The organism is Couchioplanes caeruleus, from assembly GCF_003751945.1.
In the GTDB taxonomy this organism is placed as follows: domain Bacteria; phylum Actinomycetota; class Actinomycetes; order Mycobacteriales; family Micromonosporaceae; genus Actinoplanes; species Actinoplanes caeruleus.
Genome location: NZ_RJKL01000001.1, coordinates 675,074 through 732,744, shown reverse-complemented (window position 1 = coordinate 732,744; position 57,671 = coordinate 675,074). Strand labels below are relative to the sequence as shown.

Annotated in this window: 49 protein-coding genes and 1 pseudogene (2 of these 50 running past the window's edge); 20 read left to right on the top strand and 30 right to left on the bottom strand. The window is 71.4% G+C overall.

The features are described from left to right. From EDD30_RS39735 to EDD30_RS39725, 4 genes are all read left to right on the top strand, one after another. Positions 1-112 carry the 3' portion of a hypothetical protein gene (locus EDD30_RS39735; protein WP_211353738.1) on the top strand. It extends 35 nt beyond the left edge of the window, so 112 of the gene's 147 nt are visible here — the last part of the coding sequence; its start codon lies beyond the left edge, outside the window; the stop codon is at positions 110-112. Between the two features lie 135 nt (positions 113-247). Beyond that, the gene (locus tag EDD30_RS39730; RefSeq protein WP_211277697.1) at positions 248-346 is read left to right on the top strand and encodes an ALQxL family class IV lanthipeptide; all 99 of its coding nucleotides are present in this window, start codon (positions 248-250) and stop codon (positions 344-346) included. Between the two features lie 268 nt (positions 347-614). Continuing rightward, positions 615-3,539, top strand: coding sequence for a helix-turn-helix transcriptional regulator (locus EDD30_RS03455; RefSeq protein WP_170208245.1), 2,925 nt, complete (start codon positions 615-617; stop codon positions 3,537-3,539). Between the two features lie 495 nt (positions 3,540-4,034). Further along, positions 4,035-5,090 carry a hypothetical protein gene (locus tag EDD30_RS39725; protein WP_211277698.1) on the top strand — a complete coding sequence of 352 codons (1,056 nt, stop codon included), beginning with the start codon at positions 4,035-4,037 and terminating at the stop codon, positions 5,088-5,090. Positions 5,091-5,503: 413 nt separating this feature from the next. Here EDD30_RS39725 and EDD30_RS03445 read toward each other — a convergent pair whose 3' ends face one another. Together EDD30_RS03445 and EDD30_RS41920 are read right to left on the bottom strand one after the other, a co-directional pair. After that, on the bottom strand, positions 5,504-6,004 hold the full coding sequence (locus tag EDD30_RS03445; RefSeq protein WP_071809467.1) for a DUF6624 domain-containing protein: 501 nt from the start codon (positions 6,002-6,004) through the stop codon (positions 5,504-5,506). A 22-nt stretch (positions 6,005-6,026) separates the two neighbouring features. Next, positions 6,027-6,320 carry a transposase family protein gene (locus tag EDD30_RS41920; protein WP_425321274.1) on the bottom strand — a complete coding sequence of 98 codons (294 nt, stop codon included), beginning with the start codon at positions 6,318-6,320 and terminating at the stop codon, positions 6,027-6,029. Between the two features lie 24 nt (positions 6,321-6,344). Here EDD30_RS41920 and EDD30_RS38700 point away from each other — a divergent pair, with 24 nt between their 5' ends. Next, positions 6,345-6,512: a hypothetical protein gene (locus EDD30_RS38700; RefSeq protein ID WP_170047418.1), complete on the top strand. Its 168-nt coding sequence runs from the start codon at positions 6,345-6,347 to the stop codon at positions 6,510-6,512. Between the two features lie 40 nt (positions 6,513-6,552). Here the strand turns inward: EDD30_RS38700 and EDD30_RS03440 are convergent, their stop codons facing one another. Continuing rightward, positions 6,553-7,227 (bottom strand): SanA/YdcF family protein, encoded by a 675-nt coding sequence (locus EDD30_RS03440; RefSeq protein WP_071806933.1) that lies wholly within the window; start codon positions 7,225-7,227, stop codon positions 6,553-6,555. Between the two features lie 63 nt (positions 7,228-7,290). Here EDD30_RS03440 and EDD30_RS03435 point away from each other — a divergent pair. Both EDD30_RS03435 and EDD30_RS03430 read left to right on the top strand, forming a co-directional pair. After that, a pseudogene (locus EDD30_RS03435) lies at positions 7,291-7,500 on the top strand (Imm53 family immunity protein); the annotation flags it as partial. 167 nt (positions 7,501-7,667) lie between these two features. Continuing rightward, positions 7,668-8,993, top strand: a complete 1,326-nt coding sequence (locus tag EDD30_RS03430; RefSeq protein ID WP_071806932.1) for a hypothetical protein — start codon at positions 7,668-7,670, stop codon at positions 8,991-8,993. 118 nt (positions 8,994-9,111) lie between these two features. Here the strand turns inward: EDD30_RS03430 and EDD30_RS03425 are convergent, their stop codons facing one another. Genes EDD30_RS03425 through EDD30_RS03410 form a run of 4 tightly spaced genes read right to left on the bottom strand, consistent with a single transcriptional unit; the run spans position 9,112 to position 15,028 of the window. Next, entirely contained in the window at positions 9,112-9,720 is a 609-nt protein-coding gene (locus EDD30_RS03425) for a TetR/AcrR family transcriptional regulator (RefSeq protein ID WP_071806931.1), read from the bottom strand. Further along, a complete protein-coding gene (locus tag EDD30_RS03420; protein WP_071806930.1) occupies positions 9,713-11,674 on the bottom strand; it encodes an acetyl/propionyl/methylcrotonyl-CoA carboxylase subunit alpha in 1,962 nt (653 codons plus the stop codon). The genes EDD30_RS03425 and EDD30_RS03420 overlap by 8 nt, the downstream gene beginning before the upstream one ends. Before the next feature lie 49 nt (positions 11,675-11,723). Beyond that, entirely contained in the window at positions 11,724-13,322 is a 1,599-nt protein-coding gene (locus EDD30_RS03415; protein WP_071806929.1) for an acyl-CoA carboxylase subunit beta, read from the bottom strand. After that, positions 13,319-15,028, bottom strand: a complete 1,710-nt coding sequence (locus EDD30_RS03410) for an acyclic terpene utilization AtuA family protein (RefSeq protein WP_071806928.1) — start codon at positions 15,026-15,028, stop codon at positions 13,319-13,321. Before EDD30_RS03410 ends, EDD30_RS03415 begins: the two co-directional genes overlap by 4 nt. Before the next feature lie 78 nt (positions 15,029-15,106). On the opposite strand from EDD30_RS03410, the gene EDD30_RS03405 reads away from it, so the two are divergent. After that, positions 15,107-16,252 (top strand): acyl-CoA dehydrogenase family protein, encoded by a 1,146-nt coding sequence (locus EDD30_RS03405; RefSeq protein ID WP_071806927.1) that lies wholly within the window; start codon positions 15,107-15,109, stop codon positions 16,250-16,252. 134 nt (positions 16,253-16,386) lie between these two features. Here EDD30_RS03405 and EDD30_RS03400 read toward each other — a convergent pair whose 3' ends face one another. Next, entirely contained in the window at positions 16,387-16,794 is a 408-nt protein-coding gene (locus EDD30_RS03400; RefSeq protein ID WP_123678043.1) for an SSI family serine proteinase inhibitor, read from the bottom strand. Between the two features lie 638 nt (positions 16,795-17,432). Here EDD30_RS03400 and EDD30_RS03395 point away from each other — a divergent pair. Beyond that, on the top strand, positions 17,433-17,780 hold the full coding sequence (locus EDD30_RS03395; RefSeq protein ID WP_071808204.1) for a DUF952 domain-containing protein: 348 nt from the start codon (positions 17,433-17,435) through the stop codon (positions 17,778-17,780). 31 nt (positions 17,781-17,811) lie between these two features. Here the strand turns inward: EDD30_RS03395 and EDD30_RS40270 are convergent, their stop codons facing one another. Both EDD30_RS40270 and EDD30_RS40265 read right to left on the bottom strand, forming a co-directional pair. After that, entirely contained in the window at positions 17,812-17,952 is a 141-nt protein-coding gene (locus tag EDD30_RS40270; RefSeq protein WP_244945095.1) for a DUF4396 domain-containing protein, read from the bottom strand. Next, positions 17,937-18,470, bottom strand: a complete 534-nt coding sequence (locus EDD30_RS40265; RefSeq protein WP_244945094.1) for a DUF4396 domain-containing protein — start codon at positions 18,468-18,470, stop codon at positions 17,937-17,939. The genes EDD30_RS40270 and EDD30_RS40265 overlap by 16 nt, the downstream gene beginning before the upstream one ends. 275 nt (positions 18,471-18,745) lie before the next feature. Here EDD30_RS40265 and EDD30_RS03380 point away from each other — a divergent pair, with 275 nt between their 5' ends. Then, positions 18,746-21,097: a putative bifunctional diguanylate cyclase/phosphodiesterase gene (locus EDD30_RS03380; RefSeq protein ID WP_071808203.1), complete on the top strand. Its 2,352-nt coding sequence runs from the start codon at positions 18,746-18,748 to the stop codon at positions 21,095-21,097. 93 nt (positions 21,098-21,190) lie between these two features. Here the strand turns inward: EDD30_RS03380 and EDD30_RS03375 are convergent, their stop codons facing one another. Beyond that, complete coding sequence (locus EDD30_RS03375; RefSeq protein WP_123678756.1) at positions 21,191-21,859, bottom strand: dienelactone hydrolase family protein; 669 nt, start codon at positions 21,857-21,859, stop codon at positions 21,191-21,193. 365 nt (positions 21,860-22,224) lie between these two features. Here EDD30_RS03375 and EDD30_RS41915 point away from each other — a divergent pair, with 365 nt between their 5' ends. Then, entirely contained in the window at positions 22,225-22,638 is a 414-nt protein-coding gene (locus EDD30_RS41915) for a DUF998 domain-containing protein (protein ID WP_071805026.1), read from the top strand. On the opposite strand, the gene EDD30_RS03365 is transcribed toward EDD30_RS41915, so the two are convergent. Further along, positions 22,538-22,864, bottom strand: a complete 327-nt coding sequence (locus EDD30_RS03365) for an STAS domain-containing protein (protein ID WP_071805025.1) — start codon at positions 22,862-22,864, stop codon at positions 22,538-22,540. The two genes, EDD30_RS41915 and EDD30_RS03365, sit on opposite strands and share 101 nt — an antisense overlap. 193 nt (positions 22,865-23,057) lie before the next feature. Here EDD30_RS03365 and EDD30_RS03360 point away from each other — a divergent pair, with 193 nt between their 5' ends. Both EDD30_RS03360 and EDD30_RS38695 read left to right on the top strand, forming a co-directional pair. Beyond that, positions 23,058-25,238, top strand: a complete 2,181-nt coding sequence (locus EDD30_RS03360) for a two-component system sensor histidine kinase NtrB (protein WP_084556334.1) — start codon at positions 23,058-23,060, stop codon at positions 25,236-25,238. Further along, complete coding sequence (locus tag EDD30_RS38695) at positions 25,235-26,425, top strand: response regulator (protein ID WP_071805023.1); 1,191 nt, start codon at positions 25,235-25,237, stop codon at positions 26,423-26,425. The genes EDD30_RS03360 and EDD30_RS38695 overlap by 4 nt, the downstream gene beginning before the upstream one ends. Before the next feature lie 59 nt (positions 26,426-26,484). Here the strand turns inward: EDD30_RS38695 and EDD30_RS03340 are convergent, their stop codons facing one another. The 7 genes from EDD30_RS03340 to EDD30_RS03310 form a co-directional block, all read right to left on the bottom strand. Further along, positions 26,485-27,660 carry an HD domain-containing phosphohydrolase gene (locus tag EDD30_RS03340; protein WP_071805022.1) on the bottom strand — a complete coding sequence of 392 codons (1,176 nt, stop codon included), beginning with the start codon at positions 27,658-27,660 and terminating at the stop codon, positions 26,485-26,487. Between the two features lie 53 nt (positions 27,661-27,713). Then, positions 27,714-29,978, bottom strand: a complete 2,265-nt coding sequence (locus tag EDD30_RS03335) for a sensor histidine kinase (protein ID WP_143162643.1) — start codon at positions 29,976-29,978, stop codon at positions 27,714-27,716. After that, positions 29,975-31,642 (bottom strand): S8 family peptidase, encoded by a 1,668-nt coding sequence (locus EDD30_RS03330; RefSeq protein WP_071805020.1) that lies wholly within the window; start codon positions 31,640-31,642, stop codon positions 29,975-29,977. Before EDD30_RS03330 ends, EDD30_RS03335 begins: the two co-directional genes overlap by 4 nt. Positions 31,643-31,784: 142 nt before the next feature. Then, positions 31,785-32,168 carry a response regulator transcription factor gene (locus EDD30_RS03325; protein ID WP_071805019.1) on the bottom strand — a complete coding sequence of 128 codons (384 nt, stop codon included), beginning with the start codon at positions 32,166-32,168 and terminating at the stop codon, positions 31,785-31,787. A 34-nt stretch (positions 32,169-32,202) separates the two neighbouring features. Beyond that, entirely contained in the window at positions 32,203-33,396 is a 1,194-nt protein-coding gene (locus tag EDD30_RS03320) for a response regulator (protein WP_071805018.1), read from the bottom strand. Between the two features lie 3 nt (positions 33,397-33,399). Further along, entirely contained in the window at positions 33,400-34,971 is a 1,572-nt protein-coding gene (locus EDD30_RS03315) for a PAS domain-containing sensor histidine kinase (RefSeq protein WP_071805017.1), read from the bottom strand. A gap of 97 nt (positions 34,972-35,068) precedes the next feature. Continuing rightward, positions 35,069-37,408 carry a hybrid sensor histidine kinase/response regulator gene (locus EDD30_RS03310; protein ID WP_071805016.1) on the bottom strand — a complete coding sequence of 780 codons (2,340 nt, stop codon included), beginning with the start codon at positions 37,406-37,408 and terminating at the stop codon, positions 35,069-35,071. A 131-nt stretch (positions 37,409-37,539) separates the two neighbouring features. On the opposite strand from EDD30_RS03310, the gene EDD30_RS41365 reads away from it, so the two are divergent. Next, complete coding sequence (locus EDD30_RS41365) at positions 37,540-37,668, top strand: hypothetical protein (protein ID WP_280526123.1); 129 nt, start codon at positions 37,540-37,542, stop codon at positions 37,666-37,668. Between the two features lie 18 nt (positions 37,669-37,686). Here the strand turns inward: EDD30_RS41365 and EDD30_RS03305 are convergent, their stop codons facing one another. Both EDD30_RS03305 and EDD30_RS03300 read right to left on the bottom strand, forming a co-directional pair. Next, positions 37,687-39,408, bottom strand: coding sequence for an acyl-CoA dehydrogenase family protein (locus EDD30_RS03305; protein WP_071805015.1), 1,722 nt, complete (start codon positions 39,406-39,408; stop codon positions 37,687-37,689). Between the two features lie 16 nt (positions 39,409-39,424). After that, the gene (locus EDD30_RS03300; protein WP_071805014.1) at positions 39,425-39,976 is read right to left on the bottom strand and encodes a PadR family transcriptional regulator; all 552 of its coding nucleotides are present in this window, start codon (positions 39,974-39,976) and stop codon (positions 39,425-39,427) included. A gap of 137 nt (positions 39,977-40,113) precedes the next feature. Here EDD30_RS03300 and EDD30_RS03295 point away from each other — a divergent pair, with 137 nt between their 5' ends. Together EDD30_RS03295 and EDD30_RS03290 are read left to right on the top strand one after the other, a co-directional pair. Beyond that, positions 40,114-42,234, top strand: a complete 2,121-nt coding sequence (locus EDD30_RS03295; RefSeq protein ID WP_143162642.1) for a LamG domain-containing protein — start codon at positions 40,114-40,116, stop codon at positions 42,232-42,234. A 40-nt stretch (positions 42,235-42,274) separates the two neighbouring features. Then, positions 42,275-43,393, top strand: coding sequence for an AI-2E family transporter (locus EDD30_RS03290; RefSeq protein WP_071805012.1), 1,119 nt, complete (start codon positions 42,275-42,277; stop codon positions 43,391-43,393). Positions 43,394-43,420: 27 nt separating this feature from the next. Here the strand turns inward: EDD30_RS03290 and EDD30_RS03285 are convergent, their stop codons facing one another. From EDD30_RS03285 to EDD30_RS03265, 5 genes are all read right to left on the bottom strand, one after another. Beyond that, the gene (locus tag EDD30_RS03285; protein ID WP_071805011.1) at positions 43,421-44,803 is read right to left on the bottom strand and encodes an ATPase domain-containing protein; all 1,383 of its coding nucleotides are present in this window, start codon (positions 44,801-44,803) and stop codon (positions 43,421-43,423) included. Further along, complete coding sequence (locus EDD30_RS03280) at positions 44,796-45,602, bottom strand: ATP-binding protein (RefSeq protein WP_071805010.1); 807 nt, start codon at positions 45,600-45,602, stop codon at positions 44,796-44,798. Before EDD30_RS03280 ends, EDD30_RS03285 begins: the two co-directional genes overlap by 8 nt. A 119-nt stretch (positions 45,603-45,721) precedes the next feature. Next, the gene (locus EDD30_RS03275) at positions 45,722-46,333 is read right to left on the bottom strand and encodes a hypothetical protein (protein WP_071805009.1); all 612 of its coding nucleotides are present in this window, start codon (positions 46,331-46,333) and stop codon (positions 45,722-45,724) included. A gap of 169 nt (positions 46,334-46,502) precedes the next feature. Beyond that, positions 46,503-48,596, bottom strand: coding sequence for an ATP-binding protein (locus EDD30_RS03270; protein WP_071805008.1), 2,094 nt, complete (start codon positions 48,594-48,596; stop codon positions 46,503-46,505). Then, positions 48,593-48,967: a response regulator transcription factor gene (locus EDD30_RS03265; RefSeq protein WP_071805007.1), complete on the bottom strand. Its 375-nt coding sequence runs from the start codon at positions 48,965-48,967 to the stop codon at positions 48,593-48,595. The genes EDD30_RS03270 and EDD30_RS03265 overlap by 4 nt, the downstream gene beginning before the upstream one ends. Before the next feature lie 300 nt (positions 48,968-49,267). On the opposite strand from EDD30_RS03265, the gene EDD30_RS03260 reads away from it, so the two are divergent. Next, positions 49,268-50,461, top strand: coding sequence for an aminotransferase class V-fold PLP-dependent enzyme (locus EDD30_RS03260; RefSeq protein ID WP_123678042.1), 1,194 nt, complete (start codon positions 49,268-49,270; stop codon positions 50,459-50,461). A gap of 94 nt (positions 50,462-50,555) precedes the next feature. Here EDD30_RS03260 and EDD30_RS03255 read toward each other — a convergent pair whose 3' ends face one another. The 3 genes from EDD30_RS03255 to EDD30_RS03245 all read right to left on the bottom strand — a co-directional run bounded on the left by EDD30_RS03255 (position 50,556) and on the right by EDD30_RS03245 (position 54,999). Continuing rightward, positions 50,556-51,962 (bottom strand): protein adenylyltransferase SelO, encoded by a 1,407-nt coding sequence (locus tag EDD30_RS03255; protein WP_071807313.1) that lies wholly within the window; start codon positions 51,960-51,962, stop codon positions 50,556-50,558. Positions 51,963-52,121: 159 nt separating this feature from the next. Next, a complete protein-coding gene (locus tag EDD30_RS03250; protein ID WP_071807312.1) occupies positions 52,122-54,287 on the bottom strand; it encodes a TerD family protein in 2,166 nt (721 codons plus the stop codon). A gap of 202 nt (positions 54,288-54,489) precedes the next feature. After that, positions 54,490-54,999: a hypothetical protein gene (locus EDD30_RS03245; RefSeq protein ID WP_071807311.1), complete on the bottom strand. Its 510-nt coding sequence runs from the start codon at positions 54,997-54,999 to the stop codon at positions 54,490-54,492. A gap of 135 nt (positions 55,000-55,134) precedes the next feature. On the opposite strand from EDD30_RS03245, the gene EDD30_RS03240 reads away from it, so the two are divergent. The 3 genes from EDD30_RS03240 (at position 55,135) to EDD30_RS03230 (ending at position 57,144) form a co-directional block, all read left to right on the top strand. Continuing rightward, positions 55,135-55,638: a VOC family protein gene (locus EDD30_RS03240; RefSeq protein ID WP_211277881.1), complete on the top strand. Its 504-nt coding sequence runs from the start codon at positions 55,135-55,137 to the stop codon at positions 55,636-55,638. 163 nt (positions 55,639-55,801) lie between these two features. Beyond that, a complete protein-coding gene (locus EDD30_RS03235) occupies positions 55,802-56,197 on the top strand; it encodes a hypothetical protein (protein WP_143162822.1) in 396 nt (131 codons plus the stop codon). Positions 56,198-56,304: 107 nt separating this feature from the next. Beyond that, the gene (locus EDD30_RS03230; RefSeq protein ID WP_148088111.1) at positions 56,305-57,144 is read left to right on the top strand and encodes a hypothetical protein; all 840 of its coding nucleotides are present in this window, start codon (positions 56,305-56,307) and stop codon (positions 57,142-57,144) included. A 71-nt stretch (positions 57,145-57,215) separates the two neighbouring features. Here EDD30_RS03230 and EDD30_RS03225 read toward each other — a convergent pair whose 3' ends face one another. Beyond that, positions 57,216-57,671, bottom strand: partial view of an FMN-binding glutamate synthase family protein gene (locus tag EDD30_RS03225; protein ID WP_071806550.1) — the 3' end only. Its footprint extends 1,122 nt past the window's final position; 456 of the gene's 1,578 nt are visible here — the last part of the coding sequence; the start codon falls outside the window, past its right edge; its stop codon occupies positions 57,216-57,218.

The following is a 57,671-nucleotide window of genomic DNA, read 5'->3' as shown; positions in this document are numbered from 1 at the left end:
CGCCGACTACAACACCGGCCTCGCCGGCGTGGTCGCCTTCCTCCTGCGGCTGGAGTTCGGTGGTGACCGGATGTGGCTCCCGGCCTCGTACACCGCCGTGGGGAGTGATTGACAGGCGAACGCGCGCTCCGGCATCCCGTGACCACGACACCGCCCGGTGAGCCGACGTCGTCGCATGTTCGAGCACCCCGTGTGCCGACTGCGATGTCGCCCTGTCCGCGACGACCGAACGAGGAGGTGATTGACGATGGAGATCGATGTCGAAGCCCTGCAGATGCTGGAGGAGCCGGAGCCCGAGAACGGCCTGTTCCCGTGCCCGATGACCTGCAAGACGTCATTTGCCTGAGCACGCCGCGCTTTCCATAGCCGCACTTCGGCCGCCGGCCCCGCCACGACGACGGGGCCGGCGGTCATGTGCGCCACGCCCACTTCGCCGCCCCCCGGGATCAGCATGGCCGCTCCTGATCGCGCGCCCGGACCATGGGCGGTGGGACCGTGGCAAAGGCGTTGCCCCGCGGACGGTGAACCGGGCATGATCGCCCGACGTGCGTGGCTACCGCCGCGTGCGGGCGGCGCTATCGACGGATCGGGACCAGGAAGAGCGGGCGACGCTGGTGGATGCACAGGGGGGCGGCGCGCCGACCGGTCTGTTGGCCGGTCGAGACCGCGAGCTCGGCATCCTGCGCCGCGCGCTTGTCGAGCCCGGCGGGTCGTGGTGTGTCGGCGTGGCCGGCGACCCCGGGATCGGGAAGAGCCGACTGTTGTCCGAGTTCGGTGAGCTGGCCGGCAGAGCCGGCTTGGCTCTGTGCTCGGCGCGGGCGTCCGAGTTCGAGCTCCATGTGCCCTTCGGGGTTTTCGTCGACGCCCTCGACGACCTCCTCGCCGAGCTGGGCCCGGAACGCCTCGCCGAGCTGGGGGAACCGCAGCTCACGCTTCTCGCCGCCGCATTCCCGGCCATCTCCGCCGCCGCCCGGATCGACCTGGTCGACGTGGAGCGGTACCGGCTCCACCGGGCGATCCGCTCCCTGCTCGAGCTCGCGGCTGGACCGACGGGGTTGGTACTCGCCCTCGACGACCTGCACTGGGCGGACGAGGGCACCGTGGAGCTGCTCGATCACCTGTTGCGCCATCCGCCCCGCGCCCGGCTCGTCCTCGCGCTGTCCTGTCGCAACCGGCAGGTCAGTCCCAGGCTGTGGCAGGCGTTGTGTCGGGCGGTGGCCGATGGAACCGCCGAACTGCTCGAGCTCGCCCCGCTGAGCCGCGCCGAGGCCGAACCGCTGCTGCCGGCGGAGCTGAGCGGCGCCCGACGGGAAGACCTGTACCGGGCCAGCGCCGGGAACCCGTTCTACCTCGATGCGTTGGTGCGCGCGGACCGCGACGGCCCTGCCCCGGGTGAGGCGCCGCCGGGCAGCGACGGGGAGCTACCGGCGGCGGTCCACGCGGCGCTCACGGCCGAGCTGGCGGCGCTGGACCCGCACCAGCGCACCGTCGCGCACGCTGCGGCGGTGGTCGGCGACGACTTCGATGCCGGGCTGCTGGCAGAGGCCGCCGCCCTGGCGACGGAGCCGGTGCTGGAGGCGCTCGACGAGCTCGTTCACCGCGATCTCGTGCGGCCGGGCCGGGCGGCCGGACTGTTCCGGTTCCGGCATCCGCTGGTGCGCGCCGTCGCCTACCGCGACGCCGGTCCGGGCTGGCGTTTGCGGGCTCACGGCCGCGCCGCGGCTGCACTGCGCTCCCGAGGCGCGGCAGGCGTCGAGCTCGCGCACCATGTCGAGCGGTCCGCCGTCGACGGCGACTTGGAGGCCGTCGCGGTGCTTGCGGAGGCCGCCGAGGCGACGCTGCACACCACACCGTCGGATGCCGGGCATTTCCTGCGGGCTGCCCTGAGGCTGCTGCCCGACGCCGGACCCACTACCCCCCAGCGCCTGTATCTGCTCGGCAGGCTGGCCAAGGCCAGGGCGGCGACAGGCGACCTGCGCGGGGCCCGGATGACGCTGCACGAGGTGCTACGGCTCCTGCCGGCCCAGCTCACCAGTCTGCGCGCCGAGACGGTCCGGTTCTGCGCGACGGTGGAGCGCCTTCTCGGCCGCCACATCGAGGCCCGGGCGATGCTCGAGGGCGAGTGGCGGCGGACCGCCGATGACGATCCCCATGCCGCGGCCGGCCTCGTCGTCGCTCTCGCCGCCGGCGAGGTCGTCGAACGCGGAGCGGGCGCGCGGCGTACCCGGACCCTGGAGGCGATCGAGGCCGCCCGGCGCACCGATGATCACGCGCTGCTCGCCATGGCGCTGTCGATCGCCGCGCTAGCCCCGCGGGCGGACCCGGCCGCGCCGGGGATCGGGACGGGTCTCGACGAGGCGGCCGCGCTCGTGGACGCCCTGCCCGATGGGGAGCTGGTCCGGAACCTCGAGGCCGTACTGTGGCTGGGTTGGGCCGAGGCGTCCGCCGACCGTCTGACCGCGGCGAGCCGGCACTTGGAGCGCGGCCTTCAGCTGGCCCGGGCCGGCGGACAGACCCATGTGATCACCGCGCTGAACGCCGTGCACGGGATGGTCCACGCGTACCTCGGTGAGCTGGCCGAGGCGATGGCCTGCTTCGCCGACGGGCTGGAGTCGGCGGAGCTGACCGGCAGCGACGAGCTGCGGACCATGGCGCTGACCTTCGGCTGCTGGATCACCACCTGGCGCGGCGACCTCGACGAGGCGTTGCGGCTCGGCAAGGAGGCGCTGGCCGCCGAGGAAGGTATGACGGTGGGGCTGACCTGGCGGAGTGGGCAGGCCGCGGCGATGCTCGGCCAGGCGATGTTGCACTCCGGCGACCCGCACACCTGCATCGAGCTGCTCCTCACCGCCGGCGGAGGCGCCGAGCTCTCCACCATCGAGGCACTGAACCGGCCCGTGATGTACCAGCTCCTCACCGAGGCCGAGGTCCGGCGCGGTCGGTTCGCCGCTGCCGCCGACTGGGCCGGCCGGGCCGAGGCGGCCGCGGCCGCGGTGGCCTCGCCGGTGCGAAGCGCGGTCGCGCAGCTCGCCCGCGTGATGGCCATGATGCCGGTGGACCCGGCTGCGGCGGCCCCGCTCGCCCTCGCGGCCGCGGCGGCGTTCGCCCGCGTCGGGGTGGCGGTGGAGGCCGGGCGAGCCCACCTCCTCGCCGCGGTCGCGTTCGCGACCCGAGGGAGCACGGGGACGGCACGGGAGCACTTCGACGCCGCCCGGACCCTCTTCTTACGATGTGACGCGCGGCTCTTCCTCCCTCACGTGGCACGGGAGGAGCGGCGGATGAACGCGCGTCGCCCGCGGCCCGGTGCCGACGCCACGCCGGTGGCGGGCTCCCTGGCTGGACGCTTCGGGCTCACCGGACGCGAGCGGGAGGTTGCCGCGCTGGTCTCGGCCGGGCTGACCAACCGCGAGGTGGGCCGCCGCCTGCACCTGAGTCCCAAGACCGTCGAGGTGCATCTGAGCCGGGTGTACGCGAAGCTCGGCGTCTCCGGACGCACCGCGCTGGCCGGCCGCTGGGCGGCGGAGGCGAGCGCGGAGTAGGCACGCGTTGCGGGCACCCGGTCGCGACCCGAGGGCGACCCAGCGGCCGTGAGCGCTGATGGCCGGGTTCGGCGAGTCGCGGTCGCCCGACTTGCCGCTCGGACCCGTCGAGATCGTCCCGCCGAGTCGGTCGGCACGGCCACAGTGGCGGGTCTTCGATTTGCGAGAGCAGTCCCGCGACGTTGCGTGCAGAGGTAGCGATCGACCCCTGCCCGTCGCCCGCCGCGGGCATAGGGGGTTCGCCTATAAGTTCCGGCGAACCGAAACGGCGGAGCCGGCCGCGCGTGGACGATCGCGCTCCGGCTGATGGCTCCGGCTGTCGGGGGGCTGACCAGCGCTTCTGCGCGGCGGCCATGGTGCCGGGCAGCGCCCGGGCGGTACATCGATCTGTCCACCTTGATTCGATTCGCAGCTTATCGCCGACGGTTTGCAGGTCTTGCGCCACCGCGGCCACTCTGCCAAATTGCGCCTGATCATCGATGTACCGGAGGAATCATGAGGATCGGCCGTCTCGGCACTTTCGCGTTGACCACAGGCGTCGCCATCGCTGGAGGTATATCCCTCTCCGCGCCGGCGGCGGCCGCAGCCGGCCCGGAGGTGCCCGTGTTCGCGGTCTTCGCGAGCACCAAACCCGTGGCGGCAAAGGACCTTCCCGCCGACTGCTCGGGTGTCGCGGCACCCAAGGCCGGATTCGAGACCTGGAAGTTCGACACCGCGCAGAACGGCAAGTTCAAGACCTTCGGCGCCTCGTTCGTGAAGGCCACCGACATCACGAAGGTGGCGGCGGCGGGCTGGGGCATCGACCCGACGACACCCGGCAAGGTCATCTTCACCGGCGACCTCGGCGCGCTCCCCGCCGAACTGGCGCTCAACGGTGCCATGACGCTCACCTTCGGCGCCGACCGTGACGCCGTCGCGCTGACCCTCCCGACCGGTTGGAAGCTGGCCGGAGCGAACTCCGCTCTCGACAACCGCAACCTCGCCGACGGCGAGAGCATCGAGGACGCCGTCAAGCCGATCGCGCTGAAGATCACGGGCGTGTGCGTGGCCCCGACGGGTACGAACCCCGGCACGGGCACGGGCACCAACCCGGGCACGGGCACCAACCCCGGCACGGGTACGGGCACCGACGCGGGTACGGGCACCGACGCGGGTACGGGCACCAACCCCGGCACGGGTACGGGCACCAACCCGGGCACGGGTACGGGCACGAACCCGGGCACGGGCACGAACCCGGGCACGGGCACCAACCCGGATACCGGAACGAACCCCGGCACCGGGACCAACCCGGGCACCGGAACAAACCCGGGCACGGACACCGGCACGGCGCCCGGCCCTGGCGCTACCACTCCGACCACGGGCGGCGAGACGACCGACACGGACACCGCCCCGGTCTCGAACACCACGGGCGGAGATGACGACCAGGGGACCGGCCTGCCGCTCACCGGCCCCGGCATCGCCCTGTACATCGTCGCCGGCCTGGCGTTGATCGGCGCGGGCATCGCCAGCCTCGTGCTGGTGCGTCGCCGGCGTGCCACCACCGTCATCTGATCTCGACGACGTCCGCGAGGCGGCCCGGCCGGGCCGCCCCGTCGGGCAGCCCCCGGCCGGATTACCCCGATCGGGTACGGCCGGTGCCGGATTGGTCGCTCCGGGCGGGACTGAAGAAATTCGGTGTAACTCCTGATTAAGGGAGACACCCTGATCTGTACCTGTGGTTCTGCGGCGACTGATCGAGACACCTGGTCACGAGGCAAGGGCGCGTCCAGGGTGGCTTCCCGGAAAGTGCGCCAGATCCGAGAACGGGAGCCAGATGTTCGTCACTCTCGGGTTCTGTCCCGTGAAGAGTGATTGATCTTCAGATCAACGGGCAAGCAAGCTCGCTTCGCTTCGAACAGTCCTTCGCTTACGCATATCGAGGACCGCGGGTGCCCCGCGGGTTTGTCTGTGCTAGTAGAGGACGATCAGGCGGGCGCGTGCTTGGTGACGTGTACGAGAAATGGATCCAGTCCTACCTCTGCCCGCCGCTCATCCATGCGCTCCGGGTCTTCGCATGGCCACGGCACCGGTGCGCCGTCAACGACGCCGGCGATCTGGGTGCCGTAGATCTGTCGTCGTCCCTCGTTGACCATGACTCGGTCCCGGAGCATCGCAAGATGCTGCGGGTCTGCGTCACCCGCTTCCACGGCTTGGGTCATCAGCGTCAGTGCTTTTCGTTGCAGGTCCAGCTGCCCGTCGGCGTGCTGGGCCACCAACCAGGCCCGGCGCGCCGCCTCGACACCGACTGAACTGATCGTCGGCCATCCGTGGTTGTCCAGGATCTTGGCCAGCCGATCGCCGTTGTGGACGGTGACGCGGCGATGCGCCAGTTGCGCGGTGAAGTCGTCGCTGAGGGCGCCGCTTTGCAGCTTCCGGTCCTGCTCCGTCATATCGATCAATTCCTGGGCCAGTGCGTCATCAGTCATGGCGGGGACACTAATACCTCATTCAAGCCCGACGATGCGACCCCGCTATGGGATTGACATACATCGATGGTGCAGAATTGGTATAGAGCCGATTGAGGCAGTGCCGACGAGTGTGTCGACCGCGGTGCTGACGCCCGATCGTCCACAGGTGCTGCCCGCTTCTAGGAGGCGAGCAGAACCCGTTTGCGGAGTAGGTCGAAGCCAGCTCGGCCGTCAGGCATAGTTCCACCCGCCGCCCCGCAACTGGCAGATCAGCCAGCCGACGCTGATACCGCGGGTGCACTCGTCCCGACGCCACCGAGCACGCTGGGCAGATTTGCTCGGCGCTGCGGGCTGCTGCATGAAGAACGACGCCAATGCTGGTCTTGGCGACTTCATTGACCTCTACGCCGGCAAGATGCGGCAGCAGCTTGCCGATGACCTCATCGCACCATCCACCCGACGATCGATCACGGAAATCATCGATCACTCTTCGCGGGACAGAACACACTCTGGTTCTGTCCCGTGAAGAGTGATCGATGGGGCCGGGTTGCAGGAGCAAGGCGCTGTCAGGCTTTGGACAGGGCGGCCTGGATCGCGGGGCTCGGTGGCGAGGTGACCGCTGGTGGCCGCTGTCGTACGGCGTCCCAAGCGGCCTTGCCGCTGGCGAAGTAGTCGCGCACCGATTTCTCCGCGAGCAGCGCCATACCGCAGCCGTCGCATCTTGCCGGGACGCCGTCCGCGTCGAGGCCCACGCTGCGGCAGAGCGTCACCGCGCGCGACAGGTGGTAGGACTGGGTGACGACGAGTGCGCGCCGCACCCCGTACACGTCATGTGCCCGGACGCAGGAGTCGTAGGTGTCCAGTCCGTCGGGGTCGGCCACCACGCGCGCCGGGTCCACCCCGAGTCGCCCGGTCAGGTACGCCGTCATCGCGGCCGGTTCGTCGCCGGAATCGCCGCTACCGTCGCCGGAGACGAGCACCACCCGTGCCCGGCCCGCCGTGACCAGTTCGGCGGCGGTCTGTAGGCGCCCGGCCAGTCGTGCCTCCGGCTGCCCGCCGGCGCCGACCGTCGTTCCCAGCACGATGACCACCTCGGCGGCCGGCGCGTCGGCCACATCATGGATGTGACCGGCGGCTGCCGTCGTCGTCCAGATCCAGGGCACACTGACCAGTAGCACCAGCACCACACCGGTAGCCGCGAGCCGGCGCGGCCGCCGCCATCTGGTCAGCTTCGAGCTCATCGGCTCAGCGTAGGCGTACCCGTCACCCCGCCGGTCAGGCCGTTTGACAGAACGCTCGACAATCCTGGCTGGTTGCTGAAGGTGGACTTGCAGGCAACTGCAATGGACGGCCTGACGTTCTCCAAGCAGGAAGTCCATCGGAGCGAGCACGACTGGCTCGTTGCCCGCGTGGTCGACAAACGCTTCGAGGTCGCCTGCGGACCACTCAATCTCAGTGAAGCCATCCACCAGTTCCGGCTCTGGGCTGCCGACGAAGATCGACGTAGCTCCTGACCAACGTCCCAGTCGAACGTCCGCTCGTGCCACGGGGCACGTGCGGCGGCCTTCCGGTCGTCATCATGGTCTGCGGCGGAGCTTGGCCAGACTGCAGCAGGTGGCCCGCGATGTCCCGGCAAAGCTGTTTGGCTGTTCGGGGCTGGGATACCGGTGAGAATTGTGGCGTGGACTGCGCTGACGGCGATTGCGAGCACGACTGGCACTACGCTTCGGCACGCAGCACGCTCGGGGCGTTGGAACGGGGCCGGGGGATCGTCGCCGCCCGGCTTCGTGACCGGCCGGAAGATGCAGGGCTGGTATACGAGTGCATCGGTCGTGACACCCGATGGAATCACTTCCTCGACAGCCGTGAGGTGTATCTGGCGCGGCTGGTCCGCGAGCTGCGCCTCGATCTGGCTCCCGTGGTCGCGCAGCTGCGTGCCTGCGGCCCCTTGCCGCCCCTGTCGGAGCCGTTCGACCCCGATAGCGATGCGGACATGTTCGATCCTCCTGCCGGGGTCCTGGCGGTGCTGGCGCTCGGCGGTGACGAACAGGCCCGCGAAACGCTACGCGACTACGTCCGCAGCGGCGCCCGCTGGACTGATGCCCTGACCATCATCGCCCGGTGGTGGCCCGTGGCCTGGTGGGACGACCTATGGCGCCAGGCGGCCGCGCGCGCCGGCACCGTTGAAGCGACCGAGTTCTGGCCGGCCGAGCAACCCTGGCGACGCTGGCACGGCCGGGATCGGAGACTCGACGCAGCCTTCGACGCCTCTGTCCGCGAGCGTCCGGTCGCCGCTGTTGCTCCTCGCGGGAATCTGGCGGCGTACTCCGAGGCGCGGCTTCTCAACTTCCTGCTGGACGTCAGCACCGACAGCGGCACCCTCAACCTCACGCTCGGGACCGCTCGGCATCAGGGACGTCAGCTCCAGGAACTGCTGAACCTCGCGGAACGACTCGGACCCCCAGGCCTGACAGGCATGTTCAGCGTCCTCCTTGAACTCGGCCCGCAAATGGCAGCGATCCTCCATATTCGTACGACCGAAACCGGGCGCCTGCCCCTCCGAACGTTTCCGGATGTATCCGCCGGCCGGAAGATTGCGATGCTGTCGGACGCACTCGAGCGACTCGACCGCGACAAGGACGGGGACTGGTGCGGCTACGACCTACTCACCGAGCAACTCGCTCAGACCCTCGCCGGCACACCACCGACGGCCCATCGCGACGCAAAGGACAGACTCGTACGCCGGCTGATCCATCTGACCGCCTGCTCACCACACACCTACGAACGCGCCAGCTACCTCCGCAGCCTGATCCTCATGGATCCGGAGGGTGCTGCGGAGCATCTGCCCATCTTCCTGCTCGACTGCGAAGCTGACGTGCGTCTGCTCGCTGTCCGGCACGCCGCGCTTACCGACGACTCCCGGCGCCGGCTCGTCGAACTCCGTGACGACCCCGTTGAGCATTCCCATATCAAAGCCGCCGCGACCGAACGACTTCAAACCCCTTGACCATCCACCAGGAAAGATGCTGGAAGCGCACACTGACTCCGGTCGTTGCTCACGCGGCGCCTGACCGTCGCTAAAAGCGGCTGCCGTCGATAACGCAGCGGGCTGGTTTCCCGCCGATTCAGCGGGACGGCGCCGCACCCGCGGCGGCGAGGGCCGCGGCGAGCTGGGTGGACCAGGCGCGGACCACGCGGGCGCGGCGGTGCGAGTCGTCGGTCAGGACGTCGGCGAGGGCCAGGCCCCGCGCCAGGTCCAGGGTCGCCTGGATGAGGCCGCGCATCTCCGGGTCGGAGTCGTTCACCCGGAGCAGGCGTACGGCCCGCCGGTGCACCCCGCGGGCGAAGCGGCGCTCCAGGGGCACCACCGCCGACCGCAGCTCGGGGTCGGCGGCCGCCACGGTCCACACCTGGAGCGCGGCGCGGAAGAGTTCGCCGCCGATGGCCTCGACCAGGCCGGTCACCACCGTGTGGATCCGGTCCGGGCCGGACTCCGGATCGGGCAGGGCGTCGAGCAGGGCCGCCCGCTCCTCGAACATGTGTTCCAGCGCGCCGAGGATGAGGGCTTCACGCGTACGGAAATGGTGCTGCACTGCCCCCCGGCTGATGCCGGCCTCGGCGGCGATGAAGCCGACGGTCGAGACCTCCCAGCCGTGCTCGGCCAGGCACCGGATGGTCGTCTCCAGCAGGCGCTGGCGGGTCGCCCGGGAGCGCTCCTGTTTGGGATCAGTCATCCGGGCCCGCCACCACGGCCAGGGTGGTGCCCTGGCCGACCTGCTGGCCGACGGTGACCGGCAGGTCCGTCACGGTGCCGTCCGCCGGGGCCCGCACCACGTGTTCCATCTTCATGGCCTCCAGCCACAGCAGCGGTTGATCGGCCACGACCGTATCGCCCTTCTTCACCTCCACCCGCACCACGGTGCCGGGCATCGGCGCGGTCAGTGCGCCTGCCGGGAGTCGCGCCGACGGGTCGGTGAAGCGCGGTACGCGGCGCAGCTCCACCGTTCCCCGGGGGCCGTCGACCACCACGTGGTCGTCGAACCGGCCCACCGTCCAGGTCCGGCGGACGCCGTCGACGTCCAGGACGACCGTCCCGGCACCGGCCTCGACCAGGGCGAGCCCGCTCATGCCGGCGACCTCCAGGCCGTCGCGGCCGAAGCGGTAGCGGACCTCGATCTCCCGGTCGCCGGCGGCGTACGTGCGGCTGCGGTAGCCGACCGGGATGTTGCGGAACCCGCTGGTGACGCCGCGCAGCAGCGGGCCTCGCCCGGCTGCGGCGTCGGACAGGGCCGCGACCACGGCGCCGAGGGCCGGGTCGAGCCCGGCTCCGGCGGTGAGTGACGCCGGCGGGTGAGTGACGTAGAAGCTCGTGTCGGCGGTGCCCGCCAGGAAGACCGGGTGGAGCAGGCTGGCGACCAGCAGGTCACGGTTGGTGGTGACGCCGTGGATGCGGGTACGGCGCAAGGCGGCGGCGAGCTGGCGGGCCGCGGCGTCCCGGGTGGGCGCGTACGCGACGACCTTCGCGAGCATGGCGTCGTAGTGCGTGCCGACGACGCTGCCGTCCTCGACGCCGGAGTCGAGACGGATACCGTCCGCCGCGGTACGCCCGAAGCGGGCCGTGACGCCGGGCACGTCGAAGGTGGCCACGGTGCCGGTCTGCGGGCGCCAGTCGTCGACGGGGCTTTCCGCGTACAGGCGGGCCTCGATGGCGTGCCCGGTCATGGCCGGTTCCGGACCGCGCAGCGTGAGCCCGGCGGCGATGTCGAGCTGGAGGCCCACCAGGTCGGTGCCGGTGACGCACTCGGTGACCGGGTGTTCGACCTGCAGGCGGGTGTTCATCTCGAGGAACCAGAAGTCGCCGTGCTCGTCGGCGAGGAACTCGACGGTGCCGGCGCCGCGGTAGCCGACGGCCGCCGCCGCGTCGCGCCCGGCGGCGAGCAGGCGCTTGCGCAGGTCGCCGCCGAGGCGGTCGACGAGCGGCGAGGGCGCCTCCTCGATCACCTTCTGGTGGCGGCGCTGCAGCGAGCACTCGCGTTCGCCCAGCGCCCAGACCGCGCCGTGGGCGTCGGCCATGATCTGCACCTCGACGTGGTGGCCGGCGTCGAGATACCGCTCGCAGAAGACGGTGGGATCGCCGAACGCGGCGCCGGCCTCCCGGGAGGCGGAAGCCACGGCGCCGGGCAGTTCGGCGAGCGTCCGCACGATCCGCATGCCCCGCCCGCCGCCGCCGGCCGACGCCTTGACCAGCACCGGCAGGTCCGCCTCGGTGATGGCGTCCGGCTCGAGCAGGCCCAGCACGGGTACGCCGGCGTCGGCCATCCGCCGCTTCGAGGCGACCTTCGAGCCCATCACCTCGATCGTGTCGGGGTCGGGGCCGATCCAGGTGAGGCCGGCCTCGATGACCGCCCGGGCGAAGCCGGCGTTCTCGGCGAGGAAGCCGTACCCGGGGTGGACGGCGTCGGCGCCGGCGCGCCGGGCCGCCTCGATGATCAGGTCGCCGCGCAGGTAGGTCTCGGCCGGCGTGGAGCCGGGCAGACGGACCGCGCTGTCGGCCTCGCGCACGTGCGGGCTGCCGGCGTCGGCGTCGGAGAAGACGGCCACGGTGGCCAGGCCGCGCCGGCGGCAGGTGGCGAAGACCCGGCGGGCGATCTCGCCGCGGTTGGCGACCAGTACGCTCGTGATCGTCATCGTCGGCCTCACATCCGTCATCGTCGGCCTCACATCCGTCATCGTGGCCTCACATCCGGAAGACGCCGAAGGTGCCGGTGCCCTCGACCGGCGCGGTGTGGATCGCGGAGAGGGCGACGCCGAGGACGTCGCGGGTGTCCCGCGGGTCGATGATGCCGTCGTCGTAGACGAGCCCGGACAGGACGGCGGGCATGGCCTCCGCGGAGATCTGCTGCTCGATCATGTGCCGGACCACCTGCGCGCCTTCCTCGTCGAAGGGCTTGCCCTGGGCCAGCGCGGACGCCCGGGACACCATGTAGGTGACGTCGGCGAGCTGCTGGGCGCCCATCACCGCGGAGCGGGCGCTCGGCCAGGCGAAGACGAACCGGGGGTCGTACGCGCGGCCGCACATGCCGTAGTGGCCGGCGCCGTACGAGTTTCCGATGAGCAGGGAGATGTGCGGGACGGCCGAGTTCGACACGGCGTTGATCATCATGGCGCCGTGCTTGATGATGCCGCCCTGCTCGTACTCCTTGCCGACCATGTAGCCGGTCGTGTTGTGCAGGAACAGCAGGGGAGTGCGCGACTGGTTGGCGAGCTGGATGAACTGGGCCGCCTTCTGCGCCTCGGCGCTGAACAGCACGCCGCGGGCGTTGGCCAGGATGCCGACCGGGTAGCCGTGCAGTTGCGCCCAGCCGGTCACCAGCGAGTCGCCGTACCGGGGCTTGACCTCGTCGAAGTCGCTGTCGTCGACGATCCGGGCGATGACCTCGCGCGGGTCGAACGGCGACTTCGGGTCGGGCGGCACGATCGACAGCAGGTCCTCGGCGGCGTACCGGGGGGCCCTCGGCGTGGCCGTCACCGGGCCGGAGGCCTTGCGCCAGTTCAGGCGGGCGACGATCCGCCGCCCGATCCGGATGGCGTCCTGCTCGTCGACGGCGTAGTGGTCGGCGAGGCCGGAGACGCGGGCGTGCATGTCGGCGCCGCCGAGCGACTCGTCGTCGGACTCCTCGCCGGTGGCGGCCTTGACCAGCGGCGGGCCGGCGAGGAACACCTTGGACCGTTGCTCGATCATCACCACGTGGTCGCTCATGCCGGGCAGGTAGGCGCCGCCGGCCGTGGAGTTGCCGAACACCAGCGCGATCGTCGGGATGCCCTGGGCGGAGAGCCGGGTGAGGTTGCGGAAGACCGCACCGCCGGGGATGAAGACCTCCTTCTGGGTGGGCAGGTCCGCGCCCCCGGACTCGACCAGCGCGATGACCGGCAGCCGGTTCTGCTCCGCGATCTCGTGCATCCGCAGCGTCTTGCGCAGCGACCACGGGTTGCTGGCGCCGCCCTTGACCGTGGGATCGTTGGCGATCAGCAGGCACTCCACGCCGCTGACCACGCCGATTCCGGCGACGACGCTGCCGCCGACGGTGAACGGCGACCCGTAACCCGCCAGCGCGGCCAGCTCCAGGAACGGCGCGTCCTCGTCGAGCAGCAGCTCGATCCGTTCGCGGGCGGTGAGCTTGCCCCGGGCGTGATGCCGGGCGACCGCCTTCTCGCCGCCGCCGGCCACCGCCTTGGCGGTCTCGGCCGCGATCTCCTCGAGCGAGGCGAGCATCGCCTTCCGGGCGGCCTGCGCATCCTCGGCGGCGGTGTCCAGGGTGGATCGCAGAACCGTCACCGGGCCTCCTCGGGGAGCAGCGACTCGGGAATGTCCACATGCCGCGACCGCAGCCACTCGCCGAGGCCCTTGGCCTGCGGGTCGAACCGGGCGTGATAGGCCACGCCCAGGCCGAGCAGCCCCTCGACGACGATGTTCACGGCCCGGATCGCCGGCAGCCGGGTGATGCGCACCGGCAGCTCCGCGGCCTCCGGCAGCAGCTCGCGGACGGCACTCTCGGTGATCAGAGAGACCAGCCACGGGTACGCGGCGTCGTCGCGCACCCACAGGCCCACGTTGGCGTCGCCGCCCTTGTCGCCCGAGCGCGCCCCGGCCAGCGTGCCCAGCGGCAGCCGACGGACCGGGCCCGCAGGTGCAGGCGCCGGCTCGGGGGCGGGGCCGGGATGCGGTGCCAGGGCCTGGGTCAGCGGCGGCGGATCGATCGGCACGACGCCGCCGTCGTCCAGGACGACCTCGTGCCGCGCCTCGGCCTGAGGGACGAAACCGGCGGTGAAGACACCGTACGGGTGGGCGCGGCCGGGCGGTGTCGTGCTGAAGAAGCCCGGGTACGACCCCAGCGCGAGCTCGACGGCGGCACTGGTGAACGCCCGTCCCGCGATCTTCTCGTCGGGGTCGCGGGCGACCACGGTCAGCAGGGCGGACGCCTGCTGCTGGGTCGGCGCGTCGGCGGTGTCGAGCCGCGCCAGGTTCCAGGTCAGCTCGGCCGGGGCCGCGCCGCGTGCGGCAGCCTCGAACTGGCGGCGGAACAGCGCGGCCTTGGCCTCGACGTCGAGGCCGGTCAGCACCACGGTCAGCTCGTTGCGGTAGCCGCCGATCGAGGTGCAGCAGACCTTGACCTCGGGCGGTGGGGGCTCACCCCGTACGCCGGTGATCTCGACCCGGTCCGGACCGTGTGCGCGCAACGCCACGGTGTCGAGGCGGGTGGTGACGTCGGGGCCGGCGTAGCGCGCGTCGCCCACCTCGTACACGAGCTGGGCCGTGACCGTGCCGACGGTGACCGCGCCGCCGGTGCCGGAGTGCTTGGTGATGACGCTGGAGCCGTCCCGGCGGATCTCGGCGATCGGGAATCCCGGGTGGCCCAGGTCCTCGATCTCGGTGAAGAACGGGTAGTTGCCGCCGGTGGCCTGGGTGCCGCACTCGATGACGTGGCCGGCCACCGTGGCCCCGGCGAGCGCGTCGAGGTCGGTGCGCTCCCAGCCGAAGTGGGCGATCGCCGGCCCGACGGCCAGCGAGGCGTCGGTGACCCGCCCGGTGACGACGACGTCGGCGCCCGCCGTGAGGGCCCGGGCTATGCCGAAGGCGCCGAGGTAGGCGTGCGCGCCGAGCGGCTTGCCGAGGCCGAGGTCGTGGGCCCGGGCGGTGAGGTCGTCGCCGCGCACGAGGGCGACGCGGGCGTCCAGGCCGAGGTCGCGGATCGCGGCCACGAGGCCCGGCGGGTTGACGCCGCCGGCGTTGGCGACGATGCGGACGCCCCGGTCGAGCGCCAGCTTCAGGCAGTCCTTCAACTGGGCGAGGAAGGTGCGGGCGTAACCGGCGGCCGGGTCGGCCATCCGGTCGCGGCCCAGGATGAGCATGGTGAGCTCGGCGAGGTAGTCCCCGGTGAGCACGTCCAGCTCACCGCCCTCGAGCATCTCGCGCATCGCCGCGAAGCGGTCGCCGTAGAACCCGGAGCAGTTGCCGACGCGCAGCGTCTGGGCGGCTGTCATGCCGGTGACATTGGCACAGCGAAGAAAAACAAGCAAGCGTGCTTGTTTTCGGCGGGTCGGCTTCGCTAGCGTCGGCTCATGCGCCTGAACGAGGACCACCGCGCCTTCGCCGCCAGCGTCCGCCGCTTCGTCGACACCGAGGTCAACCCGCACGTCGACGCCTGGGAGGCGGCCGGCCGGGTGCCGCTGCACGACCTGTTCCCCAAGGCCGCCGCCCTGGGCCTGCTCGGCCTGGAGTACCCGGTGGAATACGGCGGCGAGGGCGCCGACCACAGCTTCCAGATGGTCGCCGCCGAGGAATACGGCCGGATCCACGCCGGCGGCGTCGGCATGGCCCTGGGCGTCCAAGCGATGATGGCGACGCCCTCGCTGCACGACTACGGGTCCGACGAGCTCAAGCAGCGCTACCTCGCGCCCGCCATCGCCGGCACCGCGGTCGCCTCGATCGCCGTCACCGAGCCCGACACCGGCTCCGACGTCGCCCGCCTACGCACCCGGGCCGTGCGCGACGGCGACGACTGGGTCATCACCGGCCGCAAGTTCTACATCACCAACGGCGCCCAGGCCGACTGGCTCTGCCTGCTCGCCCGTACCTCGGACGAGGGCGGCTACCAGGGCATGTCGCAGATCGTCGTGCCCACCGACACCCCCGGCTTCAGCGTCGCCCGCACCTTCGACAAGCTCGGCCACCGCTGCTCCGACACCGCCGAACTGGTGCTGGAGGAGGTGCGCGTCCCGGTCGCCAACACCATCGGCCGGGTGGGCCGCGGCTTCCAGCAGCAGATGCAGCAGTTCGTCACCGAGCGGATGTTCGCCGCGTACACCGCCGTCGGTGCATGCCAGTACGCCCTCGACCGCACCCGCCAGTTCGTCCACGACCGCACGGTCTTCGGCCGGCCGCTCGCCGACCGGCAGTATGTCGCCTTCCGCCTCACCGAGTTGCAGGCCGAAGTGGACCTGCTGCGCAGCCACAATCTGATCACCTGCGAGGCCCGGATGGCCGGCGAGGACATCACCCGCCTGGCGACGGTCGCCAAGCTCAAGGCGGGCCGGCTGCAGCGCGAGGTCGCCGACTGGTGCCTGCAGTTCCACGGTGGGATGGGCTACCTGGAGGAGACCTGGACGGCCCGCATGCTCCGCGACACCCGGCTGATCTCGATCGGCGCGGGAGCGGACGAGGTGATGCTCCAAGTCCTCGCCCGCCTCGACGGCCTGCCCGCCTAGCTCGATCTTCGACTTGCGGCTGGCAGCATCGATTCCGGCCGATCATCGGGACGGCTCCTGACCGATCATTCCTCTTGGTGCGGAGGCTGCGGTCGTGCTGTTTTTCGTGTCGAGGATCGACTCGCCTCCAGGCCTCAGAAATCGAAAATGCCGCCCGTTGTGCGCTCCATGACGCACTGGTTGGGGAAGGTCTCGCTGTAGCTCGTCGGCGTGCCCCGCCAATATCCGTGCGTAATGGCGGTCACGGGAAGATATTCCAGGGTGCACGGGCCCCGGGTGCCCCGGACGGCGGCGAAGTCACCGCCGGCGGCCTGGAGTTGGGAACAGGCCGCGACCGGGTGTGGATGCGTGCCACCGGCGGGCTCGCAGCGAAGTGTCGCCAGACGGGTGGGCCCGCCGTATTCCGGAACCACCGCGAGGGCGAACGCACTCGCCGATGCGCTTGCGGCGGGACCGGCCTGGGCGGGTGTCGCGGCGGCCAGCCAGGCCGCCGTCGCGGACAGGCATGTCAACGCAATGCCGGTACGCCGGAAAGTGGTCATGAAATCCTCCTGGTGAGGGACGCGGCTAGACGGATCGGTTCCTGATGGTGATCACCCACCCTTTGGGCGATCGCCTTGCCGACGGCCCGTGGGAACCGGCTGACCGTGTCGACCGTGATCCTGTTGCTCATGGCCCCGCTCTGCTTCATGGCTCCGCCTCGTCCATGACGCTGTGCTGACCGCAATCCCACGGCGGTGGCGGCAATCACCATTCGCTCCACAACAATCGCCTACACGCTATGTCGCCGTTTCCGTCCGGTCAATTCCTAGTTCGACGAGCATCGATATGAAATGACAGGGACACAACATTGGCAGATCGTCGACATTTCACGCGGCGAACGGGGAGACGTCCATCCGGGAGGTGCGGCGGGCTGGTGGCGTCCGGCTCCGCATGGGCGCGGCAGCGCGGCGCGACTGGGTGCTCACCGCATTGGGATCATCGCCTTGAGCCACGTATGTTCATGAAGCTTTCACAGCGGCCATCGGCGCGCGGCCGATCTCGACGGTGGGCCGCCCCAGGTGACCTTCGGACCGCCGCGCAGCGGTGGGAAGCGTGGGAGCGCCGGCCTCAGCCGCGGCCGAGTATTCGACGGCAGGCGGCACCACTCGGCGGTGCGCGGTTCTGACACCATCGCGTCGTGCTCGTCTACAAGATCCTCCTTTCCGGTGAGTGGAGCCGGTTCCAGGCCTCGGGAAGCTTCGACGGCTCGCCGTTCGACCGCTCCAGTGGATACATCCACCTGTCCACCCGCGAGCAGGTTGCCGGCACTGCCGAGCGGCGGTTCGCCGACGAGGGCGCGCTCGTCCTGCTGGGTGTCGAGGCAGACGCGTTCGGCGACAAGCTGCGGTGGGAGATGATGCCCAACGGGGGGCCGTACCCGCACCTGTACGACTGCCTGACCCTCGACGATGTCGTGGCGGTGCATCATGCGCCGGATGCGGCCGCGGTCGAGGAGACACTGTCGCAGGCGAAGCCGCCGGCCTAGTGCCGCCGCCGCACCCGGCGATGCTCCGTCCTCAGTGGTGGTGGTGCACCACGGCGTGGCCCTTGCCGCGGGCGATCATCCAGCGGTTGACCGGGAGGGTCAGAGCGAAGGCGACCAGCAGTGAGAATGCCAGGGATACCCGGAAGGTGATGCCGGTCAGGCCCGCCTCCATGCGCCGGGCACGGCGCGCATGACCGCGTTGTCGAGGACCTCCATCACGGCGATCGACACCGTGTCGGCCGCGAGGGCGGTCCTCAGTGCGGTGCGCCGGTCCGCGCCGGCGCGGAGCACGCCGCGCACCGTCAGCGCATAGCCGAAGACGAATGCGAGGGTGACCGCCAGGGCGACGGTGGCGGCGGCGTGCAGGCCGAGGGCCGTGTCGATGACCATGCCCAGCACCTCGCCGATGGCACAGCCGGTGAGGCAGTGCAGCGTGGCCCGGTCGGCGGTCGCCCCGGTGGCATCCGAGGAATGGTTCATGGCTGCCCACGTACCCCGGGGGGTATCTGCGGCAAGTGACGTCAGGCGGCGGCGAGGCAGTTGCGGCCGGCGCGCCTGGCCGCGGAGAGCCGGGCGTCGGCGCGGTCGTAGAGCTCGCGGCCCGTTTCGCCGGAACGCCACGTTGATGTCCTTGAAGCGGTCCACGTCGATCAGCAGCAGGGCGCTGCCGGCGCCGTCTGTCGCGGCCATGCGGCGGTCGAACTGGCGGCGGTCGCCGCGCCCAGCGGCGAGTCATCGCGGCCCTTCCAGGAGCTCAGCAACGCGACGCTCTTGTCGACCCAGGACGGCGGCCTCCTCGGTGCGCTGCACCTGCTCCAGGCGCGGCGCCCATTCCAGAAGGGCGGGTAAGCGTTCGCCGGGCCCGGTGCGCTGCAACCGAAAGGCAACCCCTTCTGCTCCCGAACGGCACCCGAGACGGTCCAGGCTGAGGCACTCAGCACCTGCCCTGGCGAGAAGGCGGCCGAATGACAGCTCAGCAGCGAGCCCGGGCTCCGTTCCCGGCTGCGCTGGCCGGCGCCCGGGCATCGTGGTGGTTTCTGCTCGGCGGCCTCCCGATCCTGCTCGCCGGCGTCTGGCTGCGGCCGGCGGGCCAGCAGGCCGTGTACGTGCTGCTCGACGCCGCCTCCATCACCGCCGTTCTCCTGGGCATCCGGGCACACCGCCCGGTCCGGAAGCTGCCCTGGCAGTTGCTGGCGGCGGGCCTGGCGTGCGGGGCCGTGAGCGATCTGGCGTGGGGCATCGCCTTCCTCGTGGACATGCCGCCGACCGGCGTCTCGATCATCGACGCGGTCTACTACGCGATGTACCTGCTGCTCGCCGCCGCGCTCGCCTCGCTGGCGGCCCGCGGCCGGGGCTCCGCGCTGGTCGGCATGGCCGAGGCCGGGATCGTCGGGTGCACCGCCGCGGTGCTCGCCTGGGTGTTCCTGGTGGACCCGGTCGTCGAGGGCTGGACCGGCACGAACATCGGCTACGGCGCGCTGGCGTACCCGATGCTCGACCTGATCCTGCTGACGATGGCCGTCCGTCTGGCCGTCACCGCCGGCGCGATCACCCACGCCCACCGCATCGTGCTGCTCGCCATCGGCACGCTCATGGTCGCCGACATCGGCTACTTCGTCTGGTACGGCTCCGGCGGCTCCTGGTCCGGCTCGGCCGTCAGCGTCGCCTGCTGGATGCTCTTCAACCTGCTCTGCGGCGCGGCCGCGCTGCACCCCTCGATCGCATCCGGCAACGGCGCGACCGCGATCGGCCGGTACTGGCGCTCGCCGCGACGGATGACCGCCCTGTACGCCGTCGTGGTGCTGATCGGGCCGGCGGTCACCGCGTACTCGGTCTGGCTGGACCACGGCCGAGGCGCGTTCGCCGCCGCCGACGTCATCCTGCCGTTGGGCGCCACCGCCGTCACCGCGGTCCTGCTGGTCGTCCGGCTCTCGCACACCAGCACCCTGGTCAACCGGCGGGCCGCGGACCTGCAGGCCGCGCTGACCGACCAGGCGGCGATGCAGGAGCAGATGACCCACCTGGCGATGCACGACGCCCTGACCGGCCTGCCCAACCGTCTGTACCTGGACCGCCTGATCCAGACGGCGGTCGACGAGGGCCGCCCGGGCTGCCTGCTCATCGTGGACCTGGACGGCTTCCAGCACGTCAACGACAGCTTCGGCCACCCCATCGGCGACGCCCTGCTCTACGAGGTGGCCGGCCGGCTGCGGGAGGAGGTCGCCGGTGCGGCCAAGCTGGCCCGCCTCGGCGGCGACGAGTTCGCGCTGCTGCTGCACGACGGCGACGAGCTGATGGCCGAGGCGCAGGCCCAGGCCGTCCTGACGACGCTGCGGCACCCGGTCGAGGTGCGCGGTCACCGCCTGCACGTCACGGCGAGTATCGGGCTGCGCAACCTCGCCGGCGCCGCGGACAGCACCGAGGTGCTCAGCGACGCCGACCTCGCTCTCTACGCCGCGAAGGCGGCCGGCAAGGACCGGGTGGTCGCGTACGACGTCACGCTGCGCGAGCGCCAGCTCCAACGGATCGACGTGGTGGACCGGTTGCGCACCGCCATCGGCACCGAGGCCATCGTGGTGCACTACCAGCCGATCGTCTCGCTGAGCTCGGGCCAGTTCACCGCCGTGGAGGCGCTGGTGCGCTGGGTGCCGCCCGGCCAGGCCCCGATCGGCCCGGACGACTTCATCCCCGCCGCCGAGGACAGCGGTCTCATCGTGCCACTTGGCGAGCAGGTCCTGCGGCAGGCCTGCCGCGACGCCGCGGCGTGGTACCACGAGTACGGCACCAAGCTGACCGTCAACGTCTCACCCCGCCAGCTCGCCGAGCCCGACTTCGCCTCCCGGGTACGCCGCGCCCTCGGCGACGCCGGCCTGCCCGCGTCCGCGCTGATCCTGGAGATCACCGAGGGAGTGCTCGTCGCGGCCGGCGCGCAGGCCGAGCAGTGCATCGCGCACCTGGGCGACCTGCGCCGCGCCGGGGTGCAGGTGGCGGTGGACGACTTCGGCACCGGCTACTCCTCGCTGGCGTATCTGCGGGACCTGCCCATCGACATCCTGAAGATCGACCGCTCGTTCATGCCGGACGCGGCAACCGGGGACGCGGTCCAGCAGGTGGCGCTCGTCCGTACGATCGTGGATCTGGCGCACACGCTGCGGCTGACCGCGGTCGCCGAGGGCGTCGAGACGGACGAGCAGACCGCGGTGCTGCGTACGCTCGGCTGCGACAAGGGTCAGGGCTTCCACTACGGCCGCCCGGCCTCCGCCGACCGCACCGCGGCCGTCCTCGCGGGCGCGCTCAGCGCCCCCGCCCAGCACTGACCCGCCCCGGCGCTGGTCCTGCGCGACGGGTCTCTCGTTCGTCGCGTTCTGTGCGTCGCGTCTTGTTGGTCGCGTCTTGTTGGTACGTTTCCCTCACCGGCGTGCGGCCGGAGCCGCGAGGTGATCGCCGAACCATCGCGCCGCCTGCTCGGCGACCTGCTCCAGGGTGCCGGGCTCCTCGAACAGGTGGGTCGCGGCCGGGATGATCCGCAGTTCGGCGGCCGCGCGCATCGTGTTGCGGGCCTGCTCGTTGAGCTCGAGGACCCGCGGATCGCGTTCGCCCACGATCAGCAGTGTCGGCGCGGCGACCTGGATGAGCGCCGGTCCCGCCAGATCGGGGCGCCCGCCGCGGGACACCACCGCGTGCACCTGGCCGGGCCGGTCAGCGGCGGCCACCAGCGCGGCTGCCGCGCCGGTGCTCGCACCGAACAGGCCGATCGGCAGCGCCGCCGTCTCGGGCTCTTCCCGGAGCCAGTCGATGATGCCGATCAGCCGGTCGGCGAGCAGACCGACGTCGAATCGCAGATCGGCGGTGTGCAGGTCGACCCGCTCCTCGTCGGCGGTCAGCAGGTCGACCAGCAGGGTCGCCAGCCGGTGCCGGTTCAGCGCCTCGGCGACGGCGCGGTTGCGGGGGCTATGCCGGGAACTGCCGCTGCCGTGGGCGAACAGCACCAGCCCAGCGGGATGCTCGGGCAGGCTGAGGTCCCCGTCGAGGTGGACTCCCGCCGTGCTGATCCGGCTGGCCGTCGTCCAGGTGGTCATGTCCATCCCCTTGTCGTCGTTCGGTCGGACTCCGGAGGGATAGGTCTGAGGCTCGCCTCTGGCGTTGCGCAACTCGTCGCGTACCCGCGTACCGTGCGGACCATTCCTCCAGCCCGGAATCGACCAGGGCGGCGTCGTGAGTCGAGCTCGCGTTGCTCGCCCAGTGGCTGGTGGGCGGCCACCCCGGCGCACCGGCGGTGAGACCCTCCTTTCACCGGCGCGGTCCTGCACGTCGACGCCGGCGGCCGGCCTGAGCGGGCCCGGCCGTCCGCTCGTGCGGCCGGGACCGCGTGGCAGGCTGGAGCCGATGAAGAGCCGATACCGGGCCGTCCCCGCGCCCGCCGGGCTGGGCGTCGCGTGCGGCGGTGTCCCTCGCCCTGTACGCCATGTTGCACCTCGTGCCACCCTCGGCGGACCTGGACTGGAGCCGTCGCACGATCAGTCACTACGCGCTGCTGCCGAACGGCTGGGCCTTCGACGCCGCGACGCTGCTGCTTGCGGCGGGTTCCCTTGCCGTGCTGGTCGCGCTGCGAGGGGCCGGGCTGATCGGGTTGCGAGATGCCGGGCCGGTGCGGCGGGGTGCCGCGCCGGCGCTGCTGGCGTGGGTCGCCGGCCTCGTCGGCGTGGTCTGGTTCGAGAAGCACGCGCAACCATCCCCGGAACCGGGGTCGGTGATCCTCAGGCCCGGGTGTGCGGCTCCTCGGTCAGCACCTCGTGCAGGTTGGTCACTTCGAGCACCATGCGGACCATCGGTCCGGGGTGGCGCAGCGTCAGGGTGATTCCCCGGGCGCTCGCCGCCCGCTGGGCGGCGACCAGCATGCCGAGGCCCGATGAGTCGAGGAACGTCACCGCGCTCATGTCGACGTCGAGGCGGGTGTAGTCGTGGCGGTCGACGACCTGATGCAGCACCTGGCGTAGGACCGCCGCGTTGTCCGCGTCCACGTCGACCTCGGGCACCACGACGATGGTGTCGCCGTCCCGCTGGATGGTGCAGTCGAATGGCATGCCGTCTTCCTCCCGAGGTTCCGGTTCGCGGCTACCCCGTGGGAAGGCAGGTCAAACACGCGAAAGGTCTGAGCGTTGGCCCCATGCGAAGGCGGGCGATTTCAGACCGATTTCGCGTGACTCCTGCGAAAATATGGCGATATACGCCATGGGTCCCACAGCCCGGTAGGCACCTCGGCCGAAGGGAACGGCGATGGTTTCGTGGACGTGGTGGGCACGGCGCTGGCTACGCGGAACCGAGACGATGCTGGGGCAGGTACGCACGCTGTTCCTCGGCATCCTCGTGGTCTGGCCCGCCTTCGGCCTGATCGGGTTGCGCGACGCCGACCCGCGGATCGCGGCGCCCGCCGTGGTGGCCTCCGTCCTGCTCCTCGTGTGGCTCTACCTCGGCTACCGACGGCAGCACTTCCCGTTCTGGAGCTGGGTACCGGAGGGCGCGGCCGCGTGCCTGGTCGCCGTGGCGTCCGGCTTCGGCGTCTCCGTCGGCCTGTGCTTCGTCTGGCTCAACTTCCGGGCCCTGTACGGCGGCGTACGCGAGAAGTTCCTCGCCGCCGCCGTGCTCTGCGCCGTCATGATCGTCGGCATGACGGTCGTCGGCGTCGCACCCGGCGAGGCCGTGCCGTTGCTTCTCCTCGCGCTGCTGTCGCTGACCGTCAACCACGTGCTCGCCCGGGGCAGCAGCGCCCGGGACCGCTCGGCGGAGCGGGAGGGCACGCTGGCCTCCGCCGGTGGCGGCCTGGTCGCCTCGACGACCCGGGCCGAGGCGATGGACGTGACCATGGGTGCCGCGCTCAGCATGGACCGCGCCGCGAGCGCCGCGCTCATCGTCACCGTCGCCGGCCCCGCGCTGCACGTCATCGCCGCCGCCGGGGTGGTCGGGCCGGAGGCCGCCGGCTGGGTCACCGAGAAGTCCCGGCTGCCCGCGGAGATCACCGCCGCGTTGCGTCCCGGTGGGTTCACGCTCGTCGACGGCGAGGCCGCCGCAGCGTTGATCGAGGTGCTCCGGTTGCCGCCGCATCCCGTGGTGGTGGTCGCGCCGATGGCCGCGCACGGCTCGGTCTTCGGGATGCTGGTGCTGGCCCTCGAGCGCAAGCCGGAGGACGACCTCTCCGCGACGGTGACCACCCTGGCCGACGAGGCGGCCCTCACCCTCGACCAGCTCCTGAGCCGGTCGCGGCTGAGCATCGTGGTGGAGCACTCCGGCGACGCGCTCGTGTTGGCCGGCGAGGCCGGTTTCATCCGCTTCGTCAATCCGGCGGCCGCCAAGATGCTCGGCTGCTCGAGCGACGATCTGCTCGGCCGCGGCTTGTGGTCTCTCGTGCACGAGGACGACGTGGACGCGCTACGCGACGCCGCGAACTCGCACCTGCCGTCGGCGCCGGTGCCGGCGCGGATCCGCGCCCGCGAGGACGTCGAGTGGACGGATGCGGAGGCGCTGGTCGAGTACGTCAACGAACATGACGGCTCGCGCAGCATCGTCTTCACCGCGCGGGACGTCTCGGAGCGGCACCGCCTGGAACTCGAGCTGCGGCACGCGCAGAAGCTGGAGTCGGTCGGGCGCCTCGCCGCCGGCATCGCGCACGAGATCAACACGCCGATCCAGTTCGTCGGCGACAACGTCCGGTTCCTGGACACCGCGTTCACCGACCTGGAACGGCTGTGCGGCGCGTACCGGGAACTGGTCGCGGCCGTGCAGGAGCAGGGGGACGTCGACGCCGCGTTGCGCAATGTCGAGGAGGTGGCCACCGATATCGACATCGAGTTCGTGATGGAGGAGGTTCCCACCGCCGTCTCCCAGACCCTGGAAGGCGTCAGCCGGGTGGCGCACATCGTGCGCGCCATGAAGGCGTTCGGCCATCCCGGCGCGGAGGAGAAGAGCCGCGCCGACCTCAACGAGGCGATCCAGAACACCATCGTCGTGGCGAACAACGAGATCAAGTACGTGGCCGACGTGGAGACCGACTTCGGCGACCTGCCCCTGGTCCACTGCCATCTGGGCGACATCGGTCAGGTGATGCTGAACCTGGTCATCAACGCCGCCCACGCGATCGGCGCGGCGGACCGCGGCCGGGGCACGATCACGGTGCGGACCCGCCACGAGGGGGACTACGCCGTCATCGATGTGGCCGACACCGGGACAGGCGTGCCACCCGAGATCGCCGACAAGTTGTTCGACCCCTTCTTCACGACCAAGGAGGTCGGCTCGGGGACCGGTCAGGGGCTGGCGCTGGTGCGCACCCTGGTCACCGACCGGCACGGCGGCACCATCGACTTCACCAGCACGGTCGGGGCCGGGACGACGTTCACCGTACGGCTGCCCGTCGCCGGCATCGAATCCGCCCAGGGGAACCGGCTCATGGAGGCTGCGCAGTGAGCCGCCGGCCGCACGTGCTGTTCGTCGACGACGAGCCCCGCATCCTCGGCGGCCTGCGCCGGATGCTCAGGACGCACCGGGACCGCTGGGACATGTCCTTCGCGGAGGGCGGCGAGGCGGCGCTGGCCGCGCTGCGCGAGCGGCCGTGCGACGTGATCGTGTCCGACTACCGCATGCCCGGCATGAACGGCGCGCAGTTGCTGGAACGCGTCCGCATCGAATATCCGGGTACGGCCCGGGTCATCCTGTCCGGGCAGACCAACGAGGACAACCTGCTCAGCATCATGGTGCTGGCGCACGAGTTCCTCACCAAGCCGAGCTCGCCGGAGCAGTTGGTCGCCACGGTCGAGCGGCTCATCGACGTGCGTACGGGCGGCGGACCGGGCGCGGACCGGGCCGTGCTGCAGTCGCTGCCGAGCCCACCGGACACGCTGACGCGGTTGATCGAGGCCCTGGACGGCGACGAGGTGTCGGCGCAGTCGGTCGGATCGGTGATCGAGGAGGATCCGGCCGCCACGGCGAAGGTGCTGCAGTTGGTGAACTCGTCGGCGTACTCGATGGGGCGCAAGGTCAGCAACGTCGCTCAGGCGGTCGCGCTGCTCGGGCTGCCGACCGTCCGCGGCCTGATCTGCATGCACGACCTGATCCGCACCTTCGACCTCTCCGGTGAGATCCCGGTCGAGTGGATCGAGGGGTTGACCGTGCACTCGATCGAGACGTCACGGCTGTGCCGGATGTTCGCCGAGGGCGCCGAGTGGGAGAGCAACGCCTTCACCGCGGGCCTGCTGCACGAGGTGGGCCAGCTAGTCCTCGCCTCCCTGCAGCCGGCGGAGTTCGCGCAGGCGTTGCAGCAGTGGCGTGAACCGGAACAGGATCCCACCTTCCTGTGCGCCGTGGAGTCGGCGGTGCTCGGCTCCACCCACGTCGACGCGGGAGCCGGCCTGCTGCGCTTCTGGGGTCTTCCCGACGCGGTGATCGAGGCGGTCGCCGGCCACGCGACCACCGGGCAACCGGAGGCGGCAGTCGACGCGTCCAGCGCTGTGGTGCTGTCCCATCTGGTGGTGGAGGCGGATCTCGGGCCGGTGTGCGGACTGCCCGGTGCTACCAACCTCGACGTGAGCCTGCTCGACGAGCCGTCGCGCGCGGCGATCACGCGGTGGCGGCGCCAACAGTCTCGGCAGGGCTGACGGCGGTCCCATCCGACCGGGCCGGGCTCATCCTCGGCCCGCACGAGGACAGAGGATCGTCACCGGATCATGTCCGGGCCGAGGTCCTCGTCGATGATCATCAGCGGCTCCGCGACGCCGTCCTCGAGCGCGGCGAAGTTCTTCAGCCGGGTGATCAGGCTGATGGTGATCTCCTGGCCGGCGTTGACCAGCAGCATGCCCGCCTTGTTGCGTACGGGAGCGGCGAGCGCCATGCCCACCTGGAGGTCGGCCAGCGCGATGCCGCGGACCTTCTCGGTCTCGGAGATCGAGGTGGCCTCGAACGCCTCCAGGACTTCCGGGTCGTACTCGTCCTCGCTGGCACGCAGGGTCGCGAGCGTCACCGTGGGCGACAGGCCGTGCATGATCAGGCTGTCGTGGTCCTGGACGAACCGAAGGAGCCGGCCGGCGAACGGGATCTGGTGGCCGGAGATGCCGTCCTTCGGTGTGCCCGAGCCGTCGTAACCCTTCCGGCAGTAGCGGATGGCATCGGCCACCGGTGCCATGCGCGGGATTCCGGAGATCAGCTGCTCGGCGACGTGGGGGAGCTGATCCACCATCACCTGTTCCGCGGGGGTCAGATCGGCGGGGTTGTCCAGCTTCTCCGCCACGCTGGGCGGCAGCGCCACCACGCCGAGCTGGGACATGTCGACAGCCAGTTCCACCGCCCACCGGTCCTGGACCTCCATCTGGTCCAGGATGGCGGTGGCCACGCGGCGCATCCGGGCTGCCCGCCCGAAGGCGAGCGGACTGGACAGCGACAGCACGTCGGTCAACGCCTTGACGCTGCCGCGCAACGTCTGTTCCAACAGCTCCCGTTCGGCCACGACCAACCTGTGCTGGGCCACGCAGTCGTGCAGGGCTTCGATCATGGTCTCGGTGTCGACCGGCTTGAGCACCATCCGGAAGACGTGGCCCCGGTTGACGGTCGCGGCGGCGTCGGCGAGGCTGGTGTGGCCGGTGAGCAGCATGCGGGTGCTGGTGGGCGAGGCCTTCGCGGCCGCGGCCAGGAATTCGGCCCCGTTGATGCCGGGCATCAGGAAGTCGGAGACGATCACCTCGAAGGGATCGACCGCCTTCATGGCGAAGAGTCCCTTCGCGGCACCCACCGCGGTCTCCACCGTGAATTCTTTCCGCAACTGGCGCCGGAGTCCGTCAAGGAGGTTCGGCTCGTCGTCGACCAGCAAGATCCGGGGACGAGTGACGGGGGTCGTCATGCCAGCTCCTCGAGATTGTCCAGATCAGTCCCAATATATCCGGAATTCGGAGGTCAAGCGCCTGTTTCCGGTGTTGCTCGGGTCAGCGTGAGGGTGGCGGTCGATCCGCGGGTGAAGACGGACTCCACCGTGACGTCGCCGTCCATCGCGCGAGCCAGTTGGCGGGCGATGAACAGACCGAGGCCGGTGCCGCCGGTGCTCATCGTCATCGGGTCCTCGACGCGATGGAACTTCTCGAAGATCTTCTCGAGCTGGTCCGCCGGAATGCCCCGGCCGCTGTCGCGGACGTCGACGTGCACCCGCTGCGCCTCGAGCCGCATCGTGACCACCACCTCGGTGTCCTCCGCGGAGTACTTGAGGCCGTTGCCGATGAGGTTCGCGAGCACCTGCAGCGTGCGGCCGTCGTCGCAGCGCGCCGCGACGGGCCCCGGCGGCAGGTCCAGCACGACGCGGGAGGAGCCGAGGTCGCGGGCGGCCTGCTCGACCAACGCGTGCAGATCGTGCTCCGCCACGGACACGTGCAGTGCCATCTCCTCGGGGTTGTCGCCGAAGCGCGAGGCGAGCAGCAGGTCCTCCACGAGCCGCGAGAGATGCCCGGCGCGGTCCCCGATGAGGTTGAGCGCGTCCAGCCGCTTCTGCGGGGTCATGCGTTCGCCCCGGCTGCGCAGCAGGTCGATGTAGCCGATGATCGGCGTCAGCGGCGTGCGCAGCTCGTGCGAGACCATGGCGATGAAGTCGGACTTGAGCCGCTCGGTGCGGTACTCCCGGGTCAGGTCGCTGATGACGACCACGTCGCGGCCCACTGTCCCGGCGGTGAAGATCGCGGAGTGCGCCAGCCGCAGCCGGCGCTGCTCGCCGTCGCGGCGGCGCACGCTCAGCTCGACGACGGCCCGGGGTTGCTCGGCCGTGACCGGCATCAGCAGGTCGCGTTCGTCCTCGACGGGCACATCGAGCACCTCGGCGAGCGAACGCCCGGTGGCCTCGCCGGCGCCCACGCCGGTGATCTCGGCCAGCGCCCGGCTCCACATCCGGATCGACCCGTCGCCGTCCACCACCATGATGCCCTCGGTGGACTGCTCGACCACGGCCTGGAGTTTGCTCGTCTCGTCGACGAGCCGCTCGAGATGCTCGGCGCCGAGCATGGCCACGGCGAGCGCGCTGGCGAGCGAGGCGAGCAGGGTGACGTCGCCGGTGGTCATCCAGCCGCGGTCGCGTTCACGGATGGCGAAGGCGGCCGTGCCCAGCCGGCGGCCGCCGCTCTGCACCGGCACGACGATCATCCGGCGCAGGCCCTCCGGCAGCTCGTCGGCGAGCTGCACGGGAGCGTCGACCACGCCCAGGGCGGCCAGGTACGGCGGCACGACGCCCTGCCGTACCGTCGAGGGGTCGCCGGCCTCCACGGACAGGGCCCCGTCGCCGTTCTCCAGTACCGCCACGGCCAGGTCGGCGCCGAAGGCCTCGCGGACCAGTAGGAGGAACTGGCGTACCACGTCGCCACGCTCCGCGAGGGCATGGGAGAGCTGGAGCAGGCACGCCGACCGTGCGCGCTCGTCGGCCTCCCGCGCCGCCGCCCGGTAGGCGAACGTGACGGCGAGGGCGGGCATCGCCATGAAGGGCAGCAGCAGCGGGGTGTGCAGCGCGATCTCCGCGGTCGTCAGCCCGGTGGCCACGGTGCCGACGGCCATGTAGGCGGACAGCCGGGCCTCCGAGCGCACGATCCGCCACGGCGACGTCTTGGTGATCACGCCGAGGATCTGCGCCAGGCAGCACAGGTTGACGCCGGTGAAGGCGAGGGTACCCACCACGACGCCGGCCAGCACGCCCGCCGTCATCACGCCCGGCGCGCCGCCGACGAGGTGCACGATGGCGATCAGTACGGCCGCGGCGGCGGTGTAGGTGCCGAGGTTGAAGACGGCCTTCATGACCGGGCGTCGCTGCATCGCGCTGGCGACCAGCAGGCCCACGGCGGCCGCGACGAGGGCGTCGCGGGGCGGCAGCAGGAGGACGTCGATGACGAGCGCCGCCTCGTAGAGCGTCAGCTCCTCGACGGCGTCGCCGTGGCGTAGCCGCACCACGGTGAGCTCGGCGAGACAGCTCAGCACGGTCAGGCCGGGCAGCAGCCACGCGTTCGGTACGCCGAGTCCCCGCAGCACGCTGGCGTGCCCGTCGAGCGCGAACGCCACGGCGGCGGCGAGCCCGCCTCCCAGCAGGGCCACCGCCACCACACGGCGCAGGATCGGGTCCTGCAGATTTTCCCGCACCACGCCGGCCACCCGGGTGATTCCCGGGCGGCCGGTGTGGGACGGGGCTGAAATCACGACGTGGGCATCCACGCCCAGGCCCGGGCGCTCCACCGATCCGCCGCCCAGGCCCGGGCGGCCCAGTCGTCGCCGGCCCAGGCCCGTGCGGTCCAGTCCGCGTCCGCCCAGGCCCGCGCGGCCCAGTCGTCGGACGCCCAGGCCCGTGCGGCCCATGCCCGCGCCGCCCAGGCCCGTGCGGCCCAGTCGTCGCCGGCCCAGGCCCGTGCGGCCCATGCCCGAGCGGCCCAGGCGCGGGCGGCCGGGTCCAGGTCGGCCCAGGCGCGCGCCGACCAGTCGCGCGACGCCGCGCTCAGCTTGTTCCACGCCTGCTCGGCGGCCTGCTGGTCGTCGTCCGCCACCGCCTTGGCGAAGGCCGCCCAGCGCTTGGCGTCACGTGCCACCGTGGCGGTGTCCTCGTCGTACCGCTTCTGCGCCTTGCTGGACTTCCAGGTGCCCGCCGCGGCGAGCACCGCGGGGGCGTCGAGGCCGCCCACGCCGCCCCCGCTCTGCCGGCTCAGGCCGCTGCTGGCGTACGCGGTGCTGGTGACCAGGTTCTTGATCGCGTCCGGGCGCAGCTTCGGCTGCACGGCGAGGGCACCGGCGATGACGCCGGAGGTGACCGCGGCGGCCATCGAGGTGCCGGAGCCGCGGAAGTATCCGTCGCCGACGCGCGCCTGCGGGTTGGCCTGGTCGACCACGCTGCCCGGCGAGCGCAGGCTCACCACGTGACCGCCGGCGGCCACCAGGTCGGGCTTGGCGTCGCCCTGCCAGGTGGGGCCGCGCCCGGACCAGGTGCCGACCACGTCGTCGCCACGGTCGCTGGTGCCGGAGACGTCCAGGCCGCCCGTGGTGAGCAGCAGCGGGTCGTTGCCCGGCGAGGTCACGGTGCCCGCGCCGGGGCCCTCGTTGCCGGAGGGCACGACGACCATGACGCCCTGGTGCCACAGCGACTCGAGGGCCTGGGTCAGCGGGTCGATCTGGTACGGCAGCGGGCTGTGCGAGGACAGGGACAGGTTGACCACCTGGACGTCCTTGCGGTGGTCGCTGATCCACTGGAGTCCGCTGAGCACGGTGGTGAGGTCGGTGCGGCCCTGCGCGTCGGCGACCTTGACGTCGATGAGCTTCGCGCCCGGCGCCACGCCCCGGTGCGCGCCGTCCGAGGCCGCGCCGGTGGCGCCGATCAGGCCGGCCATGAACGTGCCGTGACCGTAACCGTCGCCGGCGCCCGTGCCGCTGAGGTCGACCCGGTGCGCGACCTGACCGGCCAGGTCGGGCACGTCGGCGATGCCGGTGTCGACCACGGCCACCGTCACGCCCCGGCCCTCGGTGCCCTTCGCAGGCAGGCCGAGCATCTGGCGGATCGTCTCCGCGGTCCGGGACTGCGCCGGTGCCGCCGCGGCGGCGACCTTGATCTCGCGCTGCGGGGCGACCAGCCACGCGGGATCGAGGCGGCTGCCCTCGGGCAGCCGCGCCGCGACGCCGCGGACGACGGGCAGCAGGGTCTCGACCCGCCCGCCGGCCGCGCGCACCGCGCGTGCGGCTCCCTCGGCGTCCGTGCCGGTCACGACGACCTCGCGCCACGCCACCGGGGTGGGGTGCGCGCTCGCGGGAGCCGGAAGCCCGGCGACCACGAGAGCCGTCGCGGCCGCGGCCCCGAACGTCCTGCGGTAGGAATTCTTCACGCGCTGCCACCTTTCATTCACTCAGAGTAGTTGAGCGAGTTGGCAAGATCCCCCCGGCCGTGGAGGCCGGCATCGTCTCGTGGGAGCACTATCGGCAGTACGTGCGCCAACTTGAGGAAGACTTGAGGCGGAGCCGCCCCGGTCATCCTCCGGTGACGTCGATCCGGTTGCTCAGCACCCCGTCGATCAGGTCCAGGACGGCGTCCGCGGTGAACGGTTTGGCCAGGTAGTAGTCCACGCCACCGGCCCACGCCCGGCTGTTGGTGTCCGGCTCGGCCGCCGCGGTGAGCATCAGGATCGGCACCGGTTCGCCGGGCAGCTCCCGGACCGCGCGCAGCACGCCGAAGCCGTCCATGCCCGGCATCATGACGTCGAGGACCACGAAGTCCGGGGCGGCCGCCTCCACGGCACGGACCGCGGCGGGCCCGTCCACGGCGGTGTCCACCTCGTACCCGTCCATTTCGAGGACGTCGGTCAGCAGTTGCCGGATCGCCGGGTCGTCGTCGACCACCAGGATGCGTGCCATAAATTCTCCCTCCGCCCGGTGCAGAACCGCCGGATCACAGCCGTAGCGGCCGGTCCCACGAGGCCGCCTGCTCCGATGCCTCCTCGGCCGCACGGGCCCAGTCGACGTCCTTCGCCCGCAACTGCGGGTGCGCCAGCAACTGGGCCAGCTCGGCCTCGTGCGTCCCGCCGTCCGGGCAGGCCGACTCCGTACGCTGGATGAGCAGGTGCGCGGTCCGCACGGCGGCCGTGACCCCGAGCCCCGACGCGTCGGGCGACTGCGGCGTGTCCCGCTGGGCGACCGCGGTGATGATCGGCACCGGCAGGCCCCAGAGGTGCAGCAACTCGACGCCGACGTCCCGGAAGGGGACGCCGTCGCGGGTCTGGGCTTGGAGGTCGACGGCGCAGTCGTCGCCGTCCGGCACCCCGGCCAGGCAGACCAGCCGTCCGACGTCCTGCAGCAGGGCGGCGGCCTGGGCGTGCGGACGGTTCGCCGGCGACGCCACGACGTCGACCAGGCAGGCCGTCGCCACCGCGTGCCGCCAGGCCGTCCGCAGGTGCGCCTCGACGGCCGGGCTCCACGTGGAGGAGGGGCGCAGCGCGTGCCCGGCGCCGGCCACGGCCTGCACCATCGGTACGCCCATCGCGTTGACGATCGACTCGACCGAGGAGTTGCGGGGCTGGGCACCGAAGAATCGCGAGTTGGAGAGCTGCAGCAGCTTGGCGGACAGCCCCACGTCGTGCATCGCGGTGCAGACCGCGTCCGAGAGGCTGGCGTCGGGCGCCAGCAGCGCGACGATCCGGTCGGCGTGCTCGGGCAGGGTGGGTATGGCACGGACCCCGCCGGCGATGCGCCGGGCCTCCTCCTGATGGTGCGCGGAGGTGCGCACGAGCAACTGGTCGATCACGCTGGTCAGGGTCTCGGCGTCGGACGGCTTGGTGAGGAAGCGGTGTCCGGCGACCGCCACCTGCACCGTCGCCTCGGGCTCGATGTGCCCGGAAAGCACGACCCGGGCGACCTCCGGATGCCGGCGGCTGATCTGGGTGAGCAGTTCGGCGCCGTCCATGCCCGGCATCCGCATGTCGGACACCACCACGTCGTAGTGGTTGTCCGTCATCAGCTCGAGGGCCTCGGCGCCGTCGGACACGAACTCCATCTCCCACTCGCCGCGCTTGCCGCGCAGCGAGCGGCGCAACCCGTCCAGGATGCGCGGTTCGTCGTCGACGAACAGGGCTCGGGGCTTGCTCATGCCTCAGGCGTCCGGCTCGCCGTTGATCGGCAGGCGCAGGACGAACTCGGTCCCCTCGCCGACCGTGGAGCGGACCTCGATCGATCCACCGTGCTGCTCCAGCACCGCCCGGGCCAGCGCAAGCCCCTGCCCGGTGCCCTTGCCGACCTCCTTGGTGGTGAAGAACGGCTCGAAGATGGACTGCTGGATCTCCTCCGGGATGCCCGGACCGTTGTCCGCGAACCCGATCACCACCGTGTCGCCGTCGACGGCCGAGCGGATCCTGATCTCGCCCCGGCCGTCCTTGTCCTTCAGGGCGTCGGCGGCGTTGACGAGCAGATTGAGGAACACCTGGTTGAGATCGCCGCGGTGGCAGAGCACGTCGGGCAGGTCGCCGAGCTCCAGGCGTACGTCGGCGACGTACTTCACCTCGTTGCGGGCGACGGTGAAGGTGGTGCGGATCGCCTCGTTCAGGTCGGCGTACGACTTCTCGGTGGAGTCCTTGTAGCTGAACGACTTCATCGCCCGTACCAGCGACGCCACCCGCTCGACACCCTCGAGGCTCTGGCTGACCGCGGCGGGGATCTCGGCCGCGAGGTATTCGATGTCCGCCTTGTCCTCGGCCTCCGACGCGCGCCGGGTGCGCTCGTCCCACTGCACCTCGCCGAGGCTCGGTTCCATGCAGGCCCGGTAGACCAGCAGCAGCTCCAGCATGTCGCGGTAGGCGTCGGCGAGGAAGCGGGTGTTGTCCCCGACGAACTGGATCGGGGTGTTGATCTCGTGCGCCAGGCCGGCGGAGAGCCGGCCCAGGGACTCCAGCTTCTGGTCGTGGCGCACCTCGACCTCGGCGCGCCGCGCCTCCGTCACGTCGCGGAAGGTGATCACAGCTCCGGAGCCGTAGTCGCCGCGGCCCAGCGGCGCGATCGAGCAGACCACCTCGAACGTCGAGCCGTCCCTGCGGGTGAAGGTCTCCTCGACCATCTGCACCGACAGGCCGGCCATGCCGATCCGCCGCAGCTCACACTCGCGTTCGGGCCTCGCGGTGCCGGACCGGGCCGGCGCGTGCAGGGCGGCGTGCGCCGAGAGGCCGAGCAGTTCCTTCTCCTCCCAGCCCAGCATCTCCCGGGCGGCACGGTTCATCGAGGTGATGTTGCCGTCGCCGTCGACGGTGAAGAGGCCTTCGGCCAGGTCCTCCATGATCACAGAGCGGAACGCCTGGGCCTGCCCCCGTTCGGCGACGAGGGTCTCCAGCAGCGCGTGCGTCTCGTCGCGGTCGCTGATGTCGGTCGCCGTCACGATCCACTGCACGGGAAGGCCGTCGTCGTCGCGTACGGGTACGAAGTGCGCCTCGTGCCGGCGGAACGTGCCGTCGTGCGCGCGGAGCCGGCAGGTGAGTTCGTAGGGCTCCAGGCGGGCGTGGCGGTCGGCCGCCTCGCGCCGTACGGCCTCGGCGTCCTCGGGATGCACCACCGAGAACCAGGACTCCCCGGCGCCGCACTGCTGGGCGCGCGGGTTGGCGTAGGCGACCTCACCCGACGCCGACATCACCCAGATGCCGTGCGGCACCGCGGCGAGTACCCTGGCGTCGATGGACACGGTCGGCCTTCCCCTCGGTGACCGGGACGGGAGCGTCCCGTGTTGCTCATCGGCCGTTCGGGGCCGTATCTGAGGTTCCGGGCGGTTTCCCGCCGCCTCAGCCGTCGCCGCCGCGCGGGCCGTGGAGCTGTTCGTGCAGGGCCTGCATGAGCTCGGCCCCGGTGAACGGCTTCTCCAGCAGGTGGACGTCCGCGGCCAGGGTGCCGTGCGTGGTGAGCACGGGCTGGGCGTACCCGGACATGAACAGCACCCGGGTGCCGGGCCGGGCCGCCGTGACCGACTCGGCGATGTCCTTGCCGAGCATGCCCGGCATGATCACGTCGGTGAGCAGCACGTCGATCGGGCCCTCGTGGGTCGCGCAGATCTGCAGCGCCTCGCGGCCGTCGGCGGCGGTCAGCACCGTGTAGCCGCCGCGACGCAGGATGCGCTCGCTCACCTCGCGCAGGGCGGTCTCGTCCTCCACGACCAGGACCGTGACGCCGTGCCCGCTCAGGTCGGCCGGCGCCGGCGCGGGCCGGTCCTCCGGTACGGCCGCGTCGGTGATCGGCAGCAGGATGGTGATGGTGGTACCGAAGCCCGGCTCGGAGTAGATCTGCACGGTGCCGCCGGCCTGGGTGACGATGCCGTACACGGTGGCCAGCCCGAGGCCGGTGCCCTGCCCGCTGGGCTTGGTGGTGAAGAACGGGTCGAAGGCCTTCGCGATGACGTCGCGGGGCATGCCGGTGCCGGTGTCGGAGACCCGGATCCGCACGTAGCAGCCGGGTTCGAGCCCCGACAGCACGGCCGGATGGTCCTGGTCGGCGTCGACCACGGCGGTGTCGATGGTGAGGTGACCGCCGGAGGGCATGGCGTCGCGGGCGTTGACGGCCAGGTTCACCAGGACCTGCTCGAGCTGGCCGGGGTCGGCCATGACCGGCGGAAGCGGCGCCGTCGTCGCCGTCAGCGCGATGTGCTCGCCGATCGAGCGCCGCAGCATCTGCGTCACCTCGGTGACGACCGTGCTGACGTCGAGCGGTCGCGGCCGGATCACCTCCCGGCGGGCGAAGGCGAGCAACTGGTGCGTGAGATCGCTGCCGCGCCGGGCGGCCCGGGCGATCTGCTCGGCGTCGGCGGCCATCGGCGTGCCCGCGGCGTCCTCGACGATGAAGGCCGCGTAGTTGAGGATCACGGCGAGCAGGTTGTTGAAGTCGTGGGCGACGCCGCCGGCGAGCTGTCCGAGGCTCTCGAGCCGCTCGACGCGCTGTAACCGGGCCTCGATCCTGCGCTGTTCGGCCTCCTCGCGCAGCGCCTGCTGCTCGGCCTCGGCGGCGAGGCGGTCGGTGATGTCGCGGACGGCGGCGACCACGATGATGCCGTCGCCGGTGTCCAGCGCGCTGCACGAGATCTCGACCGGGAGCCGGACGCCGTCGCTGCGGCGTGCCGTCAGGGTGGCCCACCGCGGCGCCGACTGCCCGGCTCCCGGGTCGCCGACCGGCTCGGTGCCCAGCGGCGTCGAGTCGCCGCCGATGCGCAGCACCGTCGTGGCCGGGGGCAGCCCGTCGGGCAGCAGGCGGCGCACGGCCATCGTGGTCAGGTCGTAGCGCGGATGGCCGAACAACCGCTCCGCCTCGGCGTTGACGAGGACGACGTTGCCGGTGTCGTCGACGCCGAGCAGCGCGTCGGGGGCGGCGTCGAGGACCGCCTGCACACGCGCCTCCGCGTGTTCGCGTTCGCTGATGTCGCGGGCGGTGGTCGTCATGCCGATGATCGTGCCGGTGCCGTCGCGCAGCGGCGAGACCAGCACGGACACGGTGATCGCGGTGCCGTCGGCGTGCAGGCGGGAGGTGCGGTAACGGTCCATCCGGCCGCCGATGCGGACCAGGGCGAGGATCTCCGCCTCGTCGGGGCGCCGGTCCGGCGGGATGATCCGGTCGATCGGCTGGCCGACCATCTTGCCGGCGGGGTAGCCGTAGAGCAGCTCCGCGCCGGGGTTCCAGCTCAGCACCACGCCGTCGAGGTCGGTGGTGACGATGGCGTCGTGCGACGACTGCACGATCGAGGCGAGCAGCGTGCGCGCCTGCTCGGCCTCGCGGTGGGCCGTGTCGTCGCGGAGCACGGCGGTCACGAGTATCTCGCCGTCCGGTGCGGTGACCGCCGCCAGCGACACCTCGACCGCGAACACCTGGCCGTCGCGGCGCTGCCCGCGCAGCGGCAGCCGCCGCAGCGGCGGATGGGCGCTGGCGAGATACGCCGCGCGCTGCGCCGGATGTCCCGGGCGCACCTCGTCGGGCACGAGCGCGTCGATGGACTCGCCGAGCAGGCTCCCGGCGGGATAGCCGAACATCTCGTGGGCGCGGCGGTTGGCCAGCGCGATCGTCCCGTCCTGCCGGCTGACGATCACCGCGTCGGGTGCCTCGTCCACGAGCTGACCGGTCAGCGATCCGAGCGTGCGCACCATCCCTCGATCCCGGCGCCCCGCGGGAGCGCGCGTCGCCGTTCGGCTGTCGTCTGCGGGGCCCGTCCTTCTCAACGTAAAGTCAGGGGCACCCCCGGTGCTCACGGTTCGCCAAAACTGCCGGAAGGGGCACCATGGCCGGCGACGTGTATCCGGTCGAGCCGGGGCTCGTGTACGCGCCCGAGCGTCGCCCGGATCCCGACGACGAGTGGCCGGGCGACCCGGCCGAATCCATGCCGGCGGCGGTCGCGGTCAAGCCGTGACCGCCGCCGGCCGCCGTCCTACGGCTGCATCTCGTACGCCCCGCAGAGCGCCACGACCCGCTCCCACACCGCCGCGTCACGCTTGCCGTCGGTGACCGGGCGGCGCACGTGGGCCAGGGCCCAGGCCGCCTGCTCCTCGGTGGTGGCCGCCTTGCTGTGCAGCTCCGTCGCGTACCCGGAGAAGTCGCGGACGAGGATCGCGAAGATCTCGTCGAGGACCTCGGCGTCGAGGCCGGTCGCCTCGGCCTGCTCGCAGATGAGCTGGCCATAGACGATCAGCGCGAAGAGCTGGCCCAGCGCGAGCAGGAAGTCGAGGTCACGCTGCTGACCCTCGTCGGGGGCGTGGGCGGCCAGCAGGGCGCAGAACCCGTCGGCCTGCTCGCGGAAGACCGCCACGTTGGGCAGCTCGGCGTACTTGTCGTACGCGGTCCGCCATTCGTGGAACTGGATCTTTCCGAGCCCCCGGGCCGGTCCCTGCCGGAAGAGGAACTCGTCGTCGGTCGCGTCGTGCCGGGTCGGTACCGGCGCGAACTCGGCCGGCCGGAACAGGTAGTTGGGCATGAACTTGAGGATCAGCGCCAGGTTGACGTGCACGGTGCCCTCGAGCTTGGGCAGGCCCCGGATGTCCTTGGCGGCCTTCTCGAAGTAGGTGTCGGCCTCGAAGCCCTTGGCCGCGATGACGTCCCAGAGCAGGTCGATGACCTTCTCGCCCTCGGTGGTGACCTTCATCTTGGTCATCGGGTTGAAGAGCAGGTAGCGGCGGTCGTCTCCGGTGGCGGAGCGGAAGTAGTCGACCGCCCGGTCGCTGAACAGCTTCATCGCCACGAGGCGGGCGTACGCGTCCATCAGCTCGCGGCGCACGTGCAGGAAGTTCGTGACCGGCTTGCCGTAGAGCACCCGGCGGTGGGCGTGGGTGACGGCCTCGTACATGGCGTGCTCGCAGATGCCGACGGCGGCCGTGCAGAGGTTGAACTTGCCGACGTTGACGGTGTTGAGCGCGGCGTCGAACGCGGCCTGCCCGGTGTGCAGCACGTCCTGCGGGCGCACCGGGTAGTCCTCGAGGCGGAACTCGCTCACGTACATCTGCGCGTTCACGACGTTCTTGACCAGGTGGTAGTTCTCGTGGCGGCTGTCGGCGGCGAAGAAGACGTAGCCGTCGGGGCCCTCGACGTCGGCGCGGCGGCCGAAGACCGATACGAGGCCGGCGACGTTGCCGTTGCCGATGTAGTACTTGGGCCCCGTGGCCCGGAAGCCGCCCTCGCCGTCCGGCGTGAGGATCATGTCGGTGGCGTAGATGTCGGCGCCGTGGGTGCGCTCCGACAGGCCGAACGCCATGACGTGCCCGTCGTCGAGCAGCCGGGCCGCGTGGGCGCGGGCCTCGGCGTTGGCGCTCTGCCAGACCGGGCCGAGGCCGAGGACGGTGACCTGCCAGACGTACCAGTAGCCCAGGCCGTAGAAGCCGAGGATCTCGCTGAGGGCCGCGTTGCGGGCGGTGTCCCAGCGCTTGTTCTCGTCGTCACCGCCGTCGGCCGCCGGGGTGAGGAAGGTGGCGAAGAGTCCCTCCTTGGCGGCGAACTCGAGGAAGTCGGCGTACCACTCGCGATCGATGTACGTGTCGATCAGCGCCTTCTTGCCCCGGCTCTCGAAGAAGTCGACGGTGGCGCGCAGCAGCCGGCGCGACTCGGCGTCGAGGTGCGCCGGGTCGTAGGTGTGCGGATTGAGCAGCAGGGGATCGGCCATGTCGGCACCTTCCTTCTCAGCGGCCGAGGCCGCGCAGCGTGTCGAGAACGTCGTCGAGCCAGGCGAGGACCATCCGCTCGTACGCGATGCCGCCCCGCAGCACGACGTGTTGCAGGCGGTGCTGGTCGTCGAGCGGCGCAGCAGCGGGGAAGTCGCGGACCTCGCCGGTCAGGTAGCGGGCGAGGGTCGCCTCGTGCGTGGCGCGGTAGCGCTCGACCTCGGCGACGAGCGCGGTGCGCCCGGCGTCGTCGGTGAACGCGGCCCCGCGGATCTTCACCGCGAGTTCGTGCCGGACGGCCTCCGGCTGCACCGGGTCGCGCAGCCAGGCGGCGAGCACCTCCCGGCCCGTGCCGACCACGGAGTAGGAGCGCTTGTCGGGGCGCCCACCCTGGTCGACCTCCTCCGCAATGATCCAGCCGTCGGCCTCCATCCGCCGCAGGACGCGGTAGATCTGCTGGTGCGTCGCGGTCCAGAACCGGCCGATGGACCGCTCGAAGCGCCGGGCCAACTCGTATCCGGACCCGGGCTGCTCCAGCAGGGAGACCAGGATCGCGTGCTCCAGCGCCACAGGAGCATTCTGCTATGCAACTTGTTGCATAGCAAGCAGGACTGCTGCGCGTCTCCAGAGACGGGCTTGAGCCGTGCCTGAGGTGGGGGCGGAATCCTCGACGGGTTGGTTCCGGCACGCGGAGGGAGGGTGCGACCGTGGGCGATTCACGCGTGCGCGTTCCGCTCCTGACGGCCCTGCTGCTCGTCCCGCTGATGCTGCTCGGTACGACCCACGCCGCGTTCACCGCCGCCACCTCCTCCTTCGCCAGCACCTTCGCGGCGGCCTCCGGCTTCCCCGGGTTCACGCAGTCGATCGCGGCCGACGGGCCGGCGCTGTACCACCGCCAGGAGGAGGCGCTCACCTCGTCTCTCAACGGCACCGTGGCGGACAGCTCGGGTAACGCCCGGCCCGGCACGAACACGGGCGCCACGAACGGCCCCAGCACCGTGTGGGCGTTCGAGGAGGGTTCCGGCACCGTCGCCGCCGACAACTCCGGCGTCGTGAACCAGGGCACCCTGCACGGCGCCTCGTGGCAGAAGCCGGGCCGGATGGGCACCGCCGCCGTCGCCCTGGACGGCGTCGACGACTACGTCGAGTCCGACGTCCCCCCGCTCACCACCACGGGCAGCTACACGGCGATGGCCTGGGTCTACCTGACCGACGCCTCGCAGAACCGGTACGCCATGGGCCAGGAGGGTGCCCGGCAGAGCGTCTTCGGCATCCACGCCTTCGTCAGCGGCACCGGGGCCTGCGGCTGCTGGTCCGTGCGCTACGTCGCCGACACCGACAACCCGACCGGCGTCCGGGTCAACTCCACCACCGCGGTCGCGCTGAACACGTGGGTCCACCTGGCGACGGTGCGCGACATCGGCGCCGGCAGGGTCCACCTGTACGTCAACGGCAAGCCGGAGGCCAACGTCGCGTACGCCGCCACTGTGAACGCGACCGGACCGCTCACCGTCGGCCGGGTGAAGGCGAACGGCGCCTGGTCCAACTTCTGGAAGGGCGCCGTCGACGAGGTCCGCACCTACAACCGGGTGGTGAGCGCCGCCGACATCAAGGGCCTGTACGAGGACGCCGCCACCGGGCACTGGGGTATGAACGAGGCGCCCGGCGCCACCACCGCCGCCGACGTGGTCGGGCAGACGGCGACCCTGGCCGGCGACGCGACCTTCGGGTCCGGCCACGCCGGCAACGCGCTGCAGCTCGACGGGAACGGCGACTACGCGCTGACGTCCAGCGTGCCGATCGACACCGAGCAGACCTACACCGTCGCCGCCTGGCTCTACCTGACCGACACCTCGATCGACCGCAACGCGGTCGCCGCCGAGGGCAGCCTTCAGAGCGCCTTCGCCATCCAGGCCAACGCCGCCGCCCGGACCTGGCGGGTGCGGTTCGCTGCCGGCGACGTGGCCGACGCCGCCAGCGGGCGCCTGGAGGGCACGTCCGTGCCGCAGGCGGGCCAGTGGACGCATGTGGCCGTGGTCCGCACCCCGACCAGCGGCCAGCTCTACATCAACACGGTGAAGGAGGACGAGCAGTCTCTGCCGGCCTCCTGGAAGGCCACCGCAGGGCTGAGCTTCGGCCGTCAGCTGAACAACGGCGGCCCCCTGGGTTTCTGGCGCGGCGCCGTCGACGAGGTGCGCGTCTACCCGCGGGCGCTCAGCGCGGTCCAGATCACCCGGCTGTACAAGGACCGGGATGTGCAGACCGGACCCGGCATGACGGGCGGAGTCCCCGGTGCCCTGCGCGGGCAGGCCGCCGGTTCCGCCCTCGCCTTCGGCGGCTGGATCAGCGCCTACAACAACACGGCGTTCGCCGACGCGGGAAACTGCACGGTCGAGGTGTGGTTCCGCGCCGGCACCGGCGCCGGGGGACATCTCGTCGGCTTCAGCTCCCACCCGACCTCGCCGAACACGGGCACCTCCGACCGGATGCTCTACCTTGACTCCGGCGGGCGGCTCAGCTTCGGCGTGGGCACCGGCAACGTGCGCAGTCCCGTCGCCTACGACGACGCGCAGTGGCACCATGCCGCCGCCAGCGTGGGCCCCGCCGGGCTGAAGTTGTACGTGGACGGCGTCCGCGTCGCCACCAACCCCGCGGTCACGACCGGACCGGCGTTCACCGGATACTGGCGATGGGGTGGCGCACAGCTCTGGGGCCGGCCGAACCGTCCCGCCAACGACTACTTCGTCGGCACCCTCGACGAGGTGGTGGTCTATCCCACCCAGCTCGGCGATCAGCAGATCTCCTGGCACCACGCGGCAGGACGCTGACCGTCCAGCGTGCCGCACCATCCTCGCCTAGCATGATCACATGCCCTCCGCGCTGAGTTCCGCGAAGACCCGATCCGCCTTGCGTACGTCGGCGCGCATCTCGCTGCAGATGCTGCTCGTCCTCCTCATGACGGCGGTCACGCTGTGGCTGCTCGGCCGGATGTGGTCGGTCCTCTGGCCGCTGGTGGTGGCGCTGCTGCTCACGACGCTGACCTGGCCACCGGCCCGCTTCCTGCGTCGGCACGGCTGGCCCCCGGCCCTGGCCGCGTCCCTGATCACCGTGCTGTTCCTGCTGATCGGTGCCGGCATCGTGGTGCTCATCGCAGTGCCGGTCGCATCGCAGTCCGGCGAGCTGGCCGAGGGCGTCGTCGACGGCATCCAGCAATTGCGGGAGTGGGCAGCCGGGCCACCGCTGCGGATCGGCGAGGATCAGGTGACCTCCGCACTGGACGCCGCGGTGGCGCGCATCCAGGGCAGTGTCGGCAGCATCGTCTCGGCCACCGTGACCGGGGTCGGCACCATCGTCAACGGCCTGGTCACCACCGTGCTCGCGCTGTTCCTGATGTTCTTCTTCCTGAAAGACGGCCCGCGCTTCCTGCCGTGGCTCACCCGGCAGCTTCCCGGCCGGCTCTCCACCGACGTGCCCACCGTGGCCTCCCGCGGCTGGGACACCCTCGGCGCGTTCGTCCGCTCGCAGGCGTTCGTCGGCCTGCTGGACGCCGTCTTCATCGGACTCGGACTGTGGATCGTGGGGGTGCCGCTGGTGCTGCCCCTGGCGGTGCTGACCTTCGTCTCGGCGTTCGTGCCGATCGTCGGCGCACTGTTCGCGGGCTTCGTCGCGGTGCTCATCGCGCTGGTCTCCAACGGCTGGACGGACGCGCTGATCGTGCTGGCGATCATCATCGTGGTCCAGCAGTTGGAGGGCAACGTCTTCCAGCCGATCGTGCAGAGCCGCGGCCTGGGTCTGCACGCGGCGGTGGTGCTGCTGGCGGTGACGCTCGGTGGCAGCCTGGCGGGCATCGTCGGCAGCCTGCTGGCCGTGCCGGTCGCCGCGCTGATCGCGGTGCTGTGGAACTATCTGCGCGAGCAGCTCAGCGACCCGGCCGCGCCCGAGGCTCCCGATCCGGCCGAACCCGGCCCGGCACCGGACGCCGCGTAGGTTCCGTCCCTCGGGACGCGATGCCTCTCAGGCGGGGGTGACCGGTTGCCCGATGACGACGCCATCGGCGGTGATCTCGAACTCGTGGGTCTGCGGGAGGTGACTGCTGGCCCGCGTCTTCAGCACTGTCAGGGCCCGTGCCGCCATGGACTGCTTGCGCAGGTACTGCAGCAGGATCACATTGTCGGACAGATGCGACACCCCGAATTCCGACAGAGCGGTCTGGCCGTACAACTCCGGCGTCTCGAAGGTGAGCAGCACGCTGATTCCCTCGCGGGAACAGTGGTTGAGCATGGAGTAGACGAACTCCCGGAACCGCTTCTGGTCGGGGCACGCTGCCGCGAGGTCGCCGAGGCTGTCGATGACCAGCCGGCGCGCTTGCAGAGACTCGATGGTGTCGAACAGCTCGTAGTACCACTGGTCGATGTAGATGTCGTTGGGCGACATGCAGCGCAGCATGGTCCCGGGTTCGTCGACGTCCCACCCGAATCCGCGGATCATCCGCTCGAGCTGCACCCGGTTCTCCTGCAACGAGGCGAACACCGCCGGCTCGCCCATGCGCGCCCCGACGAAGGCGAACTGCAGCCCGAGCACGGTCTTCCCGGATCCGGACGGGCCGATCACCAGGGTGCTCGATCCCGACCAGTACCCGTCGGCGAGTAAGGTGTCCAAGGCGGCGATGCCCGAGGTCGCCCGGCCTTCGCCGAGCTCGTACGGCGCGTGGTCGACAGAGCTGAGCCGGGGGAAGACCTGGAGGCCGTCGGCCGCCACGCGGTACGCGTGCGCGCCGGAGAGATAGTCGCTGCCGCGCAGCTTGAGCACCCGCAGCGCGCGGCTGCCGCGCTGCCCGTCGTCCTCGATGCTCAGCAGGACGGCGGCGTCGGCGACGGCGAACTCCGGGCAGATCGCCAGCTCGTCACGGTCGTACTCGCCGAGCCACAGTGCCATCGTGCCGGTCGCGGACAGCCGGCCGGCGAGCTGATGCACGAAACTCTCGATGTCGCGGGAGCTCAATGCCCGATAGCGCAGCGCCCGGAAGCTGTCGATGACCAGCACCGACCACGCTCGCCGCTCGACCAGGCCGACGATGCGGTCGAGGGCGTCGGTGAGCCCCGCGCCGTCGAGCTGGTTGCCGAGGTCGTCGAACAACACGTCGCGGCCGACGCGGTCGGGATCGAAGAAGGTCAGCGCCTCGGCGAAGAAGAGGATCTTGCTCAGCGGTTCCGCCACGGTGCTCAGGTAGAGCGCCGGGCGTTCCTCGGTCCCGTTCGCGAACGCGTACTGCTGTGCCAGGACGGTCTTGCCCGTACCCGGCAGACCCGCGATGACGGCGATGGACGGATCGACGAACCCCCCGCCGAGGACCGCGTCGAGCCGGGGCCGCCCGCTGGACAGCCGTCGACTAGGCATGAGGCGCCTTCGCCGCCGCGCCCGTCACGAGCGATGCGATCATCTGCCGGACCGCCGTCAACACCTCCAGGGGATGCACCGGCTTGCGCAGGAACCGGTCCGGGCGCAGCGTCGCGGGCGGCGGGAGGCTCGACAGCGTGAGAACCGGGATCCCGACCCGCGTGATCTCCTCGCACAGCGCCAGAGTCGACCCGTTCGAGGTCGTGAGGTCGACGATCGCCAGCAGGAACGGATCGGTCAGCGCGGCGCGACCGGCCTGTGCGGAGCCGGCCAGGGTGTTGGGATACCCCTCCGCCTCCAGGAACAAGGACAGCGACCGCCCGGCGAACCGGTCACCATCGACGATGAGGATGCGGGACGGCCCCGGGGTCTCCGCCGGCGAGACGCGCGGCCGGGAGCTCACCCGCATGCGCAGCCGGACCGTGGTGCCACGCTCGCCCTGGCGCCCGGCCCGCACGGTGACCTCGTCGGCCAGGCCCAGGACAAGCTTCAACCCGAGGCCGCGCTCGCTGGGGGATCTCACCCGGATCGCGAACACGCCGTCATCCGCCATGGTGATCCACACGCCGTCGTCGGTGGTCTCCCAGCGCAGGGTGACCGCATCGGCGCCGCTGTGTTCGACGGCATTGGCTGCCATCTCGTTGGCGACCAGCACGATGCGTTCCACTTCCGGGGCTGCGATGCCGGCCGCACGCGCGAGCCGGGTCACGCAGGCCCGGATGTCGCGTAACACCGCCAGCGTTGCGGGGAAGATGTACTCGACCGGTTCGGCCGATCCCGGGCCGGGCCATGAGGACATGACACACGCCTCCTTCGGACCTCGGTGCCCAGAGTAGACCCGGCGGCGGCGGTGGAAGAAGGGCTGGACGGGCGCGACGATTTCGCGCCGCCCCTCATGATTTGACGGATCCGCGAGGCCTAGCCGAGGTCGAGGACGTAGGAGTCGCCGTCGCGGCGGAAGCCCAGCCGGTCGTAGTAGGGCGAGACCATACCCGGAGGGGTGACGACGGTCCGGCATCCCCGCTGGGTGAACAGGTCGCTGCGGCGGTAGACGAACTCCCCGGGCGTGAAGTCCCGGTACCGCTGGGTGACGTAGTCCAGTTCCACCTGCGCCCGGTCGCCGGCGACGCGGAACAGGACCACGCCGACGATCTCGTCGCCGTTCAGCACGAGCAACGCGCACCGGTCGTCGCCGCCGTCCGCCCGGAAGCCGGGGTTGAAGCTGACGATGTCGTCGTGGTGCAGCGCCAGCACGTGCGCCAGGACCTCGTCGCCGGGACGGACCTCCGCCACCCGGTACGCCCGCTCGTCGTGCCGGCTCATCATCATCCGGGTCAGGTACCACACGTTGATGACGGAGAGCACGACGTTCAGCCCGACCATCGGCCAGACCCCGACGGCCGCGTTGAAGCCGATGAGCACCAGGCAGCCGACGAGGTTCAGCGCCCGCAGGCGCAGCAGCCTGCTCTGCAGCAGCGACCACACCAGCAGCGCCGAACCGGTCCAGCCGATCACGTCCAGCCACGTCACCCGATCAGCCTAGGTGAACGAAGCGTCCCTTTTCGGTGCTTCAGCGCGGGCCGGTCCGTCACCCGGGTTTCGGTGCTCCGGCGCGGGCCGGTCCGTCACCCGGGTTTCGGTGCTCCGGCGCGGGCCGGTCCGTCACCCGGGTTTCGGTGCTCCGGCGCCGGCCGGTCCGTCACCCGGGCGAGGTGGCGTGCCGGTGTGCGGATACGGCCACCGAGGCCGGCACCGTGAACCGGATGCACGTGCCGCGCCCGCCCGGGCCGGGCTCGGCGACGATCGTGCCGCCGTGCCGCTCCACGATCCGGCGGCAGATGCCCAGCCCCAGCCCGGTGCCGACGTAGCCCGCGGTCCGGTGGGCGCGGTGGAAGTTGTCGAACACCCTGCCGTGCTGCCCGGCGGGGATGCCGATCCCGTTGTCGACGACCCGCACCTCGACATAGTCGTTGCCGGCGTCGGCCGCGGAGATCCCGAGCTCCGGGGTGACGCCCGGCGCCACGTACTTGACCGCATTGCTGATCAGGTTGTCCAGCACCTGGCGGATGAGCACGGGGTCGGCGTGCACGCCGGGCAGGTCCTCGACGTGGAAGCGTGGCACCGGGCCGCCGGCGCTCTCCGCCTGGTCGGCGCGCGCGGTGGCGATCTCGGACACCAGCGCGGTCAGCGAGACGTCCGCCGGCGCCAGGGCGGCGTCGCGGGCGGTCGTGTACGCCAGCAGGTCGTTGATGAGGTTCCGCATGCGGGCGCCGGCGCGCCGTACCCGTTGCAGCCCGTCGACCGCGTCCTCGACGGCGTCGTGCGCGGGTGCGTCCTCGAGGGCGACCAGCGCCGCGTCGGACCATCCCTGGACGGTGGCGAGCGGGTTGAGCAGGTCGTGGGCCACGACCCCGGCGAAGGAGGCCAGCTCGTCGCGGTGCCGGCGCTCGGCGGTGACGTCGCTGAAGATGCTCAGCGCGCACGGGCGCCCGTCGATGAGATGCGGCAGCCGGGTGGCGGTCACGTGCAGGACCCGCCCGTCCGGGACCTGGGCGTTGCGCACGACGATGTCCATGCTGTGCGGTTCCCCGGTCAGCAGCGCCCGGCGGAAGGGCAGGTCGGCGGCGTCGACGGGGGTGCCGTCGGGATGGAACAGGCCGTAGAACTCGCTGTCGGCGATGCGGCCGGTCTTGCTCACCGCGCCGCCCAGGAGCTGGACGCCGGCCGGGTTGCGCAGGATCAGCTTGCCCTGCTCGTCGAGCACGGCGAGACCCTCGGCCATGCCGTCGACGATGGTGCCGAGCGTGGCCGCCTGGTCGGCCGCGGCCCGTTCGGAGGCGCGCAGATCGGCGAGCAGGCGGGAACGTTCGTCGCGGCCCAGGGCCAGGGAGAGGCCGACGATCGCGACCATGCCGACGAATGCCTGGGCGATCAGGGCACGCCCGGCGTTGTCGCCGACGTGCGCGAACGGCCCGTCGCCGTGCAGCGTGTACAGCACGGCCACGGAGCCGAAGACCAGATCGTGCAGGACCACGAATCCGGTACGCAGCCGCACCGCCGCCCAGACGGTCATCGCCAGCAGCGGAAAGGCCAGCGGAAGCCCGTGGTCGGCGCCGAACGCGATGAAGTAGGTGAACGCCGACACCACCACGACGGCGACATACTCGCAGGCGCGCGGCCAGGTGAGCGTGGCGAGCCGGCTCCGGACCCTCGTCCACACCCCCGTCGCGGGTCCGGCGCGCATCCGGTGCACCAGGTGGCCCAGGCGCAGGCCCACCGCGCCGATCAGCAGGATGCTGACGGTGTTGCGGGTCTGCCACACCGCGGTCGCGGGCCACGAGTGGACGCCGTGGACGACCCAGCCCGCGGTGGGGCCGATCAGCGCCCCGGCCGCGCTGGCCAGGAAGGCCGACCCGATGAGGCGCCAGAGCTCGGCGAGCCGCGCCAGCGGCTGGTCGCCGCCGCCGCCCCACAGATGGGGTAGCCAGCGGCGGAACAGGTAAACGAACACACCCGCCTGGACCAGGTTGGCGGCCACGTACATCAGGGCCAGCACCGGCGGCGCTCCGGTCGCCGTGTTCACCACGAGCGTCACGCCCGCCAGGGCCAGCGCGTCGCACGCCCGCCAGCGGGACCGCCACTGGACCAGGAACCACACCGCCGAGACTCCGGCGGCGGGCCACACCAGGCTGAGGTTGGTGCCGTCCATGATCGTCTGCCGGCCCAGCCAGGTGGTGGCGAGATACAGCGCCGCGAAGCCGGCCGTGCGCAGCAGCGACGTCGCCGGGGTCACCGCGGCGTCCCGGGCTGGGCGAGCAGGTCGGCGACGGCGTCGCAGAGCGCGGCGGCGGTGAACGGCTTGGCGACGTACCGGGCGTCGTAGTCCTCGGTCCTGGTCTGCACGTCGGCGCCCCACAGCACGGTCAGGAACAGCGCCGGGAGCCGCGGGTGCGCCGTCCGCAGCCGTTCGAGCAGCTCGTAGCCGTCCACGCCGGGCATGTCGACGTCCAGCACGGCGGCGTCGGGCGGGCCGTGCAACGCCACCTCGGCGAGGGCGGTCGCCGCCTCGTGGGCGCAGAGCACCTCGTGCCCGGCGCGGACGAGATGCCGGGCGATGAGGGCGCAGATGTCCGGCTCGTTGTCGACCACCAGCAGGCGCGCCATCCGCCGGACCCCCTTCCCCGTGTCCTATCGGCAGCACGCCGGGCGGCGCTGAGCCGGGAACCGGGCCCGTAATCTGCAATTGCACGCCATCCGTGCCGAATAATGGACAGAAGTATTGACGAACATTCGAGGAGTATGCGGATTCCACCCCGATCGGAAATCGGTTAGCGTGATGGTCGGACCCCGCGGCAATGACGGCGCCACGACTCGGCTTGGGAGTCCATTTGACGCTTTACCTCAGACCGCGAATCGAGACCGTAATCGCCGACGAGCTCGTCGCCGAGCTGGTCCGGCACTGAGATGGCCTTCCCCGAGCAGCTCCGGCGGTGGCAGCGGGAGCTGCGCGCCCAGTTCCCGCTGATCGTCGCGAACCCCGACGTGGCCTATCTGGACAGCGCCGCCACCGCGCAGAAGCCGCAGGCGGTCCTCGACGCCGTCATGAGCTACCTGACCACCGGCAACGCCGATGCGGCCCGCGGCACGTACCCGTGGGTGAACCGCACGACCGCGCGCATCGAGCAGGCTCGCGACCGGCTGCGCCGCTTCCTCGACGACCCTCTGCCGCAGGGCTCCGGGGTGCACTTCGTCGGCGGCGCCGCCGACGGGCTGCGCGCCGTCGCCCGGGACTGGCTGGCCCCGCAGTTGCACGACGGCGACGAGATCATCGTCCCGTTCGCCGACCATGCGGCCAACGCCGAACCGTGGCTGGAGGCCGCGGAGCTACTGCGCCGCCAGGGTGCCCGCATCCGGGTCACGCCGATGCCGTACGACGAGGCCCGCGACTACGACGCCGACCGGCTCGCCGCATTGGTCAGCAACCGGACGCGGTTCATCGCGGCCACCCACGTGCACCACGTCTATGGCAACGACATGGACGTCCCCCGGCTGCGCGCGGCGGCCGGGCCGGAGATCCCGATCTGCCTCGACGCCGCCCAGGGGGTCGGCCGCCTGCCGCTGTCCACCGCCGAGCTGGACGTGGACTTCGTCGTGTTCTCCGGGCACAAGGCGATGGCGCTGCCCGGCATCGGGGCGATCTGGGCCCGCAACACCCGCGGTCCGGCGTACGTGCCGGCCGGCTGGAGCGGCTCGCCGAACACCACCGGCGTCATCAGCCTGGCGGCGGCGCTGGACTGGCTGGACGCCGCCGGGCTGGGGCGCATCGCCCGCTGGACCACGGCGCTCGGTGCACGGCTCACCGAAGGCCTGCGGACGCTGCCCAGCTACGAGGTCCTCGGCTGCCGGCAGAGCCTGACCGCGGACTCAGGCGTGCCGCAGCGCCAGGGCATCATCGCGTTCCGCCACCGCGCCATCGGCTCCCACGACCTGGGGTTCATCCTGGCCAGCGAGGGAATCCTGGTCCGCGCGGACGGTCACGGCCAGGGCGACGAGGGCGAGAAGACCGCGTCCGTACGGGTGAGCCTGCACGTCTACAACACCCCCGAGGAGGTGGACCGGCTGCTGACGGTCCTCGCCGGCCTGGATCGTTCGTGGTGACCCGAACGAGGCCTGGCACCCGGGGGCGTGCTCGTCGTCGCCGGCCTCATGCCCGACGGCGGCGTCCCGTCCTTCATGCACGCGCGGCTCCGGATCAAGTGCCGCAGAACGTGCGGTAGGTGCCGAAGTCGGGCGGTGCGGGTGCCGCGTAGCGCGCCAGCTCCGGCCGTTCGTCGTACGGGTGGGTCACGGCGTCCAGCAGGCGGGTGAGCGGATCCAGGTCACCCTCGTCCGCGGCGGCGAGAGCCTCCTCCACGAGATGGTTGCGGGGGATGTATACCGGATTGACCCGGTCCATCGCGGCGGTGTCCGGCTCCAGGGCACGCCAGCGGGCCGCCCAGTCGTCCAGGGCCTCGTCGCCGTGGATGACGGTCCGGGGGAGCGTACGGAAGAACGAGGTGTAGTCCGCGCCCTTCTCCCGCAGCAGCGGCAGCAGCTCGTCGACCAGGGGAGCGGCGGCCTCCGCGGACAGGCCGAGCTTGGCGCCCATGCCGGCCGACCACTCGGCGTGGTAGCGGCGGCGGAATCCGCCCAGCGCCTCCACCGCGACCGCGACCGCCTCGCCCTCGTCGTCGTGCAGGATCGGCAGCATGGCCTCGGCGAGGCGGGCGAGGTTCCATTCGGCCACGGCCGGCTGATTGCCGTAGGCGTACCGGCCGCCGTGGTCGATCGAGCTGTAGACGGCGCGCGGGTCGAAGGCGTCCAGGAACGCGCACGGACCGTAGTCGATGGTCTCGCCGGAGATCGTCATGTTGTCGGTGTTCATGACCCCGTGCACGAAACCGACGAGCATCCACCGGGCCACCAGCGCCGCCTGCGCGGCGACCACCGCCTCGAACAGGCCGGGGTACGAGCCGGCGTCCGGGTGGTGCCGCGCGATGGCGTGATCGGCGAGACGGCGCAGCAGGTCCGCGTCGCCGGTCGTCCCGGCGTACTGGAAACTGCCGACCCGCAGGTGGCTCGCGGCGATCCGGGCGAGCACGGCTCCCGGCCGCGGGGTCTCGCGGCGTACCGTCCGGCCGGTCTCGACCACGGCGAGGGAGCGGGTCGTGGGGATGCCGAGGGCGTGCATGGCCTCGCTGACGACGTACTCGCGCAGCATCGGGCCCACGACGGCCTGGCCGTCGCCGCCGCGCGCGAACGGCGTCCGCCCGGAGCCCTTGAGGTGCAGATCGCGCAGGGCGCCGTCGGGACGGGTGAGCTCGCCGAGCAGCAGGGCCCGGCCGTCGCCGAGCCGCGGGACGAACCCGCCGAACTGGTGCCCGGCGTAGCCCTGTGCCACCGGGGTGGCGCCCTCGGGGACGGCGGTGCCCGCCAGCAGGCCCAGGCCGTCGCCGCGCAGCCACGCGGGATCGAGGCCCAGCTCGGCGGCCAGCGGCTCGTTGAGCACCAGCAGCCGCAGGCCGGGAGCCTCCTCGGCCTGCCAGGCGACGGCCAGCTCCGGCAGTTCCCGGGCGAAGCGGTTGCCGAGGGTCACGGTCGGTGTCGATGCGATGCCCACCCCTCGAGCGTACGGGTCGCTACGGCTGGAGGTGTTCGCGCAGCCGGGGAGCTGCTGGGTCTGGTCGGGCGTGCGGGTGAACTCGACGGAGTCCCGTCACCCGGCCGCGCCTCCCTCCTCGGCGGCGTCCACCTGCTGGCCGGGGGCCTCCGGTGATCCTCAGAGCAGGTCGGCGAGAAGCTTCTCCGGATGGAGGGCGTCATAGGTGCAGTCCGCGCTCGTCCCGAAGGTGATCGTGGCCCGACCCGGGTCGTCGACCAGCGCCGCGCCGCGGGCCCGTGCGTGACGCAGGGCCAGGGCCGCGACGCTCGTCTTGGTGTGGTGCCGGCCGACCACCGCGGACACCAGGGTGGCGACGTCGTGGCCTTCCTGCTCGACCCGTGGCCGCGGCTGCCCGTTCAGGTAGACGTCCACATACAGGATCTCGTGGGTCTCCAGGTCGAGCAACATCGGCACGGCGCAGCGCTTGAGGCCGGTCAGGGCGAACGCGTTGACCACCGTGGCCGGGTCGAACACGCGATCCTTGCTGCTCGCGTCGTCGCGCAGCATCCACCCCGTGTACGCCTCGGGCAGCGCCTCGAACGTCGGCCCGCAGTAGCGGAACACCACCGGCACCAGGTAGCGCCAGCCCCGCTCGCGCCCGGCCCGGGCCGCCTTCGCCAGGTCGATGTCGAGGAACTCCTCGGCGCCCTCCTCCGCGGACGTGAGGTCCCCGGAGTGGGTCATCATCCCGTCGGCGAGATTGGTCCAGGACACCTGGCCGGCGATGCCGAACGACGCGTCCAGCGCGATGCAGGACAGGTCGAGGTCGCTGGTCACCTCGGCCTCCCGCCAGTGGACGAACAGCCGTACCACCTCGGCCTGCCCGATCGGCAACCGGCTGCCCCGCTCCACCTGCACCAGCCCCTGTGCCGTGGCGCGGAGCTGATCCGGCAGCAGCAGCCGGTCCAGGCCCGGCTCGACGTGCACGGTCTCGCCGTACCAGCCGCCCTTGGCCGCGATCCGCAGGTCCACCGCCGCGTCGAGCGCACCGAGCAGTTCCTTGCGGAATTCCTCCGGCACGGCGAGGTGGCCGGGCCGCCGCAGGATCGGCAGCGCCGAGCCGTCCTTGCCGAAGACCACGCGGGGGTACGTGCGACCGTTGTCGGCGAGCTGCGCGCCGGCGGCGAACAGCACCCGCAGCGGGATCCGCTCCGCCGCGCCGGTGAGCGCCTCGACCAGCACGGCCCGCTGCTGCTGCCCCGTGGCCACGGCGGCGAGCCGGCGCAGGCCCCGTCCCAGCAACCCGGGCGCCTCGGCGGCGGCCAGGCGTACCGCCGCGGCATAGTCCGCGGCGAGCAGCCGCTCGAACCGTGACGGGAACGAGCCCCGGTCGTGGCGGCTGTCCCGCAGGCGCGCGAAGGTCTCCCGTACCCGGGGCGCACGGAACTCGCCGACGTGCAGGCCGCGGTCGATCGCCAGCCACAGCCCCCGACGGCGGAAGACGTCGCCCAGCCGGTCGCTCGCCTCCAAGGTGTTCACCACGACCCGGCGGTCGGCGCGGGACAGGCGCGGATAACCGACCGGCGCGGTCAGGCTGGGGTCGCCGCCGGTGAGCTTGGCGAACAGGCGCAACAGGTCGTCCGGCGTGGCCCCGGTCGACGGCAGAAGCTTGCGGTCGAGCGCCCAGAGCAGCTCGAACAACAGGACGCGGTTCTCCCGGAAGCGGACGTCGCCCATCTCGAGATCGCCCACCCCGAGCAGCTTGACCAGCACGCCGAGGTCGCTCTGCACATCCTCGCGCAACGACGCGGCGCTCGCGAAGCAGTCCCGCATCCATTCGCGCAGCCGCGCCTCCAGCTCGGCGGCGCCGACCAGCCGCACGGTGATCCACTCGACCCGGCCGTCCTTGGGCAGCAGCGCCTGCGCGCGCCGGTCGGCCTCCGCCCGCGCCGTGTCCTGCGGGATCGAGGACGCCGGCCACCAGCCCATCCGGCTGAAGTCCAGCGCCTCGCGCCAGGCGTCCGGCGTGTCGTCGCTGCCGATCATCCGTACGCGCGCGACGAGGAACCGGAACACCGCGTCGTCGAACTCGGGCAGGCGGTCCGGGAATCCGCGGAACAACGGTGCGTAGTCGCCGGCTTCGCCGCGCTCGGCCCGTACGTGTGCGATCAACTCGCGGTGCGGTCCGGCCAGGCCGTCAGTGATCGCCTCCGGATTGACGAACCGCACGCCCACGTGCGCAAACTCGGCGAGCAGCGGCGCGGACACGGCCGGGGTGGCGGTGCCTGCCGGCGTCACGACCAGCCCCAGGCGGTCGAATCCGATCCGCTCCAGCGCGTCCATCCGCAACCCCCGCTCACAATAGGAAATCGGCGCCGCAAGGCGGCGCCGATGTGAGGAAAGTGCCCGGGCGAGTTCATCTGAGAGTTGTCGAAGTATGCCCGGGCTAGGCCTCTGCGCAGGAGCGTACGGGAACTCCCCGATCCGCGGCACCTCGAATACCGGTGCCTGTCAGCAGTCCGTCGGTGTGCCACGCCAGCGCTCCTCAGTTGCCCGGCAGGTGTTCTTCCCCGCCGAAGATCCAATCGGGATACTTCTCCGTCAGGTAGGAGCGGTGGCCGTCCCAGGCGGCCGCCCCGAGAAGCTTCATCGGCGACAAGCGCAGATCCTCGGTTCGTGACCGCTGCGTGTAGCCCCAGGCGAATCCGGCCAGGGGCACGACAAGCCGCCGGTCGTCATCCCACGGTCCGATCGTCAGGAAGCTGTGCGCCTCCCACTGCACCGGGCCCTCCCGCCTGCGAGACGGAGCGTCGAACAGCACCGGCTGTATCCCGTACCACGCGAAGGGCGCGGTGGAGTCTTCGAACAGGTCGAAGGGGTCGACGACGAAAGGCCCTGAGGCGTCCGGCTCGCGAACCAGTTGCACCCACCCCAGCAACGCCCGGTATCCACGAGCGCTGAACTCGACGGTCGCAGTACACATCGGCATGCCGCGGTCCTGCTCGCTCTTGCCGACCGTCAATGGATCGAGATTGGCAACGACGTCGGCCAGCACACGCCCATGCTCGCCACCGAAGGCGAAAGAAATCTCCACCGAACCAGTCTCGCACCGCCCCGCGTGCAGACGCGCTCTGCAGAATCGCGGGCGCCGAACGCTGTGCGTGGGTGATTCGCCGATATCGGGCGGGGTTTGCTGGGACGCTATGACGCCAAGATCGGCGGGTTTTCCCCCGAGACCGTGATTGTGCGCCGCACCTCGGGCGTGACAGGGTCGATGAACGTCCCGTTCAGGAAGCTGGCCGCCATGAGTCTTGCCGCCAATGCTGTCACCATGATCCTCCCGGTCGCCCGGCCCGATGCCGCCCGGACCTTCTACAGCGACGTCCTCGGACTGCCCTACCGCGGCACGGCAGCAGACGGAAAGCTGCTGTTCGACGTGGGCTCCGGTGCGACGCTGGCCCTGATGGAGAAGCCGGCCGGCGCCCGGGCCGAGCACACGACGATCAGCTTCGAGGTCTCCGACATCGATGCCTCGATCAAGGACTTGAAGAGTCGCGGCGCGGTGTTCGCCGACTACGATTTGCCGGGGTTCAAGACCGTGGACCACGTCTGTGTACTGGGTGCGGAGAAGGCGGCCTGGTTCGAAGACCCCGACGGCAACATCCTCTGCCTGCACGAGGTAATCACCGGCTGACGCCCATGGTCGGAGCGTGCGAGACATCGTTGGGAGGTCACCGCGCGATAGGTTCACTGCGATGACGGCCGATTCTGGCCGCACAGTTCGTACGGGTCGTGGGTTGAGCCGGCGGTCGCGAGTGCGCGGAACTGCCGATGTCCGTACGTTGGGATCGGACGACTTGGCTCGCATCCAGGCCGGCAGTTTCGTCGTGACGCTGACGTACACGTACGCGCCGCAGACGGTCACCCTGCCGGCGGCGGGTACCGTGATCGGCGAGGCGCCGTTGGCGGTAGGCGTGTGGTACGTGGATATGCCGGCCTACGTCAGGCAGGTCAGCCACGGCGGCGCCGCGGCAGCGCGTCGTGCGGCACGTGGAGCGACGGTGAAGGTCACGTCGTTGCGCAAGGCCGTGCGTCGTGAGGTGTCGGCATTCCACACCAAGGCACGGCTGAAGATGATCAAGGTGACTGACGTGCGCCGCGGAGTTCGGGTCTTCGCGACGAACCCGTGGACGCGCAAGACCGTCTCCTGCACGGTCACAGCCTCCGGTAAGAAGGTCGTCGTCCGAAGCTGAGGCCGGCAAGGTCGGCCTGTGGTCGCTGAGCTGGTGTCCTGTCAGGGGACCGGATGCACCCGTCCGGCTCTGCCCCTTCGCGGCGCGCAGGCCGTACCGTGCCACCCGTGATCCAGACAGCTACCGACCCGGCGGGCCCAGCGGCTGCGCCGCGGCCGACGACGGTGACCGCCGCGTTCGCGTTTCAGGTGGCCTTCGTCGGCACGTTGCTGTTGATGATCGCGACGGCCGTGGCGGAGGCGATCCGGCACGACGCCTTGATCGGACGAGCGGCGCGGGCGGTCGGCGCGAGTCCGGCCGACGTCTCGTTCGAGCGCTCGATGAACCTGTCCACCACGCTGGCGGTCGCCGTGCCGCTCGTGGTGTTGGCGGTGTGGTTGGGCCTCGCCGCGGTGTGGGTGCGCCGGGGCAGCAACATCGCCCGGATCCTCAGTCTGGTGGGGCTCGGCATACCGCCGGTTCTGGGACTGCTGGGCTGTCTGTTCGGCGGCCTGTTCGGCGGCGTGCTGATGCTGGGGTTGCTGGCCGGCCCGCCCGATGACCTCTTCGTCGAGGACGGCGTCTCCGTGGAGGACGGCGCCTTCGTGGAGGAGAACTTCACGGGCGAGGGCGAGATGGCCCTGTACGAAGAGTTGGCACGGCTCGACACCGGCGGCTGGTCGATAGCCGTCGACGTGACCGGCATGACCGCGGTCGCGTTCGGCCTTCTGCTGGGTGTCGCGACCATGATCCTGCTGCTCACCGGCTCGTCCGACCGGCACTTCCGGCCATGGCGGCGAGTGCCCTCTCTCGTCCCGCCGGTGGGATCCTGGCCGGTGCCCGGCCAGCCGATGCCGCCCCCGCATGCACCGCACCCCTGGTACCGCGGCCCGGCCCTGCCGTACCCGCCGGGTCCCCCTCCGGCCGCGCCGCCCGCGCCCGGCTGTCCACCGGCACCGCCTGGCTGACCGTGATGAACGGTTCTCAGATCGATGAGCCGCGTCGTGGTCGTAGGTGACACGCGTGCCCCGGTAGTGGCTCAGGACATCGCCGACCGCGACGGCGTGGCGCTGCCGCCCTGCGGCTCGGTGATGCGCATGAGCTCGGCGATGGCTACCCGGTCCGCCTTCGACGGCAGGCCCCAGCCGGGCCGGTAGCCGTACACCTGGTCCAGGGCGGTTGCCGCGGTGCGGCCGTCGAGAATTTCCACCGAGCCGGTGTCGATCAGGCCGGGATGTTCGACGCCGCACGCCTCGGCGACCTTGAGCAGGTCGCGGCGCAGCGTCTTGACGTAGTTGGCGGCGCGTACGGACTTGAGCGTGGGGTCCAGCCCCCGGGTGAGCCAGGGGTTCTGGGTGGCGACGCCGGTCGGGCACGTGTCGGTGTGGCACTTCTGCGCCTGGATGCAGCCGATCGCCAGCATCGCCTCACGGGCCACGTTGACCATGTCGCAGCCCAGCGCGAACGCGACCACGGCGTTGTCCGGCAACCCGAG

Coding starts and splice junctions, on each gene's coding strand:
- EDD30_RS39730 (WP_211277697.1), top strand. CDS start 248: ATGGAGATCGATGTCGAAGCCCTGCAGATGCTGGAGGAGCCGGAGCCC.
- EDD30_RS39725 (WP_211277698.1), top strand. CDS start 4,035: ATGAGGATCGGCCGTCTCGGCACTTTCGCGTTGACCACAGGCGTCGCC.
- EDD30_RS03445 (WP_071809467.1), bottom strand. CDS start 6,004: ATGACTGATGACGCACTGGCCCAGGAATTGATCGATATGACGGAGCAG.
- EDD30_RS38700 (WP_170047418.1), top strand. CDS start 6,345: ATGAAGAACGACGCCAATGCTGGTCTTGGCGACTTCATTGACCTCTAC.
- EDD30_RS03440 (WP_071806933.1), bottom strand. CDS start 7,227: ATGAGCTCGAAGCTGACCAGATGGCGGCGGCCGCGCCGGCTCGCGGCT.
- EDD30_RS03425 (WP_071806931.1), bottom strand. CDS start 9,720: ATGACTGATCCCAAACAGGAGCGCTCCCGGGCGACCCGCCAGCGCCTG.
- EDD30_RS03420 (WP_071806930.1), bottom strand. CDS start 11,674: ATGACGATCACGAGCGTACTGGTCGCCAACCGCGGCGAGATCGCCCGC.
- EDD30_RS03410 (WP_071806928.1), bottom strand. CDS start 15,028: ATGACAGCCGCCCAGACGCTGCGCGTCGGCAACTGCTCCGGGTTCTAC.
- EDD30_RS03405 (WP_071806927.1), top strand. CDS start 15,107: ATGCGCCTGAACGAGGACCACCGCGCCTTCGCCGCCAGCGTCCGCCGC.
- EDD30_RS03400 (WP_123678043.1), bottom strand. CDS start 16,794: ATGACCACTTTCCGGCGTACCGGCATTGCGTTGACATGCCTGTCCGCG.
- EDD30_RS40270 (WP_244945095.1), bottom strand. CDS start 17,952: ATGGAGGCGGGCCTGACCGGCATCACCTTCCGGGTATCCCTGGCATTC.
- EDD30_RS40265 (WP_244945094.1), bottom strand. CDS start 18,470: ATGGCCGCGACAGACGGCGCCGGCAGCGCCCTGCTGCTGATCGACGTG.
- EDD30_RS03380 (WP_071808203.1), top strand. CDS start 18,746: ATGACAGCTCAGCAGCGAGCCCGGGCTCCGTTCCCGGCTGCGCTGGCC.
- EDD30_RS03375 (WP_123678756.1), bottom strand. CDS start 21,859: ATGACCACCTGGACGACGGCCAGCCGGATCAGCACGGCGGGAGTCCAC.
- EDD30_RS03365 (WP_071805025.1), bottom strand. CDS start 22,864: ATGCCATTCGACTGCACCATCCAGCGGGACGGCGACACCATCGTCGTG.
- EDD30_RS03360 (WP_084556334.1), top strand. CDS start 23,058: ATGGTTTCGTGGACGTGGTGGGCACGGCGCTGGCTACGCGGAACCGAG.
- EDD30_RS03340 (WP_071805022.1), bottom strand. CDS start 27,660: ATGACGACCCCCGTCACTCGTCCCCGGATCTTGCTGGTCGACGACGAG.
- EDD30_RS03325 (WP_071805019.1), bottom strand. CDS start 32,168: ATGGCACGCATCCTGGTGGTCGACGACGACCCGGCGATCCGGCAACTG.
- EDD30_RS03320 (WP_071805018.1), bottom strand. CDS start 33,396: ATGAGCAAGCCCCGAGCCCTGTTCGTCGACGACGAACCGCGCATCCTG.
- EDD30_RS03310 (WP_071805016.1), bottom strand. CDS start 37,408: ATGGTGCGCACGCTCGGATCGCTGACCGGTCAGCTCGTGGACGAGGCA.
- EDD30_RS41365 (WP_280526123.1), top strand. CDS start 37,540: ATGGCCGGCGACGTGTATCCGGTCGAGCCGGGGCTCGTGTACGCGCCC.
- EDD30_RS03305 (WP_071805015.1), bottom strand. CDS start 39,408: ATGGCCGATCCCCTGCTGCTCAATCCGCACACCTACGACCCGGCGCAC.
- EDD30_RS03290 (WP_071805012.1), top strand. CDS start 42,275: ATGCCCTCCGCGCTGAGTTCCGCGAAGACCCGATCCGCCTTGCGTACG.
- EDD30_RS03285 (WP_071805011.1), bottom strand. CDS start 44,803: ATGCCTAGTCGACGGCTGTCCAGCGGGCGGCCCCGGCTCGACGCGGTC.
- EDD30_RS03280 (WP_071805010.1), bottom strand. CDS start 45,602: ATGTCCTCATGGCCCGGCCCGGGATCGGCCGAACCGGTCGAGTACATC.
- EDD30_RS03265 (WP_071805007.1), bottom strand. CDS start 48,967: ATGGCGCGCCTGCTGGTGGTCGACAACGAGCCGGACATCTGCGCCCTC.
- EDD30_RS03260 (WP_123678042.1), top strand. CDS start 49,268: ATGGCCTTCCCCGAGCAGCTCCGGCGGTGGCAGCGGGAGCTGCGCGCC.
- EDD30_RS03250 (WP_071807312.1), bottom strand. CDS start 54,287: ATGGACGCGCTGGAGCGGATCGGATTCGACCGCCTGGGGCTGGTCGTG.